Source organism: Nostoc sp., from assembly GCF_036919595.1.
Taxonomy (GTDB): Bacteria; Cyanobacteriota; Cyanobacteriia; order Cyanobacteriales; family Nostocaceae; genus Nostoc.
The window spans coordinates 1-56632 of sequence record NZ_JBALCO010000069.1 but is presented as its reverse complement, the minus strand read 5'-3'; the positions used below and the strand labels follow the sequence as shown (position 1 = coordinate 56632).

Below are 56632 nucleotides of genomic sequence, written 5' to 3'. Positions count from 1 at the left end.
TGAGGAATTTGCTACCGGGAGAGCCTCAGAAATTGCCTGCGCTGTCAGCTTACCAGAAAGTACGGCACCTTCCATACTGCCTAAGTAGCGTTGCATGGTATAACTTCCGGCGAGATAGAAGTTGGCAATGGGCGTAACTTGTGCGGGACGGTACTGTTGACGACCAGGGGTCGCTTTGTAAACTGAACGCGGCGTTTTCACCACATGAGATTTTAGCAAGGTTGCTGGGTTGTCTCCTCCAAAGTGGTCGGGAAAGAGTTTTTTTAACTCGGCAATCGTTGCAGCCACAATCTCCTCATCGGATTTGGCAATCCAATCTTTTGCCGGAGCTAGAACTAATTCCAGCATCGAGCGATTGGGGTTGGCGTATTCACGGCAGGTATTGCTCATATCAGCATAAACGCTTAGGAGGGGCGATCGCGAAAATAGCAAGTGATCAATTTCTGTAAGTTTCCGGTCAAACCACAGATGCAGGTTAATCACTGGTACTCCTTCCAAACCTTCTAGCTTCTTGAAAAACTCCATTTGCTTCCAAGGCTTAGGCAACATCACTTTCAGTGGGTCAACCGACATGGCAGATACATACACATCAGCCGTGAAAACTTCATCTTCCGTCCCATTTAACCCTCGAATCAAGTATGCTTTCACCGTGCCATCGGCGTTGAGCAAAATCTCTTTCAAGGGGGCATTCAACCGTACTTCCCCACCACGTTCTCTGATGTAATCTACGATCGGGCTGCATAGACGTTCTGTTGGAGAACCATCCAAAAATGCAATCTTGGAGCCATATCGTTCTTGCAGAAAGCGATTCAATGCAGTTAACAGGATCGTTGCAGAAACTTCATCAGGATTGACAAAGGTGAGTGCTTTACATGCGGCGATAAAAACGTCACTAGTTACTCGTTCGTCAACACCTTGCCTTTTCAACCACTCTAAGAAGCTGTACTTGTCCATGTCTTCAACATACTTCTGACCCCGCACCACTGCTGGAAGTAGTCCAATTGCAAACCGAATCTTTTGCTCCCAAGTCAACATGTCTTTGTTGCGAAGAATCGATGCTATGACGTTGAAAGGAGATGGAATATCTGGAACATCAAAACGTGAGAGTCTCCCAGGTTTGTCTGGTTGATTGAAAATCAGCGTATGCTCTTTCCACTGGAGTCTATCTTCAATGCCCAACTCCTTAAGCAATTGGAGCATATTAGGATATGCCCCAAAGAAGGCGTGTAACCCGGTTTCGTACCAGTCGCCATCAGAATCTTTCCACGCCGCAACCAAACCACCCAAAACGTCCCGGCTTTCCAAGACAATGGGAGTATGACCTGCGTCCGTGAGATATTTCGCGCAGGAAAGTCCTGCTAGACCAGCACCCGCGATCGCTACTCGCATTTAACCCTAATGCCCTTCAATATTTCTTAATGGTTTTGTCGATTTTCATTATACGTTGCAATCCGTTACATTTGGCAGTTATTGTGCGATCGCTTCCCTAAAAAATTTCTGTAAAAGCGAATTTTACCTGACATACACCTACCAAAATAAATTGCCAATATCATTGTCAGCAATGGGTTTGCCGCGTGTATTTCATCTAGATTTACATTACCAAATCTCAACAAACAAAAGTCATTCCTTTGACTGAGAATGGCTGGTTACAAACTCTTGTCTTAAAGTAGTTGATTTCTTTGGTAATCCGTGTATCTGCTCTAAAGAAATATTTAGGGCATTGGTAAAGCCTGCTAGTTAATATCCAGGTTACTTTCAATCGGCAAACACTTAATTAATGTAGTTATAAGGACTAAATATATTTTTAATTAAGTGTTATTACTGAAGCAATTGAGTTATAATTGTGGAAACTGAAGGGGAAAATTATACCACACAATTTACTAAATATATTTCAGTAGAGAAGCTGCTCGGAAGTCGTGCTGCATCCCATAGTCCGTTCGGGCAAATTCTATTTGTAATATTAAACGGTCTTTATGAGTAGGAGTAATTCCTTTATGAAAACAAAGTGGATCTTCCGCAAATCCAAAACCAGCTTTGCCACAAATCTTTACTAAAGATTCAGAACCATAATAATCGCTGATATCTTGATCTGTCTCTCGTTTACGTAGCCAAACATGTGATGGCTTCTTCTTCTTGTGACTACCACGAACACAGACATGAGGACCGCTTTGATCATCTACATCAGTCAAATAAAAGAAAAACTTCAGAAAACGATAATCGTCTATATCGTAGTGAAATAATTGAGCAGCTTGACTTTTTTGACGATATGTTATGTCACCTGAAAAACTCCACCACATCAGATTTCCTTGATGTACTGCTTGAGCATCTAAATATTTAGTAGCTATTGCCAATAACTTTGGATCATTTTGAAGTTTTTTTATAGCAGGGCAGAGTAAAGACGTATTAAAATAACTACCGATGATAAAATGTCTGCCTGACTTAGTTTGTGCTTGTTCCTTTTGATCATAAAAAAAACCCATATTTGTTTTTCTATTGCCATAACAAACTGTTGAATGAGCAAATTCGACTATTTCCTTAACAATATCTTGGGATAAATTAATTTCTAAATATAAACCTTCGGTTTTCAAGGTGTTAACAACGTCATCTACATTCACATCTGGAAAATAACAATCGCTCTCATTGAGAACGGATGAATATAATTTAACTGAACGTTTTAAGAAAAATATCATCATAGCTCGCCCAGTTTTAAATCGAGCAATTTTACGCATTAAAAGCCATTTAGGATTTTTAGTCAATCCTTTGTAATTTTCATAACAAATATCATAAAATTTTGAATAAATTCTATTTAAATAGTTATTGAATAAACTTATAGACATAAGTCTCCTGAGATTTAGATGGTAGGATGCGTTCATGGGGTGACTTCAAAGGAGAATCACAAAAATGCTTTTGCAGAAAAACTAATTTATACTTATGTAAGTAATACCATGTAATACACATTTTAATTGTTAAAAATCAATAATAATATTTGCTGATAGTATATTTACTGTTTCTTTTTACAAAGTTAGTATTTTTTAAAGAGTTAGTCAGAGGTTGAAGGGTATTGAGCATAAAGCATTGTTCAAGAAGCGGGACAAACACAAAATTCTTCCCCTTTAGCACCTCTGCCCCCCTGCCTCTTAAAAGTCCCCACTCTCTATAAAAGTGTAGAATCAGGGTTTATGTCTTTTAGGTTGAACATCCCAAGTTGTTTACTACACAACTATAGGTAAAGAATTATGCCAATATCACAGCGGTTAAAGCGCTTTGGACATCACCTGATTCTAGGTATTTCCAGCACTACATTAAGCGATGATGATAAACGTGCACTCAATGAATTGAGACCGATTGGGGTGATCTTTTTTGCTAAAAACTTTCTGGATGGCACCCCTTATGAGGTTTGGCTGGAAAGCTTCAAGGATTTGAACAGCCAGATACGAGAATATACTGAACGTGATTCAATGTTTGTGACTCTAGATCATGAAGGAGGTCGTGTAATTCGTACACCACTGCCGATTACCCGATTTCCTCACGCCTTGTTGCTGCGATCGCACGCACGTGAAGTAGCAAAAGCCACATCTTTAGAACTCAAATCACTGGGAATAAATTTATCCTGGGCACCTGTAGCAGATGTTTTTTCCCATCCCAATAACCCTGTGATTGGGCCTCGCGCCTTTGGTAACACTCCTAATACTGCTACTCAAGGTGCCTGTGACTACTATCTTGGACTTCGAGAGTCAGGAATTTTGGGATGCGCCAAGCACTTCCCTGGACATGGAGACACCAGCAAGGACTCTCATATCGAGCTACCAATACTTAATCTGACTCTAAAAGACCTGCGACTTCGAGAACTTATACCCTTCAAAGCGCTAATCAAATTACAGATTCCTTTGATTATGACTGTCCATATCTTATTTCCCAAGATAGATGCTGATGTACCAGCAACCCTTTCTAAGGCTATCCTCAAAACCATACTTAGAGAGGAACTTGGCTTTAAGGGAGTAGTTGTATCTGACGACTTGGATATGAAAGCTATCTCAGATATATTTACTAAAGCTGGTACTGTGGCGCGGTCATTTCATGCAGGCTGCGACTTGTTTATTGTCTCACGCAATATCAATTCATCATCTATTGAAAGAACCTATCAGATTGCTGAAGATTTCCTTGATTCCCTCAACAAGGGTAGCTTAGACCAATCAGTAGTGGAAGCAGCCAGAAAAAGAATCGATAAACTACTGGCAGTAACACCGCAATATCCCATCTATGCTTTGGATAAAGATATACTATTGCAACATGCACAACTAGCGATCGCTAGTTCCTATTCATAATGGGTGGTATAGGGGTCGAACCTATTTATGTGGGTTAAAAGCCCGCTGCACAGCCGTTATGCCAACCACCTTGATTAATTTAAATAAAGAAATGAGCCGCTGCGATCGTATTACATTACAAGCCTTGTAACACACAATGCTAGATATAAATCCACCAGGGAGGTACTGCCCCTCCTATTTCTGTGTTATCAGCACAGTGCCTCGCTTTTCGGCTTCAGGTGGAAAAGAGGAAGATGGAGGAATCGAACCCCTACAATTGCCCATACCCTGGTTTTCAAGACCAGTTGATCCATTCAGCAGCATCTTCCATTGAGGGGCGCCTGACCGGACTTGAACCCGCTATGACCGGTTCCACAAACCAGCGCCTCGACCACTTCGGCTTCAGACACCATCAGTGGAATCAATGGGAATTGAACCCATAATCTCCTGCTTGCAAGGCAGGCGCTCTATCCATTTGAGCTATAACCCCATCAAACAAGTAAAAAGAGCAAAGAAAGAGAAATAATTAAATTTTGACTTTTAACTTTTGACTTGTTTAAGCGGGAGTGGTAGGACTTGAACCCACAACTTTCGAGGTAGAAGCTCGAAGCTCTATTCCATTGAGCTACACTCCCAATATTTGGTAATCCTGGCAGGAATCGAACCTGCAACCCTTTGCTTGTAGGGGAATTACTCTACCGTTGAGCTACAGGATTACGCAAGCGAGTGGAGGGACTTATTCGCGCAGCGTTCTCGAAGAGTACCCACGCACTGAGTATGGCGTACTCAGATGCTACCGACTACATCACACCCGCAAGTTTCAGAGCGGACGGCGAGATTTGAACTCGCACGAAGACGTTGGAAGCGTCTCATGCTGCCGTTACATCACACCCGCATTAGTCAAGCTGGTAACAGGAATTGAACCTGCAACCTACTGATTACAAGTCAGTTGCTCTGCCAATTGAGCTACACCAGCACTGTTTTTGGTGACGAGGGCAGGAATTGCACCTGCTGATGTGAGGCTTATGAAACCTCCAAGCCACTTTTGCTTCATCCCCACAAAATCACCAATACCCCTGACTGGATTTGAACCAGCAACCTCTTCGTTCTAAGCGAAGCGCCTCTTCCGTTGGGCTACAAGGGTAAAGTCTGAGTGGCAGGGATTGAACCTACGACTTGGAGTTCCCGAAACTCCCGCGCTACCAACTGCGCCACACCTAGATATTTTGGTACTCTCGACAGGATTTGAACCTGCAAAAAACTAGATTCTCGGTAAGCGTGCGTCTTCCATTCCGCTACCAGAGCTTAGTACCTCTGACAGGAATTGAATCTGCAAAATCTGGACTCTGATTCCAGCACGTATGCCACGTTCCGTGATAGCGGCATATCGGGATGGCAGGACTCGAACCTGCGACTCCATGCTCCCAAAGCATGGCTTCTCGCCACTGAATTACATCCCGTTGGTACTCCTGGTGGGAGTCGAACCCACAAACAAACAGATTTTAAGTCTGCCACCTCTTCCAATTGGGCTACAGGAGCAAGTTTTGGTACTCTTGGTGGGAATTGAACCCACAACATACCGTTTTTGAGACGGCAGCCTCTTCCAGTTGGGCTACAAGAGTAAAGTTTGGCAGCCCCACCAGGACTCGAACCTGGAATCTTCGCCTTCAAAGGGCGCGATGTTGCCAATTACACCACAGGGCTTTATTGCCAGGGCAGGGTTTGAACCTGCAACCTCATCGTTCAGAGCGATGCGACTTACCAATTCGTCCACCCGGCAATGAATGGCTGCCTCAGTAGGACTCGTAGATGCGAAGCGGCTTCCCGCAGGGTACCTACAACCGCGAGGTTAACAGCCGCTTGCTCTACCATTGAGCTATGAGGCAACGAAGCCCCCCAGGTCGGAATCGAACCGACGACCTCCTGTTCTTGTCTTTCAGACACGCTACGCGAACAGACAGGCGCTAACTACCAACTGAGCTACCGGGGGATAAAAGAAGAGATCATGTAACGAGAGCGGAGGGATTTGAACCCTCAAATCTTCAGTTTCGTAGACTGATATGTTATCCAGTTACACCACACTCTCAAGGCAAAGAGGACAGGATTTGAACCTGCGACGGGTATTAACTACCCGCTTCCTCTTAGCAGGAGGACGCTTTCAGCCACTCAGCCACCTCTCCACAGTGGGTCGAGCAGGATTTGAACCTGCGTGCAAAAAAGAACAGTTTTACAGACTGTCGCCTTCAGCCAGACTCGGCCACCGACCCATAATCATTCCCTCGACGAGAATTGAACTCGCATCTGTGCTTTGAAAGAACACTGACTTAACCATTCGTCCACGAGGGCATAATTGACTGAATTTAAGATTTTAAATTTTAGATTTTGGATTAAAAAATTTAAAACCCAAAATTGTCTGACACAGGGACTAGGATTTGAACCTAGAACATCGGATTTGGAGTCACGAGGTGTTGCCGTTACACCATCCCTGCATTTGGTGGCAGCGGCGGGATTTGCACCCGCATATACCAGGGTATGAACCTAGTGCTCTGCTGGTTAAGCTACGCTGCGATCGCACCAGAGGCTGAGGTGAGATTTGAACTCACGATATCGGTTTTGCAGACCGACGCCTTCGACCACTTGGCTACTCAGCCATTTGGGAGTCCCGACGAGATTCGCACTCGCAATCTTCAGTTTGAGGAGGCAGCGCGTTGCGGAGGTTCCCGACGCTCGATGACTCGCTAACGCTGCGCTATCCGTTGTAGCGACTGCCGTAGACTGACGGCTTAAACTATTCGCCTACAGGACTGCAACCAGGGTGACGGGATTTGAACCCGCAACATTTCCGCAGACAACGGAACGCTCTAGCCAGTTGAGCTACACCCCGATTTTTTGGAATCTATGCCTAAACTTTTAGGTTTTGAGGCACAGATTTTTGGTGAACTTGCCCATTTATTATTTAGTTTTCAAGGTTCAGAAAACTTACTTTTTACTGTTAGAAACTGTTAGTAAAACAACCGAAACTCTAGGTAGCAAGCCTGTTGTATATTCCGGATGTATTCAGTGGTTTTGATGAGTGCAAAATTAAAATTTTTTTCGTTTACTGCCTCTACTTACGATGGTTTGCAAGTAGGAGCAGCTTTGTTAACTGAGGACTCTGGTTTATTCCAACACCTGTCCTTTAGTTGTATGTAGAACATGACTTTGACTCTTGGAAAGCTTGTCCTTCCCCTCACTACATTTATACTACAAAATACTACAAAAAGTGTCAAGGGGTTTTAGAAAGTTTTTTTAAAATTGTCTAGAAAAGCTTTTACACTTAGATTTGAACTTGCTAACCTTTCTTAAAAGTCAAACTACAGATTATGATTGGGTGAGTTTTTAAAAGCCTGACGTGACAGACAACCACCTCAAGCGACAAAGGATAATTAGTTTTGTCGCGATCGCCTCTACGATTACAGCTTGTAGTATTGCCCCAGGCACTTCCCCACAATTGGGGTTGAACCAGCCAGTGAGCAAAAGCCATACTCCACAAGTTCAAAATCATCCAGTAAAGGGCCAAATTAATGCTCAACTATCGCCATCAGCCAAAGTAGAAAACCCTACCTTTGCAGTCCCAGCTAAATTTCAGGGAAAAACAGTTTATCAAGTGCATCCCAGGAACAATGAGAAGGTTATTGCTCTAAGCATTGATGATGGTCCCTGGCCAAAGACAACCTTACAAATGCTGGATATTCTGAAGCAAAATGATGTTAAAGCAACATTCTTTTGGGTAGGACAAGCCTTACAAGCAAATCCCGACCTAGCCAAGCGCGAAGTAGCTGAAGGATACGCCATTGGTAACCATACTTGGCATCATTGGTATCGGCGAATGGATCAAGCCACAGCCAAGAGTGAAATTGATCGCACATCTGACCTGATATACAAAACTACAGGAGTCAAAACTGCTCTGTTTCGTCCTCCTGGAGGCTTTTTAAATAATGGACTAGCCGCTTACGCTAAAAGCCAGAAAGATGCTGTAATTATGTGGTCGCTAACTTCAGCCGATACTGACCCTCACGCGAAACCGCAAGCATTTGTAAATAATGTCTTGAAAGGCGCGAAACCAGGTTCTATTGTTTTGATGCATGACGGTGGTGGCGATCGCCGAAGAACTGTAGAAGCTTTGCCACAAATCATCAGCGGACTCAAACAGCAAGGTTACCGATTTGTGACAATTCCCGAACTTCTAAAAATGGGGCAATAAAGGGTGAGAAATTCTCCTCACCCGATGATTTCATTTATTCGCTCATGACAGAAGCATTGCTCTCTTGAGCTTCCTGCCAAAGTTTGTGCAAAAAGAACTCAGCGCGATCGCTCATAGTGGTGACAAACACACCTATAGCATCCTTAGAACTATCTGATAGCCAAGAACCTTGCAGAGTGACTTCCATATATTGGGTATCGCAGGCACACAGAGCCATGATTTCTCTGTCATCTCTTTTTACCTCAGTTTTAAGCACTTCTACTTCTAGCAAATCAACAGGAAGCAAAAAGGAAGCGCTACTGGGTTCAATGCACAAACTCTGCCCAACTCGCAGGGCCAAAATCACTCGCTGCGCTACCCATTCTTCTAGCGACAGAGTGAAACATTCCAAATCAAAGCTGCTTTCAGTGTAAGTTAATTTCAGCATTCCTTATGCTCTCCTGCTATTCCAGGCTTGCTTGCATATTTATCCAAAACTGTTCGGCAAAAGAAATCGCGGGGTGAATTGGTGCTTTTGGTTTGGTACGCAGTTGCATACCAGCCTCAAATAGGGTGCGATCGCTTTTACGGGAGTTACATCTTTCACAAGCTGTGACTACGTTATCCCAAGTGTGAGAACCACCTCTTGATCGCGGCATCACATGATCTAGCGTTAGATGTTTGCCGCTACCGCAATATTGGCAACTGTGATAGTCTCGCCGCAACACTTCCCGCCGATTGGCTAGCGGAACTCTCCACATCCGCTCATTAGAAGTAACTGTTAAGCGAATGTGTTTTGGCACATCAATTACCAAACTGGATGAGTGAACTCGCCATCCGCCTTCTGTGGTAAAACCCAGCGGTTGAGCTTTGTTGGTTACTAACAGCACAATCGCCCGCTTGATATTGATCCGACATAGTGGCAAGTAATTTTGAGAAAACACCACCACAGATTGCTCTAACACTTGCATTGCGTTCGCGCCGCGCATTGAAGATATCGTCACAGCTTCACTCCTTATAAAAAAACCCCCGCCTCAAGTTTTAAGTGAAGCGGGGGTTAGAATTGACCGAAAAATTTTCTGGTCTCATATTGGTACAGTATTCTTTTGCCTGTACCCCCCGCTTTCTTCATCTAGTTGTGGTTTTGCAATCAGCCCACTAATGCTGAGATGTCTAAAATCATAATTACCCTCTGTGATTTGCCCAAAATTCCGGCTACCATCGCCCATAAATAAATACTCCACTTCCATAGCAGCTGATTCCCAACCGGCTCGGAAATTGGTAGCGTACAAAGAAGTGGAGATGGGGTAAATGGATTTCACAGAAAATTTCACCTATTGAACATTCCTTTAAACATACTACACTTGTATTACTATCCTGTCTATACCTTTAAGGAGAAATCAGTGATGCATACGATCGCTCGCACCCCAACTACCGATATGGAAGTTACCAGCATCCGCCTAGAGCGGGAACTCAAAGATAAGCTCAAAGAAATAGCTGGCAATCAGGGATATCAAGCTTTGATCCGAGATATCCTTTGGAATTATGTTCAGCAAAAATCAGGTGAGTGGAAGCCTCGATTTTCGCGAACTGACATTCGAGCTAGCATAGCTGCTACAGCTCAGCAAGAAGAACGCTGTGTACTCACAGGTCAACTAATTCAACCCCAACAACCAATGTTGTTAGGATTGACCAGGAATGGCGATATGGTTCCTCTGAGTGTTGAGAGCTTGGCTGGATAGTCTTATATTCAGGCGAATGCAGCCCAGTTATTAGTAAAAATAATTGTGCTGCATTTAGAATTTAGCCTGATTAATATTTTACTTAGAGTTACGGAGATAAAAGAGTAGGTTTAACAACCTACTCTTTTCAAAAAAAATGTAATAAAAATTTATTAAGTAAGCGAAATAATTTTACGTAATATTTAAGGGCAATTTCGCTGTAATTCCAGAGTAATTACGGTTTATGTATACTTAAAGACAGGATAAAGTTAGTAAATTATTTCAACATAGAGCAGTCAAAAATAAGCTAAATGAAGCATTTATAGGATATCTTGAGTATTTTATTACTTATCTATGAATGTAGCAATTTACTTGATTAAGCGGAAACTTGGCCATCTGAGATAGAAAAGGGCTATAACAGGTGAGAGAAAGTATTCATACAAGATTTGTCAATTATCAGGTATCAACACAATTAACGCTGAAGAATATGTTAAAAGGTTGGGTGCAAGAAGAATGGGGTTATTATCCGAGGGCGTGCCAAGAATGAGAAAGCCTTTATCGTCGCCGCCACATTACGTAGATGACATAGATCGACTACAACCTTACCAAGTTAAGCTGATGCAGCATCAGGAAGAACCTACCCGCCAGTTGGTGCAAAAGATTAACCAAATCATTGCCAACAGTTCAGCGATGGCATTGATGGTACAAGATATTGCCCAATTGCTAGGAATTACTTTTCAAGTAGATTGCTGCTGCTTGGTTTCAGTAACGGGTGAGAAATCCGACGAAGTGACTACTACTAATTGGTGTGCTGATGAGTATCTAGGGTTACCACACCCAGAAGAGATGTTTTCGATGGAACAGTTGCTTATGCACTCGCCAGTGCTGCAATGTGCTGCTGAACCATTAACTATTCAAGATATTTCGATCATTCAAAATAGTCTGGTAATTGGCTGTCAGTATTTGCCACTACCGATAAAAGCCGTTTTGGCAATTCCCACTCGGTTTGGTGGCAATAATAATGGGGTGATTAGTCTGATTAAATTCCAACCCTATGATTGGAGTGAATCAGAAAAACAACTGCTCAAAGAGGTAGAGTCGTCTTGCGCGATCGCTTTTTCTCAAGTGGCACAAGCTAAACTAATTACTCATCAACAACAGTATTTGCAAAAGAGCAATCAGTATCAAAGCTTGATCAAGCAATTAACTTTACTAAGTCGGAGCAACTTGGAGCTGAATCAAATGCTCCAGTTAGTTATCGCCTCTACTGCCGAATCTCTACAGGCAGATCGGGGTTTGCTTATACTACTAAAATATACAGATCCACTATTTAGGACTCAAGCTAAAAAACAAATCCCCAAAGCGAAAGCTACCGTAGGTGGTGAATGGGCTAGGGAAACACAAAATTACAGCACTACTAAACCAGATATCTTGAATCAGTCTTTCTTGATATCAGAGTGTAGTTTATGCCAGCGTGCCTTCATAGATTCTGTAAAACCAGTAATCTTTGATAACTATACAGAACAAAACGATACCTCCTGTGCGGCTCCATTATTTGCAATAAAGGAATTGCCTGCGGTATTATTAGTGCCATTAGAGAACCAAGGTAAAATCTTAGGATTCTTGGTGCTACAGCAATCTGTTACTCGCAGTTGGCAAGCAGCAGAATTAAATCTTGTAGAAATGGTTTGTGCTCAAGTAAGTAACGCCATAATTCAGTCACAGACATTGCGCCAAGTGCAAACTTTGGTAGATGAGCGGACGGCGAAACTCCAGAGTAGTCTCGAACTCCAGGCAAAATTGCATGAAAGAACCCGGCAGTATGTTGAGCAACTGCGGAAACTCAACGAACTCAAAGATGAATTTTTGAGCAACATGAGCGATCGCTTGCGCTATCCTTTGACAAACATGCTGATGTCAATTCGTAACTTACGTTTGCCAGGAATCGCGCCAGAGCGTCAGGTTCGATACATGGATATCCTTGAGCAGGAATGTACAAAGGAAATCAACTTGATTAATGACTTGTTGACACTACAGAAACTAGAGTCGCCTCACGAAGCTCCACAATTAGAAACTATAGATTTAAATACTAGAATAGAGGATATAGCAGCATCTTTTCAGAAAAAATTCCTAGAGAAGGGATTAAAGATTTCTGTAGATTTACCACAGAAGTCGCTAAAACTGCAAACGGAACTGGAAAGTTTTGATCGCATCCTCCAAGAACTGTTAACTAATGCCTGTAAATACACAGAGCATGATACCGCCGTCCATTTGGAAGCTGTTCACCGAGTTGATCAACAAATCGATCAAGTTATCATAAAAGTGACGAATACAGGACGTGCCATCTCTGAAGAAGAAGCGACCTACATTTTTGACAAGTTCCGTCGCGGAAAAGGACGCTGGACTCCAGGGGCTGGCTTGGGACTTGCTTTAGTCAAGTCTTTAGTGCAGCATTTGAATGGAACGATCGCAGTTGAGAGTCTCCAAATCTTGGATTCTGAACAGAGCGAAATTTGCTTCACCCTGACTCTGCCCCAATTTTGTGACGAAAGTAAACCCTAATTCTGAAAGTGACTAAAAAACAGAACACAACACAGAACCTTGATTTCCAGTCTCTTAGTAATGACATCATCCTCGAAGGGGATTTGACTGCTGATGCAGTCGCTTTGGCAGCTAAGGTAGAAATTCAAATTGAGAAAATAGCAGAGCGACAGCGACAAATCAGCGCTAAAGTCCAAATTCCCCAACCAGTGGAACTGATATGGAAGGTTCTGACAGATTATGAAGCCTTACCTGATTTTCTCCCTAACCTCGCCAAGAGTCGTCTAATTGAGCATCCCAATGGTGGAATTCGACTTGAGCAAGTAGGCTCCCAGCGCTTACTGAATTTCAACTTTTGGGCGCGGGCAGTTCTGGATTTGGAAGAATGCTTCCCCAAAGAAATTAATTTCCGCATGGTAGAGGGAGATTTTAAAGGCTTTTCTGGTAGCTGGTGTTTAGAGCCTTATTCCCTCGGTGAGTATGTAGGAACAAATCTTTACTACACAATTCAAGTTTGGCCTAAACTCACTATGCCAGTGGGAATCATTGAAAACCGCCTGAGCAAAGACCTGCGGCTAAATCTTCTGGCTATTTACCAACGTGTAGAAGAGTTAGCCAACAAAGAACCTTATCTATAATTAAACTATCATTCAGGAAAAATCCTGGATGATAGTTTTTATTTGTAAATTTGCAGAAAAATACACTTCTACTTTTTTAAGTACCCCCAGGGGAATTCGAATCCCCGTTACCTCCGTGAAAGGGAGGTGTCCTAGGCCTCTAGACGATGGGGGCATCGAACTCAGACCTTTTATAAGGTAACGAATTTCCTTGCCGTTGTCAACAGCTTTTGCCAAAAAAAGTTTGTGGCAGCTAAACTAGGTGGAGGCAAAAGCTTGAAGAGAATACAAAAACATGGAGACACAAAAAGAATTTCGTAGACGCTTGTGCGGGAAGCTGCAAGGTGCCTCAGCGTCTGGCACTTGGAATTTAAGGGGATGCCCAAATATAAAAAACGCTAAATTCAGCGAGGGGCAAAGGGTATGATGTTGTACCCTGTAGAGTTAATATCTTCAATTTTTTACAAAAGATTTTGAAATAAATCGCTCAAAATCTACAACATGGAAGCATCTTTTGAAATTACCCTACAGATGGCGATCGCTGTCCTTACAGGTATTAGTGCCCAAGTGCTGGCTGCATACTTTCGGATACCCAGCATTGTCTTGTTATTGCTGTTGGGTATCCTCTTTGGCTCTGATGGACTAGGACTGTTGCATCCCCATTTCCTAGGCACCGGACTGGAAGTTATTGTCGCCCTAGCAACGGCAATAATTTTGTTTGAAGGCGGACTTAACTTGGATCTGCGAGAGCTAGGCAGAGTTTCAGTCAGCCTGCAATTGCTCGTTACTCTAGGAACGCTGATCACATTGCTTGGTGGGAGTATGGCTGCTCACTGGCTGGGTGAATTTCCTTGGAACATAGCTTTTCTTTATGCTTCCATAGTCGTGGTGACAGGCCCGACTGTCGTTGGCCCCTTGCTCAAACAAATTAATGTAGATCGCCAAGTAGCAACACTTTTGGAAGGGGAAGGGGTTTTAATTGACCCTGTAGGAGCTATCCTTGCCTTCGTTGTCCTCGATACCATTTTGAACGGCGATGCTGGCCCCATCAATGCGATCATCGGTTTACTCATGCGCCTGGGTGTTGGTGCGGCAATTGGTGGTGCTGGCGGTTATCTGATGAGCTTGATTTTCAAACGCGCCAGTTTTCTGTCATTTGAGCTAAAAAACTTAGTGGTGTTGGCAATACTTTGGAGCCTGTTTACCTTATCGCAAATCATCCGCAGCGAATCGGGAGTAATGACAACAGTGGTTGCAGGAGCAGTATTTGCTAACTCCTCAGTCCCAGAAGAACGTCTGTTACGGAGCTTCAAGGGTCAGCTGACAATTCTCAGCGTCTCAGTGCTATTTATTTTATTAGCAGCTGATTTATCCATTGCCAGTGTGTTTGCTTTGGGTTGGGGTAGTTTATTCACTGTTTTGGTATTAATGTTTGTCGTTCGCCCGATTAATATCCTATTGTGTACCTGGAACAGCGACCTAAACTGGCGACAGAAACTATTTTTAAGCTGGGTTGCTCCTAGAGGAATTGTTGCCGCTTCTGTAGCTTCTTTTTTTGCGATTTCGCTGACCCAACGTGGCATTAACGGCGGTGATTCGATCAAAGCTCTAGTCTTCCTGACAATTATCATGACTGTTGTCTGTCAAGGTCTAACAGCTGGCTGGGTTGCTAAATGGCTGCAAATTACCTCTAAAGACGTAACTGGAGCAGTAATTGTGGGTTGTAATCCCTTGAGTCTTTTAATTGCCCGATTTTTTCAAGAACGGGGAGAAACCGTGGTCATGATTGATACTGACCCCCAATATCTTGTTCAAGCCGAGGCCCAAAATCTGCGGGTGATTGCCAGCAGCGGGCTGGATGCTGCTGTTTTGGAAGAGGCAGGACTTGCCTCTACGGGTACTTTTTTGGCTATAACAAGTAATGGCGAGGTGAATTTTGTTTTGGCTCAACGGGCGGCTGAGGAATTTAAGCCGCCGCGTGTCTTAGCTGTTTTCCCCCGTGATCCGCAAGCAAATACCTCGGTTAGTAATAAAGTTAATCAAGCTTTTATCCCAGACTTAGCGATTAAGACTTGGAATGAATATTTGAATGATGGGCGAGTCAAGCTGGGGATAACTACGCTAAATGAGTTGGAATTTTCCACTCAATGCGATCGCATCCAAGAAAAGATTCAGACTGGGGTGTTGATACCGCTATTGGTAGAACGAGAAGAACGCTTACAAGTAATACCAGCTAACCAAGAGTGGGAAGTTGGCGATCGGATTATTTACCTATTGCATGATCCCAGACCTAGCCTTTTAAAACGCTTATCTGGTGCTACCCAATCCACTCCCCTCTCTCTAGAAAAGTTACCAGAGGTTGAAGACCTATCCCTCGCCCAATTATCTGAAGTTTCCGCTAGTGAGGTTCCTGGGGGATGAGCAGGCTGAGGAAGAATATAACTCCTAACTCAGCACGGGCTAAACTATAGCTATCCACTAACAGCACTCTTTATTAGCTTTGGGAAGGAACAAACTCGCCTTCTGGTGGTTGTTGCAAATTACCAATTTCTGGTTTTGGCGCTTCTTGATACATTTGCCATTCTTGCCACAGTAAAGCAGATAAATGAACTATGGCAAGAATTAGTGTCGCCATCGAAATTAGATAACTGTGTATTGTATAAAGGTGTTCAACAGTAACTGTGTTAATTGCTCCACCCCCAGTCATAATGTCGCGCAGTTGTCCACCAATGAAAGGAATAGCTTCGATGGTTCCCAACTCAATGTTAAAACGCCAGTATCCTTTCTGAGTCCAATCTAGGATCATCGCTGTCCAGTCCAGCCCGATCGCACTTAAAGTTAACAAAATCCCGCTAATCCAAGCAGCCAGCCAACTCTTGCGAAATTGCCGACCGAAAAACATCACCACAATTTGAATCAGAGCGATCGCAATTACTGCGTTACCAGCAATATCATGCGCTCTCAGAAACAACCAGCCGTATGGCAGTTGTGTATTAATCATCTTCAATGAGTTATAAGCTCCGCCTGCTGTCGGTTCATAGTAAAAAGACAGCAAAACTCCCGTAGATACATAAATTAAGCACAAAGTAACAATAACGACCGATAATATCGTCGCTATTCGTCGCAAAATATTGTCGAACTGGGTGCTTTGCATGGCTCACCCCTCCTGTTCTTAACTAAGTATTTATTCTTATTACAATTTTAGCTAATAAATATTAATAAATGTTGCAATTCTTAGAAAAAGATAAAGTTTTTTAAATCTAATTTATTGCACCATTCTCAATGAGCCAACTAGCTTACCTCAGACTTAAGTCTGAGGCTAATAGCCCTAGTCCACTTAAGTGGACTAAAACTGTTTACTAGTCGTCTTTAGACGACTTTAACTTATTACTAGGCGATTGTTGAATTAGTACAGCGGGCGCGTAAATCCAGCTACCATCTCAATTAACCAGACAATTGATTGAGCAACTGGTTAAAGGTAGGCAAAGTGACGCCACAGTATACTAGTGCAAGATATCAATTAAATTAGATATTGCACCCAAGCTTTTAAGGGTTCTGCTGAACCATACCAGATCCCAGGACTTCTCGGAGAATGCCTCACACCTTGAATAACAAAATTTTCTGCGCCTTCTAAGTGAGCAGCTTCAATCGGTGTGATTCCATCTCCCCAAGTGTTACCCTTGCCACAGGTTAATTGGTAACTACTGTAAGCTAACCAGCTACCGCGCCGCCTTTCCCCAAAGATAGTTTTGCCAGCCACACAAACGTAACGAACGTTTTTGTAAAAAGCTCCTGGGTAGTTATTGGTCACAAAATCTAGATTAGAACGTGTCCAGCGTTCTTGGCTAATATGGGGTGTCCCTAAGGTGATGAGAGTAGCAACCAGGGGATGCGCTTCCCAAAGAAATGGTTTGACATCACCGCGTGCTAAGTAGGGCTTTTCTCCCATGTAGATGCGGGATATCCAACCTCCGGCTGAGTGACCAATCAAGTTAATTTGAGTAGCATTATATTGCTGCAATGTATGCTTGATTGTAAGATCAAGTTGTTGCAGAATCGGTGTTACTGATCTTCCTCCAATAGTGGGTAGCCAGTCACGCCGTCGCAGTGGTACTGTAACTGTGGGAAAATCTAACTCTTGTAGGAATTGTTCTAGTTGGCGGTAAGCGATCGCATTTTCTAGATATCCAGGCACAATAACTGTCGGTAACGGCATTTGAAATTTTGGATGCAATGATTGATGGTTTGAAACTTTTTTACGAAGAAGTAGTCAGATTCAGAAGCTAGAGTTGCGATTGGATGATTGACTCCTTTTATAAAAACTCAAATAGCTTTAGTGGATATTAGAATGTCAATAAAATTGTACAATGTGCAACAGTTTTAGGGAGCGCTGATGTGGTAGTATTTTCACATAGGCCCTAGATTCTGAAAAGCTAGTGTGTCATATATTACAGAAGCGTAGTAAGACTGGATAACAGTAGACAAAACCAGGCAACTTCGGCATGTGTTGTGATGTACTCAGACTTGTACGTTCACTTAAACTTTAAAAATATCCTAGATATTAATTTCAATTGTGTGCGTCATAACAGTAAAAATCAAAAATAGTAATTTTTCAAATATCTCTTTAGTAAGGTCAGATTTGAAAATATTATCCAGTGTCATTGATCAATGAAAAACCTGAATAAATGGCAATTTTGGCGTTTTGATTGCCAGCATCGGAAGTTATTATTTCCTTAGAGGGACGCATCTCTTGCAATATCTTGCAAGTCGAAAAGATAAAATCGCTAGTCAACTGCAACTGAGCCGAGTGAACGATAACAGCTATGTCTTACGTCTCCCTGTTTAAAAATATACCAGAAATCTTAAGCCAGCCAATTGGGATAGCAGCTATAGCTTCTCTTGGTATCCACGGTGCTATTGCGATGATTGTGCCATTGATGCCTATGGACTCTAACAAGCCCAAAGAAACATCATCATCCAAAACAGTTGGACTTTTGGAATTGAGTCAAGCCGACCAAAACCGTTTGCCGCAAAGCACATCCCAAGTTGGTTTACAACAATTACCTCCAGTAGCGCCACTTTCTGCCCCTAACTTTAGCGCCCAAACTGGATTGCCCCCATTGGCACCAGCGCCATCCAGTCAGCTAATACTGCCTCCGCTACCCCCATCATCGAATAACTATCGAGTCTCCGCTTTGCCTACAAGGCAGTCTATGCGGATGATTCCTAGTGAAAATTTGCGATTTGACGCTTCTAAATTTGACAGTTCTAAATTCAATACCAGCCCCAAATTCTCGCCATCAGTTCCTCGTTTGAATAATAGTGACACCAAATACCAGGTAGTTAAGCCACTAGCTGTAAGTTTGAATAATAGTGATACCAAATACCAAATAGTTAAGCCACTGCCTATTAATAGGTTGCCAGAGTTGCAGTCGCAGAAAATACCTGATGATATTCTGCAAAATGCCCAGTCTCCGAACCTATCTGAGGCTACCCCCATTCCAACAGCACAGGTAAATAGGACTTTACAGATGATGCAACCGGGTAATAATGCGTCTAGAATTGCTCAAAACCCGCTGATGAATTCTCTAAAACAAGCTCCAAGGGCTGGGGATAGTTTAACCATAAATAGGGGAACCATGCTCAAGACACCTGATTTATCTGGAAAAGGATCTGAACTTGCGATCGCACAGTTAGACTCCTACGCAAACCTGAGAAAAGAAGTCCAACAACAATATCCTAACGCTGAACAAAAACCAGTCATCCGCCAAACATTATCCACAGATAAGCCGAATCTTGAAGGTGCTGTTTTGGGTGTATTAGTGGTAGATCCTGATGGTAAGGTCTTAGATATCAAGTTTCAAAACAAGTTAGTTTCCCCTGAATTGCTTGTTAAAGCAAGGGAATACTTCAACAAACAATCCCCTAAGGGAGATAAACAGATTAGTTCCTATCCATTTAACCTACGTTTCCAAAACAACATTAGCAACACCACTGGGACTACTCAATTATCTGCACCGATAATCAATAACAATCAGTTTACCCCCTCACCAGCAAATACTTCTAAACCATTTCCAGAACTGCGAATCAAAAATAATCGGCCTGCCTCCTTGCCGATAGGTACTCTTAAACCATTATCTGCACCGGAAGTCAATAGCAATCAACCTACGCCCTCACCAGCAGTTACTTCTAAACCATTATCTCAACAACAAATCATAAACCAGCCCACGCCTTTATCACCAGCTACTACTTCCGAAATGTTATTGCTGCCGAGCGTCAATAATAGTCAGCCTACACCCTCTGTTGAATCAGATGGAAAATTAGTAGAAAGGTTGCGCGAAGTGAAGGAAAAGAGAGAAAAGTCTAATCTAGAAGAATAATTAGCAGCGGGTGATCTTGGATTAAGAAGCTAAAAGCTATGAATGATAAAGATTTTGAATTTATCATTCATCTTTCAAATATCGTTTTTAGCAGTTGACGAATTGGCGATCGCCAGTTCGTCACACTTAATTAGGTAGGTATAATTAAATATATAATAAAATCCTAGTTCATAGTGAGTGATTGATCCTCATAGCATGGTTTATCAAGACTAAAGTCCTTACGCTCCTGGCTTGGTGTTAACCTCTGGCAATGCGATGAAATTAACGCCTGCCGTAGGATGCCCAAAGGGCTGTAGGGAGAAGACCGCGCTAACTGACTACAAACACGCCTAGCTACTTCTAGCAAACTTTGAAGTTACTTAGAAGGTTTTAAGAAGGAAATGCACTTAGGGATTTCCTAGAAATAAATTCTCTAATATTGTGGGGTGGGCGTCTCGCCCCCCAATAATTAAAGGTAGGCAAAGACATCTACCCCACAAGAACTAAACGGTATTCCTACTTTACCAGCCTTGTTCTGCATTCTGAAAAACGTAAGCAGCTACCTCTAAAATCTCCTCAGGACTTAACTTGCTTTTAAAGGCAGGCATGGCATTTTTTCCATTTTGCACTTGATGGATAATCGCCTCGATTGAGTCACGATCATAATTTTCTAAGTACTTTGACAATGCTTCCTTTTTCAAGGTTTTCTGGCTAATAAGGATGTTACCACCACCTATATGGCAAGAAGCGCAGTTAGCCTCGAAAATTTTAGCACCGTTAGATGTTTCGGCAGCTAGTGCTGGACTAATGAATGTCAATTTGAATTGGGCGATCGCTAACAGTAGGATTAATAAAAGTATTCTCAACAGTATTTCCTCGCAACAAGCCTCCAGCAAGAGTATAAACGTGATTAATTCCTGATTAAGTCAAATTTGATCAAAAGTGGCGGTAACGAGTTCACACCTCCATCGCCACAGGTTGTTTAGCGTCTTTGGGGAGGATAGGACTTGTTACCGCCATTTCATGCATTTTGTGCGTCACTCTAGAAGTGTGGCGTCTTGCGATGAGCTAATTTCACTGAGAAATCATTTTGTGTCGTCAAAGGTTGGTATTTCTAGCCTTGGACAGTGATTGTACCAACCATGCCAGCACCACGGTGAGGTTCACAGTAGAAGGTGTAGTCACCAGCAGGTGCGTCTGCTGCAAAGGTGGTTGTTTCCTTTTGACCAGGACTCATGAGCAACTTCTTATGAGACAGAGATTTTGCTACATCGGCGCTCTTATCGGGGTTTTTGGCAGAATCGAACACAACATTATGGGGGGGAACTTTGTTGTTCACCCATTCAACTGTGTCGCCTGGTTTAATGGTCAACTTTTTCGGTTCAAATACTAGCAATCCTTTATCACTACCCAATTTCACCTGGTAGGTTTCAGCCGAAGCACTGGGAGTAAAAACAGCAAAGCTGCTAACAACTAAAAGGAGTGTCAACACAGCTAAACCAAGACGTCGCCAGCTTGCTGAAATCAATTTCATGGCTCTCTCCTAACAAATAATTTTTTTCCTTTCCTCATTTTAAATAAAATCAACACCAAATATGACAATCTGTCATAGATACAATTTTTTTTTAATAATGGGCAGCAATTTATTGCCAAAAACTGTGCAATCACTAATAAATACTAGACTGCGATCGCCCAAAAAGCCCGTGAAGAAAGGTAAACAGTCAAACAAGAGATTTTTATTTTTTCTTTAGGAATATTTTTACTTTTCAGAATTTTTTATGCACTAACCGTGAACATTTTGTGCTGTGGTGAGAACGAGAGCAGCTAAACTTTGGTAAAAACTAGGGATTGGGGACTAGAGACTAGGGACTGAATTCTTTCCAATCCCCAATCCCCAGTACCCAGTGCCCAATGACTCAGTACTAATTCCGGGATTTAGTAATAGATTTTTCCGCCTCCCCACTTAGTGCCAACGATTTTGGGTTGTAAGAGAATATGACCGGCGATCGCCCCCAAGTCATCATCCGTCAGATTTCGCATTGTTGTGAAAATATCTGCGCTTTTGATACTGGGGTGTATTTCGGAAATCTCTTCTTCCCCGTCGTAAGTAGTGGGATTTTTCAGGTAATCCACCAAGCCTTCAACGTTGTTACGGTTGGGTGTTGCCAATGCCAGATCGTCTGGAGTAAGTCCCACGTTCTGGTTTGTCTTGGTAACTCCCCCAGCATGACATTGGGCGCAAGCGTAATTAAATAAGCGTTTGCCTTCTTTGACTTGTTTAAGGCTAAGTACGGTGGTTTCACCTTCAGTATTGAATGGCACTGTTCGGGTAGCTTTGTCTAGTTCCACCGCTGTCGCGCTACCGACAAACAACTGAAACGAGAGTAAAACAGTGGCCACAACAACGCCAATTAGTCTTCTAAACATGTTTCCCCTTAAAAATTTTGACGCTCAACACAGCTAAGAAAGCGATTCTCAATCTCCAAGCTACTAATTGCTAATGACTCATTGTTTTTTATCATTAGCTATCAGTGATTAGCCAAAGTCCGAGATAACCCTTCAGGTGATCTCGTTATCACCCACCAAGTTGCTAGTACCTTTTGGGCGTATTTCAGACGATATTTGGGAAATAATTGCCTTTGCATCTTCTAACGCCAAACGGGTCTTTTGGTGTCTGTAGGCAATTCCCAGTTGGTTGCACAGAGAAAACACTTTTTCTACAGGAATGCTGTAGTCGGCTGCTATCTCTGCGATCGATAGGTCTACAAAACCCATAATGCTTGTTTACTGATAGATAGAGATTGAGTCGCTGTAATACCAATATCACGTTAGGAGTGCAATTTGTTGCCCGAAATACGGTTTGGGGATCGTGAGAGGGGAAGAGGGCAGGGGAGCAGGGGAGCAGGGGAGCAGGGAGGTGGGGAGTAGGGACAAGGAAAGAGTTTTCTAATGCCCCATGCCCCATGCTTAATGCCCTATGCCTATTAACCTTTTCCCCCAGTAAAGGTAACGCTTTGAATAAAGTAACGATTAAAAAAGGCGTAAATGCCTAAAGCTGGTAGGGTGAAGACCATAGAAGCCGCCATAATGTAGTTCCAGTAGCTGATATATTGACCTTTAAAGGTGTTCAGCCCCAAAGGGAGAGTAAACATTTCTGGGTCAAATAGGATAACTATAGGCAGTAAAAAATTATTCCAACTCCCCATGAACACAAAAACTGCCTGTGCTGCTAGTGCTGGTTTTGCTAAAGGTAAGACAATATGTCGAAAAATTCCAAAAGTATTTAAGCCATCGAGCTGGGCTGCTTCTTCTAATTCTTTAGGAAAATTAACGAAAAACTGCCGCATCATGAAGATAAAAGTGGCATTGACCATGCTAGGCACAATCATGCCTTGGTAAGAATTCAGCCAGCCGATCGCTTTCAAAATCAAAAATGTCGGAATTAGGGTGATTTGCGCTGGTACTGCCAGTACTGCCAGGATTAGGAAGAACCAAAAGCGCTTGCCCACAAAACGCAGTCTTGCCAAAGCATAACCAGCCATTGAATTTAATAACAAGTTTAAAAGCGTGACACTGACGGCAATCACCACACTGTTGAACAACCAGCGCCAAAACAGCGGTTCTTGCAGAAAGATTTGTCTGTAGTTGTCAAGAGTAAAAGTCTTGGGGAGAAAGTTGGGTTCACCACCGACAATCTCTGTTAGCGGCTTAAATGATGCTGAAAGTGCCCAGAGGAAGGGAATTAAAGTGACGATCGCATAAAGTGTCAGCAAGACGTACAACAAGACTTTGAGCCAGGATAAGCCAAAAATGTTAGTCAAATCCGTTCGCCTCCAAAAAGTCGCCGCTGAATCAAAGTGATGGCAATAATCACTGCTGCTAACAAAAATGCGATCGCAGCTGCATATGCCATTTGTAAATTCCGAAACACAGCTTGATAAATTAGCAGCACCACAGTTAAGGTAGCGTTGTTTGGCCCGCCAGTACCGCCAGAAAAGATGTAAGACTGGTCAAAAAGTTGAAAAGTACCAATCACCCCCACTGCTATCACAAAGAAGGTTACAGGCTTCAGCAAGGGAAGCGTAATGTGGATAAATTGCTGCCACCCATTTGCGCCATCGAGTTGGGCCGCCTCATAAAGTGTTTGGGGTATATCCTGCAACGCCGCCAGATAAATTACCATGAAAAACGGCGCAGTTGACCAAATGTTCATAATCATAATCCCTTTGAGCGCAACTGCTGGGTCACCCAACCAGTTATAAGTAGGTAGCCCCACAAAAGCCAGAAAATCATTTAGTAGCCCATTAGTGTTATAAATCCACATAAAGATGAGCGTCAGCACTGCTGAAGAAGTGACTGTGGGCAAAAAGTAGAGGATGCGCCACCAGTTTTTACCGCGAATCCCAGAATTCAGAGTTACCGCCAGAATTAAAGCTAGGACTGTTTGAATTGGCACAACAATGGCTACATATTCTGCTGTGTTTCTCAAAGCAATCCAAACCCTTTCATCTTCAGCTAATCGTGTAAAGTTCCGAAAACCGATGAACTCGTACTCAATACCGCCGAGGAGTTGAACTTTTTGCAAGGAAAGAAAAACGGCATAGAGAATGGGTAAGACTACAAAAGTTCCTAAGACCAGAATGGTAGGCATCATAAACATATACCCAGCCAAGTCTTCTGTGATGTTCCATCTGAGATTACTCCGCCGTCTGCTGATTTCAAACACTACTGAACCTCCACCTAATCTCGCACTAACCCGACTGTAGCGATGGGTGATGCATGATTATTTATCGTACTCTGTGTTCAGAACTCAAAACTTCGTGTTCAGAACTCGAAACTCCGTGTTCAGAAATTGAAACTTCGTGCTCAGAACTTGAAACTCCGTGTTCAGAAATTGAAACTTCGTGCTCAGAACTTGAAACTCCGTGTTCAGAAATTGAAACTTCGTGCTCAGAACTCGAAACTCCGTGTTCAGAACTCGAAACTCCGTGTTCAGAAATTGAAACTTCGTGCTCAGAACTTGAAACTCCGTGTTCAGAATTTGGAATTTCCAGAATTCCACAATAAGTAAAGAGTTAGCTTTAAGGAATATGAGACTCAACTATACTCAATTACGCGATCGCTTCCCACTCTCCATTTAAACTGAGTTTAGTAATAGGCGATCGCAACTAAATTAATTTATGAAAATTTGCCAAATATTTTTTTCGATAGGTGTAGCGTAAGAAAAAATACATTCTTGCCTCATCTATGCCTCATCTATCTTTGGTTGAGATAATTTCTTGCGCTGGAACTCCACTTTCTCTCGCTTGAGTACGCCCTAAGGAGTTTAGTAGTTGTTGCTTCACCTCTGGCTTTACTTGTTTGCCTTCGTCGGGGTCAATCAGTAGGGATTGAATAGTTTCAGTAACAGTTTCCTGAATGAGTAGCTTGAGTTCTTTTATATTCAAATCTTTGACTTGCATAGGTCGATAAATAATAACTGTTTACCTGATTGTGGCATTTAGCAGTCTTTTAGTGGAGGAGATAAAAGCGCTGTTAGGCAGGATGTTATTTTTATTCATCAGTCTCAGATACTACTTCTGCTGTCGCTTCATTCTCATAAATGTCAATGGCTTGTATAACCTGTTTAACTATTTTTGGGTGCAATATTTTTCCTTAATGAAAAGGAATCACTACCCTCACTTCTTCTCAAAAATAAATTCTGTGGCTTCCTTTGCTTCTAATTTGAATAAAGCCTGCATCTAATAATAGTTTTTCAGCTTCTGTTGCAATGAGGCGTGGCAGTTTAGGCAACTTTTACCTCCAAGGTTATTGTGAATGTTTCCTTGTTCTGAAGCGCCTGTTTTTCTGAATTTGACAAGGTTTCTATATAAAGCTTAACTGCTTCTTTAATATTTGCCTGTACTTCTTCTAGGGAATCACCTTGAGATTGACAACCAGGAAGTTCAGGACAATAAGCATAATATCCATATTCATCTTTTTCGATAACAATGCTAACTTTATACGACATATCAAAGTTACCTTTACTAGTTCAATAACTATTATCACCTCTCATCCCGCCCTTGGTCAGCCATTGGTAAAATCGAGGGGATAGGGCTGATGGTGGCGGTTTCAGTTGCACGGGAACGTTGATTGGTGAAGACGTTGTTTTGACAAATGCTCACTGTGTAGTTAACTCTGAAACCCGAAAAGTTAGTCAAGCGATCGCATTTGAGCCAAACTTAGTTAATGGTGTCGTCAAAAGTAAAAATGATATAGCTTATGCTACTGATATTCATTACGGCACAGACTTTAAAAATGGCGATTTAGCCGATTACGTAAACGACTGGGCAATTTTGAAACTCAACAAGCCTATCGGTAAAAAATATGGTTATTTTGGCTGGAAATCCCTACCATCTTCTACTTTTGTTGGAGATACAAAAAAATTCGCCTTAGTCGGCTACTCTGGCGATTTTCCCGACCCTCAGATAAAAGGTCTTGAAACTTATACTGCTGGTAAAAGTATGACTGCTGGCGTTCACCTGGAATGCAGTATCCTCCGCCGTCAGGATAATTTGTTGGTACCACAACTGTGATACTAATCACGGTGCTTCTGGAGGTGCAATTATCAGTAATCTAAACGGCAAATATTATATTGTAGCCCTCCACTCTGGCTCAAATGAGGTTAATGGATTGCTATTGAACCGTGCGGTGGAAATGTCTCGCTTAGATGAGTGGTTACAAGGGAATTAAGCAAGTAAGCTGTTCCATATTTAATTAGCATAATTAGGGCGGGGAAGACTTCGGCGTAAGCGCTCAGTTAAACGCCGCCTACCCACAACAGTTATATAAACTCTAAATATGCAAACCAGATGTGGTTTAGTTTACCAAGCCTAATAAATAGTAAATTTTGTTAATTGATTTTTACAAATGATCTTATATCTGCTATACGTCCTATTAAAATATGACTATAGTCATGACTATGGTTATTATGAAATCAATTTCTAAAAGTAAACTCAAATCCCAACTTCTTGAGTTCTTGCGACTTGTAGAGTCAGAGGGAGAAGAAATTGTAGTTACCGATCGCGGGAAGCCAGTCGTGAAAATTTCTAAATACGCACAAGCACCTTCAACAGAGGAGTTATTTGGGGAGATGCGCGGTAAAGTGAAGTACTTTGAGGATTTAACTACACCAACCACTGAGGAATGGGCACAATTGTGAAGATAGTCCTTGACACTTGTGCCCTAATCTGGTGGAGTTTAGATCCAGCCAGACTTTCTGAACAAGCTAAAGAAGCGTGCAACTACATGGAAAGGGATAAAAATGGTTTTGTCCCGTCCATAGCTATATGGGAAATTGCGATAAAAATCAAAAATAAAAAACTAGATTTAGGAGTTAATCTTAACGACTACGTAGTAACGCTGAAAAAGTCTAATGCCGTTCAGATTGTACCCATTGATGAAAATATTTGGATGGAAAGTGTCAATTTAGAATGGGGTCATCGAGATCCAGTAGATCGAGTTGTCGTCGCACTAGCCAGAAGTAATCAAGCTGCAATAATTACAGCGGATAAAGAGATAGCAAATTTCTACTCAGAAGTGATTTGGTGAAAGTAAGAAAAATTGCTTACTCCATCGCCCTAATTTGCTGATTAGCTTCATTCTGTGCCTTCAGCATCGCTTGATTTAATGGTTGTTGCCCAAGCAAAGTGCTGACAAACTGATTATCAAAGTTATTCACGATCGCCCCTGGATATTTACCTACCTGCCAAGGTGTAGCATAATTGACTCCAGCCACTAATGGCGATCGCAACGGGTCTTGGTCATAGCCCAAATTTTTTGCAACTGATTTACGTGTTGGTAAAGCAAACCCTTTTCCTGTCCACTTCTGCATCCCTTCTTTACCCGTGAGATAGGAAATCAACTCCCAAGCTTCGGCTTTGTGCTGTGCTTGCTTGTTCATCACATAGGCAACAGTAAACACCATCGTGCCTTTTTTGTCATTAATAGTAGGCACTGGTGCGGTAGCAAACTCTAATTCGGGAAAGGTTTCAGTTAGATAGGGAATTGCCCAGTTACCTTCAATCACCATTGCCACTTTACTCTGACCAAACATTTCACTACCTGAGTTTGTCCCCACATCAGATTTTTGGGCAGAGGAGTGGTCTTTTTGATACTGGTCTACTACCAACTCTAAACCCTGTAAACTTGCCGCACTGGAAAAGTTAGCATAACCATTTTGATCAACAAGTTGTCCACCAAATGCTTTAATTTTATAAGCCTGACGCGCCAATTCGGGAATTTCTCCAAAGCCGTATTTGTTAATTTTGCCTGTTAATTGTTTCGAGTAGTTACGTAATTCCTCCCAAGTAGCTGGCGGATTACTCAAGCTTGCGGCGGCGAATGCTTTTTTGTTATAAAACAGAGCAAGGGTAGAATAGTCTTTAGGAAAACCGTAAATCTGGTTTTGATATTTGAAACTGTCGAGTAGGGTATCCTCAAAATCCGTTAGTTCAAATTCGGGAGTGATGTAAGCATCTAATGGTTCCAGAACATTCTGACTCATCAAGAAAGGAGCTTCCAGCGCATCCAGATAAAAAACATCAGGCGCAGCTTCCCCAATTAAACGAGTTTTGATTACATCCATGTATTGGTCGGAGATTACCTCATATTTCACCTTAATAGTTGGATACCGTGCCTCAAAGTCTTGCAGCACCTGTCTCAAAAGTTTTTGCTCAACAGGGGAACCTCCCCAACCACTAAGTTTAATGCTGACTGCGGTAGACGCTAAGGGTTTGCTTGGTAATTGTAGACTGTGACAAGCAATGATGGCGATCGCGATCGCCATCACCAGCCCTAAAAAATTAAACAATCTTTTCTTGATCACGGACAAATAACAGTCTCTCTCACCTCACTTATATCTTGTGTTATTAATGAGTGAGATTTTACTTCTGTGAAATTTTTGTTGAAAATTGCAAGCTGAAATAACCAAAACTTATCAGGAATATTAATGAAAGCATACTGAGTTTCTCGACAACCGGATTTATATCAGGATGTTTTACTCATTAAACATACATTATGGATTTTGTTCAGGTTGAAACAACTCCGCCACTAACTCGAGAAATTTCCCAAATTACCTTACCACCAACAGCACTCTCTCCAACCTCTCGAATTCCCAAGGATACTATTCGCACAAGTCTAAAAGCCTCCACTACAGATTCTGTCTTAGCAGCGGTTTACTCCCTTGGAACTGGCGGGATTTTACTCAGCAATTTCTTGGTAGAATTGGGTGCTAGTCCAGTGGTATTTGGGATGGTTTCCTCTATCCCCATGTTGGTCAATCTGGTTCAGCCGTTGGGTGCTTACTTGTCTGAACGCAGTACCAGCCGCTTTCAATATTCTCTTCGGACACACGGAATTGGTCGGCTGCTATGGCTAGTTCTAGTAATCAGTATTGCAGGCGTAAGCTGGGGAGTGGTTAATACTCACCAGTTAATGATCTTGACACTTTTGATTGTCCTATTTAGCAATCTTTTAGGAGGACTAGGAACGGCATCGTGGTTAAGTTGGATAGCAATGATAGTTCCTAGGCAATTGCGAGGCAGGTATTTTGGCATACGCAATAGTGCTGCTAGCCTCACGAATTTGGTTTGCCTACCAATGGCCGGTCTAACTGTATCACATTGGTATGGTGGAACTCTGCAAGGCTATGGGGTGATTTTGCTGGTAGGCATCGTGTTTGGAATTATGGGATTAGGGTGTCAATATTTCCAAGTGGATATGAATCCGCAATCGCAAAACACTTATTATGACAAGTTACCTCAAACAAGTGAGATTCAGCCAGAGGTTGCTAAAGATGAATCTTCTGAAGTCGCTCAATCAATTCATCCACCACAAAACCAATTAGCTGATAGTTTTTGGAAAAACTCTAACTTTTTGATATTTCTGCTGTATTTCAGCTTCTGGGCGCTTGCTGTGAGCCTCAGCGAGCCTTTTTTTAACCTCTACATGCTGGACAGGCTGGATTTGGATGTGAGCTACGTGACTATCTACAACAGCCTTCAGGCGGGGGCAACTTTGCTAATGCTCATCCTGTGGGGCAAATTAGCAGACAAGATAGGCAATCGTCCCATCCTCATCTGTATTGGGATTTTGGTTGCAGCCGCACCACTGCTGTGGCTGGGGATTGGTGTTAATCACCTTGACATCTGGTTGTGGTTACCCCTGTTACACATCTTGAGTGGAGGGACTTGGGCGGCGATTGACTTGTGCAGCAACAATATACAATTGGCGATCGCACCAAATAAAAATCAGTCTATCTATTTTGCGATCGCAGCTGCCGTTGCTGGAGCTAGTGGTGCTTTGGGCACAACTATCGGCAGCTTCATTATCCAATTTGCTCAGTTTGGAGGCTTACTGGGGTTGTTCGCCCTCTCTAGTCTGTTCCGACTAGCAGCGCTTGTTCCACTGTTTTTTGTCAAAGAGCCGGGAAGATGAGGGAGTGAGGAGTTATGAATTTTATACTCATAACTCCTCACTTTTAGCTGCTCACTTTTGACTATTCTGCTGCGGTAGAAGTCAAGGACATTGTTTCCCACAACACCATATGAGGTGTTGTTAGTACAGGCTGATGTAGGGCAATCAGCTGGGTTAAGGTGTTCTTTAATTGGGTACGGGGTACGATATCATCAACAAAACCGTGCAGGAGCAAATCTTCAGCAGTCTGAAAATCATCGGGTAATTTTTCGCGCAGTGTTTGCTCAATCACTCGCCGACCAGCAAAACCAATGGTTGCCTTAGGTTCTGCCAAAATAATATCGCCCAGCATTGCAAAACTTGCGGTAACGCCGCCCGTGGTGGGATTTGTCAAAACGGGAATATATAATAGTCGGGCATCTTTATGGCGCTGTAGGGCTGCGGAGATTTTTGCCATCTGCATCAGGGAGAGCATTCCTTCTTGCATTCTCGCGCCACCGGAGGTGCAGACGATAACTACAGGATACCGCCGTTGAGTGGCTTGCTCAATCATTCGGGTGAGTCTTTCTCCCACGACCGAACCCATACTACCACCCATGAAACGGAAGTCCATAACCCCAAGGGCAATAGGCAAACTATTGATTTGACCCAAACCAGTTTTAACTGCGTCTATTAAGCCAATTTTATCCTGCATTTCCCGCAGGCGATCGCTGTAGAGTTTGCGATCGCGGAATTCTAGCGGATCGGTTGGACGCAAATGCTCGTCCAGCGGTTTCCAGGTATTATTATCTATCAATTGACGGATGCGCTCATCGCTGTCTACCCGATTGTGATGACCACATTCTACACAAACCATCTGATTGGCTTTCAGGTCTTTTGTGTATGTCAATACACCACACTTAGAACATTTATTCCATAGACCATCGGCAATTTCACGCTCTTGGCGTTCAAGGCTGGTAGATCCTGATTTTCGTCGATTTGCAAACCAATCAAATAGAGACTTTAAACCGCGTGATTCTTCGTTGTTAGCCATTTTTTATTTTATTTTAAGTGGGTATGAGGTCGAAAACATGTCAAACCGTATCGGGTTGTCCTTAGCCTTTTGTCATTTATCTTTATTAATGACTCATGACTACATCGTCAAACTTCGCTTTTAAGCAATTCAGACCTTAATTTTCATCTTTGGTTGCCAGCTTAACGAAAATACTTATGCCAATACAAGTCTCTTAGTCTTTATTTCAGCAGACTTAATTATATGGACGTACTGACAAAGCTATGAGAATACCAACCTCCAAATAAGATGCTCTCCCCTCCTACCCAAATCAATTATTCGTATTGCTAGGTTATGAACAAGCAGCATCTATTGCACTAGTTGTGCTTGCCAACGGTTAATCGTCGTTAAGAGGGTAATACAAGTCACAAGCTGAATATTATCAAAATATGAAGGGCAGATGGGGTAATGCTGGTTACAGTCACGAATTATAAATATTTCTTATGTAAGGGCATTGGGAAGAGGCAGAGGGGCAGTTCTTGCTGGGAAGCAGACGATAAAGAGATAATTATTATTCTCCCCCTTGCCCTCTGCCCCCTGCTCCCCTGCCTCTTCCCGAATCCTGACTCCAATATCAAGAGGCTGGAAAAAATAACCGCAGGTAGCTAGACAAAATGGCTTCGCCGCTAAATAAGGTAATCACAGATCCTAAAGCCAGAAAAGGGCCAAAAGGCATCTTTTGTCCTAACCTTTGTCGCGATGTCTCTTGAGTCACGGCTTCTCTACGAGACGCTTTGCGAATGCGTCTACGCATAATAACACCGCTGCCGACTAACGCTCCCAGCGCACAGGCAATAAAACTAGCCAAGAGCAAATATTTCCAGCCTAACCAGGCTCCCATCATGGCTGCTAACTTGGCGTCACCCGCACCCATTGCAGCTTTACCAAAGGCAATTGAACCCAATATGGCAATCGCATCAAACAGCCATAAACCCAATACTGCACCAACTATCGCCATCATCAGGTGATTTACCAATGTTACCGAACTAGCCTCTGGTAAAAAACCAACCACCATTTGAAACAAAATCCCTACCACTAAACCCGACTGAGTAAGTGGATTGGGTAGAGTCATTGTATCTAGGTCGATAAGCGATAGCGCCAATAACCAACTACAAAAAGCCCAATAGCCTACTGTTAAAGTCGAAACTTGAAATACTAAAAAAACCAGTAAAAAAATTATGCCCGTTACCCCTTCTACTACGGGATAACGGGCAGAAATTTTGCTTTTGCAATATCGACACCGCCCTCTTAACGAAATCCAACCAAATACTGGTACATTATCGTAAGCTTTTAACTGGTTTAAGCAATGGGGACAACGAGAAGGCGGCCAAAGAATTGATAATCCAGCAGGTAGCCGATAAACAATAACGTTGATAAAACTGCCAATAGATGCACCCAAAGCGAAGACCATTACACTCGCCAAAACGGCGAACAAAATGTCCATATAGTCCTTTATCAATTGTCCTGTGTCATTTGTCGTTTATCTTTTGTCCTTTGTCGAGAGTTAATCAATATTGACTCCCGATTCTGGCAATTCTGGATTTTAGATTTTAGATTTCTCTTTCAATCCAAAATTCAAAATTCAAAATCTAAAATTGAATGACTTCTGACTTTTGACTCCTGACTAATACATATGCGATTCAATTTGACTCAAGGGCACAAAACATTCTTGAGGTAAGAGAACTGGTTGGTTAGTAAAAATAACCTTACCTCGATGATTCACACGATTAATTGCCACACCGGAAGGTTGCCCAGCTATTTCGGGATGTACTTCGCAGTGAGTATAGTATATCTGCCCAGCAGCTCTGATTACAGCGGGATCAATCAAAGGCGATTGGTTCTTCGGGGCGGTAAAATTTACTTGACCTTGTCGTAATGCGTACACTATCGACTGTTCTTTGATTGCTAGATTTCCCTCTAGTCTACCCGAAACTTATAGCAAAGGTTGCCAAATTGCCCAGGTTGCACTTTAAAAACTTGTAATTCCTAATTCTGTAACAGAAAGCGGATTTAGACCCCATTTGAAAACTTAGCTACCTGTGGAGGTAGAGGTCTGAAACGCTATGCTTAATTACAATGAAATTATTTTGTTTCAAGAGCTAGAATCAGTGCATTGCCCATAGCACGGCAACCCAAAAGATTTTTTCCAGGAGAAATTATATCCCCGGTGCGATCGCCTTGCTCTAAAACTTGCAATACGGCTTGTTCGATGTGATCTGCCGCTTTTGGTTGGTCTAAACCGTAGCGTAACATCATCGCCACACTTAAAACCTGTGCTAGAGGATTTGCCTTATCAAGTCCGGCAATATCTGGGGCGGAACCATGAACTGGTTCAAATACACCAGGGCCAGAAGCGCCCAAACTAGCCGAGGGTAACATCCCAATACTACCCGTAAGCATCGCAGCAGCATCAGAGAGAATATCACCAAACAAATTGCCTGTGACGATGGTATCGAACTGCTTGGGAGCGCGTACCAACTGCATAGCAGCATTATCTACATATAGATGAGAGAGTTCGATATCAGGATATTCCGTACTAAGTTGGGTGATGCGATCGCGCCACAACTGAGATACTTCTAATACATTCGCCTTATCCACCGAACAAAGTTTTCCACCGCGTTTTTTTGCCGCTTCAAAGGCTACCCGCCCAATGCGTTCAATTTCCGATTCCGTGTAAACCATTGTATTTACACCGCGTTTTTCACCAGTTTCTGTGGCAAAAATCCCTTTAGGTTTACCGAAGTAAATCCCACCAGTGAGTTCGCGCACCACCATAATATCCACGCCTTCCACAACTTCGCGTTTTAAAGTCGAGGCGTCGATTAGCTGGGGCAAAATTTTCGCTGGGCGCAAATTGGCAAATAATTCCAAACCTGCACGTAGTCCTAACAAACCTGCTTCTGGGCGTAAATTAGATGGTAGGGAATCCCACTTATAACCACCAATGGCGGCTAATAACACAGCATCACTATTACGGCAAGTCTCTAGAGTAGCAGATGGTAGGGGTTCGCCTGTAGCATCAATTGCTGCACCACCAATGAGGGCATCTTGGAATTCAAACTTCAGATCAAATTGCTTCCCTACGACTTTCAGCACATCTACCGCCACTGCCATAATTTCAGGGCCAATGCCATCGCCGGGGAGTAGAGTAATCCGGTAATTCTGGGTCATAACTGGTTTTTACTCGGTAAATGCTTGCAGATTAAATATCATACCTAGCAAAATGTACCGATGGAGTTTTTAATTTATTTAGGTGCGGCTCTTTTGATCCAAAGAAAAACGTGCTATCCTATGCTTTCCGACGTATTCGCCCTCAATGGGCAAAACGAGGAAAGGAAAACTAGGAAAAACAGAGTCAGACTCATCAACATATCTGTTCCTAAATTCACGTTTTGAAATGCGTCCTAGAGTTGAGCAAAGCTTCTTCAAAGGTGTAGCTGTCGGTTGTTTGATAGGTAGTAGATTACTTCGATACCTATGGCTATTCCTAGCATGAATACTAAAACCCAAACGGTTTGTGGATCTGTTTGCAAAGCAAACCAAATTAACATTCCTAGTGCTACCAAACATATTCCAACACCTAGAAGTGAAATCCACTGCTTACTTTTGGTATAACGATGCATCCGAGCATTAGCTAAATTAACCGCAGCAAATATCAGGAGAAATCCGGCACTACCCATCGTTGATATCCGACTTATATCAAAGAAATTAGCGATTATTAAAGTAATACCACTAGTAATAAATAAGCCAATTGAAGATTGATCTATGCCATTTATTTCGCTGCCATCAAACCCTCTAGATTTAGCAATAACAGAGCTAAAACGAGCTGAACCGTAGAGTGTTGCGTTACTAGCTGAGAGAGTTGATAAAAGAGCAGCAATAGTCATCAAAACAGATCCGAATTGCCCCATAATTGGTTTGGCAACCTCAGCCAAAGTATAGTCTTTTGCTGCCAAAATCTGTTCTATTGGTTCTGTTCCCAATGTGACAAGTGCTATTAAAACGTAAAGCAAAATAACGAACCCGATTACAGAGTAATAAACACGTGGCAAAGTGTACTTGGGATTGACAAGATCCTCTGCTGTATTGGCGATTAGCTCAAAGCCTTCATAAGACAAGAAAATCACCATTGCTCCTGCAAAAATTGACTGTAGCGACGACACTGAAGCTGGCTGTAAATGAGAAAAGTCGATATGACTACTCCCCAGAATAATGAACAGGATCAAAATCCCCAGTTTGAAGCTGACAATCCAGATTTGAGATTTACCAATATAATTGGCAGTCAGTAGATTTAGTCCAGTTGTCCCTAAAATTGCCAAGCTAATGAGTAAGTGCTTCCAAATAGGTTGAGTAGACGCTGTGAACAGGCTAATTCCGTAACTACCAAAAGCCTGCAAGTAAAACGAAAGCATGACTACATAGCTAAACCATAGCAGAAGATTCAGTGTCCCACTAAACAGCCCTAGACCAAAAGCCTGGTTTAAGAAGGTTACTGTCCCGCCTCGACATGGATGAGCTACTGAAAGTTTTGCATAAGCATAAGTAGTTATCAAAGCTATTGTCCCTGCGATCGCAAATGCTAATGGTGCGCCTGCATCAGCTATTTGAATTACAACTCCCAGCGCTGGAAAAAGTCCACCGACAATGCCTCCTACACCCAATGCCCACACAGACCAAAAACCTATTTTCTTGCTTGACACCTGTAACCTCTTTAGGAATAGATAGTCTTATAGTCGTTGACCAGCACGCAGATAATCAAGCTGAACAATCTTATTAAACTATTCTCTGTCCATACACGCTACTACTGTGTATAGCTAGCTACTTTAGCCATTGTCGCGCAAGAAGGTTATGCAACATGCGTCTCGTAGAGAAGGTGGTTCGAGAATTTTCATGACTCAAATAGGATTGCTATAGTGCGCTCAACTCTATCATGATCTGAAACATAACGAAGCGATGCCTATTGTTGGCAAAACTTAGTCCCCATTGCCTACCATCTTCAATAGCATAAGCAATAGTTTGCCCGATAACAGGCATATTTATAATCGATTCAAAATCCATACAGCTTTTACCTGATTAACTGAGAAGACCTAGAGATTTATAGTTTTAGTATTCCCAGTAGTAAATCAATAATTATTGGTATTATTTGAAACTTTATTGAAGATAATGGTAAATAATGCCCATGACTCAAAGCAGCTTTACATAAAGCCAGTTTCAATTTCTGAAACCAGCCTGACAGAAGTTGTAGAAAGAGGTTAGGTTAAGTGTTAATCACAAGCCGCACCCCAGCAGCGATGGTAAAAGAATTAGCAATTTGCACCCGTGGACTAACTAAGCAATTTGATCGGCACATTGCTGTCAATGATATTGATTTAGAAATCCACGCGGGGGAAGTATATGGACTGATCGGGCCGAATGGTGCGGGTAAAACAACTCTCATCCGAATGTTGGCAACTGCTGAGGAACCAACTACGGGTGAGATTTATATTAATGGCGATCGCTTACTCCGTGACAAGAGTAATTCCAAACTTAAGCGTCGTCTAGGCTACTTACCCGATGACTACCCGCTGTATGAGGATCTGACAGTCTGGGATTACCTAGATTATTTTGCGCGTCTATATCGTTTACGAGAACCGCGCCGTACTCAACGCCTGCATGAAGTTTTAGAACTAATCCAACTTGGTAATAAACGCAATAGCCAAATAGCTACTTTGTCGCGGGGGATGAAACAGCGCTTAAGTTTAGCGCGAACCATCATCCACGAACCGATTTTACTACTACTGGATGAGCCTGTTTCAGGACTTGACCCCATTGCTAGGATGCACTTTCGCGAAATCATTAAGGCTTTGCAAGAAGCTGGGATGACTGTAATCATTTCCTCTCACGTTCTCAGTGATTTAGCAGAACTATGTACTTCTGTAGGAATTATGGAACTTGGCTTCTTGGTAGAAAGTACCTCGTTACAACAACTTTATCAACGTCTTGCCCATCAGCAAATTGTGATATCAACTTTGGGAAATCTAGAGGCACTTTTAAGGGGATTGAAACATCATCATTTAGTGGAAGAGTGGGAGGTGATTCCAGGAAAAAACAGTGTGCGGGTGAATTTTTCTGGGAAAGAAGAAGATAGTGCTGAGTTGTTGCGATCGCTGATCAAAGCAGGTATTTCCCTAACTGATTTTCACTGCACACAAGAAGACTTAGAAAGTATTTTCCTGAAATTAGGTCACAAACAAGCATCTTGATCCGTCAATAAATATTACTCCCCATTTTTGGAGAATTTTTTCTTATGATGCCCAATTTAATAGACAAGATTGGCGATTGGAATCCGCAATTATTGCGAGAACTCAAAGGACGGCTGAAATTTTTTAATGTAGCGATCGCAGTTGCAACATCCTTACTGCTGCAACTGGTAGTTTTTTTATATCAGTTCCGCGAGTTTCCTGATGATAAATACTCACTAACTGGCACATACTGTCGTTTGCGTAAACTATACGAACAGGAACCAAATGGGGTTTATCAACAATCAAATCAATCTAAAATTGCTGATTTAAATGATTTCCTTTCAAATAATTATTGCCCTACAAACGAAATTAATTGGCAGTTGTGGTGGCGAGACCACTGTGAATATATATTTCTAACATTTAGTGTAATTTTTGTATTTACACTATTAGTTGCAGGAACTTATTTGCTAATCAACGATTTAGCCAAAGAAGAAACTCGCGGTACGCTGAATTTCATCCGTCTCAGTCCCCAATCAGAAACAAGTATATTGACTGGCAAGTTACTAGGAGTTCCGAGTTTAATTTATCTCATCATCTTAGTAGCAGTTCCTTTACATTTGTGGGCTGGCTGTTCTGCCAAAATTGCCTTTAGTTACATTTTGAGTTCCTATGCTATTCTCGCTGCAAGTTGCATTTTCTTCTACAGTGCTGCACTACTATTTGGCTTAGTTAGTCGTTGGTTTAGCGGTTTTCAGCCTTGGTTAGGTAGTGGTGCCGTTTTCCTTTTTTTGTTCACAACGATGGTGCTAGCATCGTCTTCTAGCAATACTTTAAATGATTCAACTGTTTGGTTTAGACTTTTTAGTGGTTGGGATACAACAAATTATTTATTTCCTAACTTGTTCCATTTATCAAATGGTTCTCCCCTGAAAAAGTGGCAGTTTTTCTATTTACCATTAGGAACAAGTTTTGTTAGTGTTATTGGCTTCCATTTATTAAATTTGGGATTGTGCAGTTACGGTATTTTGCAAGCTCTTAAACGTTGCTTACGTAATCCTAAAACCTCAATAATCAGCAAGAAGCAAAGTTATTTTATAGGAGCTTTTTACCAATTGATGATATGGGGATTTACCCTACAAAATGGTAAAAATAATTACACATGGGATGAACAGGTTGGGGAAAATTTTGTTTTGCTGGCACTGTATAACTTGGTGTTGATTTTAAGTTTAATTGCGGTTCTTTCCCCTCACCGTCAAGATGTACAAGATTGGGCAAGATATCGACATCAGGGAGTTTCTAGCCGTAAGAGTGTTTGGCAGGATCTAATTTGGTCCGAAAAAAGCCCTGCACTCGTGGCGATCGCAATTAATTTAATAATTGTTACTATCCCCTACTTAGTTTGGCTTTCACTTACATCTGTTGTTGATGCAAACGATGGCCGAACTTGGATGGTTAACGAGATTGACAGGTTTAAAGTGCTTTTAACTATAGCTTTGTCTATCAGCTTAATGATGATTTACGCTACCATCGCCCAATTGATACTTTTGTTGAAAACTCCTAAACGTTCTTTCTGGGCAATTGGGACTTTAGGTGCAGCCGTGTTCCTACCACCGATGATTCTAGAATTTATCGGTATCTCCTCGTGGAAACATTCTACTGTATGGATGTTTACAACTTTTCCTTGGGTAGCTGTAGAATCTGCTGGGGTGACAACAGTTTTCATGGCACTGTTAGCTGATTTGAGTGTTCTAGCGTTGTTAAACTTCCAGTTGACAAGGCAGGTGAAATTAGCAGGCGAATCTGCTACGAAAGCATTATTGGCAGGACGTTAGGTAAGTAGTTGAGACATGTTAGATCCCCGACTTCGTAAAAGTTGTCGGGGATCTTGTTTTTCATGAATGATTTAAGACTGCTACATTATCTATTATTTGCCTACATCTGCTGTTAAATTTTTAATCAGCACGACAATCTGAGAATCATGTTAAATATCTCTACTCAAGACCTCCGCAACACAGCTATTCAGTTTTTAGAACAAAGTCCCCCACAGCGTCTAAAAATTCTTAATAATCTGGGTATAGCTCGTTATGAATTTTTAACCAAAATACGCCTCAATGAAGCAAATATTATCTGTATGATACGGTTTTTTAAATCTCCAAGTCAGCTAAAGTTTCCTAATATTATATGAGCCGATTTATCTGGTTTAATTTTAGATGGGGTAAACTTCATCAGAGGAAATTTATCAGAAGTAAATCTGCAAGGTAGCAGTTTAGTAAATGCAGACCTATTATTTGCAAATTTTACGAAAGCCGATTTGAGAAATGCAGATTTACAAGGTGCTACTCTTAACGAAACTATTTGGTTAGATACTCTAGTAAATAAGTGTCAACTTGGCGTAGGTACTGGTTTAACTCAGCTACAACGTCAAGATTTACAACTGCGCGGAGCTAGATTTAATTCTTGAGAAGATGGTAATTAAAACACACAAAATTATAAGATGATTAAATTGAGATTGACCTGGATAAGTTAATGAGTATTAAGTTGCCCCAAAAATTGATGTTGCTGGGTTCAGGAGAACTAGGCAAAGAATTTGCGATCGCTGCTCAACGTCTTGGTAATTATGTGATTGCCGTTGACCGCTACGCTAATGCTCCAGCGATGCAAGTTGCTGATGCTTATGAAGTTATTTCTATGCTCAGTGCTGATGATTTAGAAGCTGTAGTTAGAAAACATCAGCCAAATATTATTATCCCAGAAATTGAAGCAATCAGAACAGAAAAACTACTGCAATTTGAACAGCGAGGGATTACAGTTATACCGACTGCGGCCGCTACTAACTATACAATGAATCGCGATAGAATTCGGGAACTAGCACATCAAGAATTAGGCATCAGAACGGCTAAATATGGTTATGCAACAACTTTAGAAGAATTGATTGCAGTTTCTGATAAAATTGGGTTTAGTAATGTTGTTAAACCTGTGATGTCATCCTCTGGTAAGGGTCAGTCTGTGGTGCAAGAAAAAAGTGAAGTTGAGAAAGCTTGGAATTATGCGATCGCTAATTCTAGAGGTGACAGTCAAAAGGTGATCGTAGAAGAATTTATTAACTTTGAAATCGAGATAACTTTACTAACAATTAAACAGTGGAATGCACCCACTATTTTCTGTTCTCCTATTGGTCATCGCCAAGAACGAGGCGATTATCAAGAATCGTGGCAACCCGCACTAATTTCTGAAGACAAGATATTAAAAGCCCAAAAAATAGCCATAAAAGTCACTGATGCTTTAGGAGGAGCCGGAATTTTTGGCGTTGAGTTTTTCATTACCAAAGATGAAGTGATTTTTTCCGAACTTTCTCCCAGACCGCATGATACGGGTATGGTGACATTAATATCACAAAATCTTAATGAATTTGAACTACATTTAAGAGCTATTTTAGACTTGCCAATTCCTCATATAGAACAGCTAGGACCATCAGCTAGTGCCGTTATTTTAGCTTCCGAAAAATCTGATTCTATTGCTTTTGATGGTATAGCCGATGCTTTGTCAGAAAAAGATGTAGATATTAGATTATTTGGTAAACCTAATGCTCATCCATATCGGCGAATGGGAGTTGCTTTAGCGAAGGGTGTAAATGTCAAAGAGGCTAGGGAAAAAGCTACTGGAGCCGCAAGTAAAATTACAATTATGTGAAAAGTTAGATCCCCGACTTCTTAAAGAAGTCGGGGATCTGGATACCGCAAATTTTCACAAATAAAATAGGATTGCTATGGACAATCGCCTATTTTATCTTGTACTACTGTTAGGCGAATCAACCGCAGCAACCGGGTTCATCTGATTCAGGTAATCATAAACAAGCTGGGAAACTTGACGGATAAAGTCTCTCCCCCTAGCGTCCTTATAGGGACGTGTGACGAAGATTGCAGCCAAGTAACGCTTACCATTTGGCATAGTCACAAATCCTGCATCGCCGATGAGAAACCCGATATCTCCAGTTTTATTAGCGATAACTGCACCTTTCCCTAAACCTGCGGGAAGCAGTGTGTGAATTGTGGTGTGACGCAGAATATCTAAGGCTTGCTCCCGACTCTGTAAAGAAACTAGCTTGTTATTCACAACTAAAGCCAGCACCCGCGCCATATCTTGAGAACTTGTGGTGTTGGTTCCTCTCAAGTCAGCCAAAAGATGCCGAATTACTGTATCTTTCAGTCCCCAGTTATGGAAGCGCTGATTTATTCGCGCCGCTCCACCTAAGCGATCAATAATCATGTTGGTGGCGGTATTGTCACTGATGGTTATCATCTTATTGATGGTTTCCAAAGCTGTGTATTTCTTGCCAATTCGCTCATACTGCATACTTCCAGAACCATTAGTTACTAAGTCACGCCGCATGGTGAGCATTTCATTTAAGCTGACTTTACCAGCATCTAAATCTTGGAAAAAGGCGATGAGAATTGGCAATTTAATCGTACTAGCAGCTGGGAAAACGCGATCGCCTCCAATATCCAAATAATCCCCAGTATCCAAATCCAGGAAAAACATTCCTGTTTTGAGAAAACTATAGCGACTCATCAAGGCTTTAATTTGAGGTTCTAACACTTTCATTGGTAAATGCATGGGAACCACGCCAGCAAACAGAGTACTGTTATCACTCACTGTTGGAAAAATATTAGGAGTTATTTCCAGAGATTTCGGCTGGGTTGTAGTCAGTGGTACTGGTTTGGGTAACTGCACAGACCAATGATTTGCGGATTCCTCTTGCAGCTTCACCTGTGCTAGGTCGAAGGTGTAACCAGCTGCTAAAGTAACTACCATGCGGGTAGTCTCTGCGTTTAACTGCCCAATGCTAATGTCTTTAATTACTAACCCCACTCTTTGACTAGTCTGTGGATATCCTAGTGTAACTCCAGGTAAATCAATTACCAGACGGGTAGGGTTGGTAAGTAATTGTACTTTGGGTTGAACATTCTCATCTGTGGTGAAATCCAGATGATTGCGATTGCTATCAAAATGCCAATTAGCGATCGCAGTAGCTTTGACAGTAGAGCCAAACAGGAACAAGCTTAAGAAGCTGGGTAGAAGCCAGCTAAATTTTAAAATGTTTTCTTTGTGTGTGAGGAGCATCGGTAATCGCTTTGTGTGTGAGGAAGATTATAGGAAAACAAAAACCGCTCACCATTAAAGCACAATTATGAAAAGTTTTGTAAATATGGAAATACTGGTTTACTGGTCTCTACTGCCACCTTTATTTATATTTTCCTGTACCCCTCATGAGGATAGAAAATGCATGGATGCGCTGACACAACATTGACATCATAATGACATATCTAAAAAGTATACAATTAAATATAATTTTAAAAGACACCATAATTTCTGTTTAATAATTGCGCTGCTCAGAAATTTAATATTAATCAAGTATTAACCAAGCAAGTGCTATAGCAGGATTTTTTGTTGCATAAGATATCTCAAATCAGTTCTGATTTAATTAGGTAACTAAAAAAATTAATGTGAGGTGAAAGTGAAAGTTCTTAACATATATAAAATTAATCTAGCTTTGGTATTGTTAGCTACACCCTTATGTATTTATCCTCTGACAATACTTGCACAAACTCCAAATCCCAAACAGCCAGCAGTTATTATTAATAGTGGCTCTACAAATACCTGCAAATATACAATTCACGTATTGCCATCCGGAAAAGCAACTTACACTGTTTGTGAGAGAAAAGGTGCAGGTGAAATAAAAGTGAACACAGCTACGAAATTTTTCACTGATATTTCAGCAGCTAAACCATTGTCAAAATTACCATATAAAGCATGTGCAAAATCTGCTTCGTTCGGTACGTCAACTCAAGTCAGGTATCAATGGGAAAATTCTCCAGATATTAGCTGTCCAAGTAATGATTTGAGAGTGACAAATCTGTATAATGATGCTCAAAGCATTCAACAGCAATTGAACTTTTCAACTTCCAAAAATGCACCTTAAAATCCTAAATCTACGGCAATGCGGTGGGCGCAAGCAAACCCAGAAAAAGCGACTGCATTCAATCCTTGACCCGGAAAGGTACTATCCCCTACACAATAAAGTCCTGGAATAGCTGTGCGATTAAAGGGCATCTTCAATAAGCCCCACAACTTGCGTCGGGGAATTGGCCCATATGTGCCATCCTGACGACCCAAAAAGCGGCGATGGGTACGGGGTGTGCCTACCTCCAAATAATCCAATCCAGCATCTAAGCCTGGAAAAATCTTCTCTAGGCGGTCAATAATTCGCCAAGCCGCCTCTTCTTTCTTCGCTTCGTACTCGCTCACAGAAAGTTCTTGCCAATTATCAATCCAGTGAGGCGTGAAGGCATGAATGATATGATATCCACTTGGTGCTAAATCTGGGTCAAGCAATGTGGGAATCGAAACAAAAATTGTCCCTTCTGCTGCTGTCATCTTTTGCCAATCTTCTAGCAAAATATGGTGACACTCTGTCCCCATAGGCAAAACTGACTCTTTTACCCCGATGTGCAAACTCAAGAAGCTTGGAGATTTTTGATAATTTTGTTGCCACTTTTTCTCATTAAGTGGCATTTCTTCTGCTGGTAGTAATTGTTCAAACGTATCCCAGCGTGTAGCATTAGAAACTATGCGTTTACCCCGATATAGTTTACCATTAGCCAGTTGCACACCTACCGCTTTTCCCTGTTCTGTGAGAATTTTCGTGACTCTAGCTTGGTACTGAATCTTACCTCCAGCCTTCTCTAGACCTTCCACCAGTTTTTGGGCAATTTGTCCCACTCCGCCTTTAGGATAGTTCACTCCGCCATAATGCCTGTCAGAAAAGACCATCCCAGCATTAATCATTGGTGTCATGTCCGATGGAACCACTGACCAGCAATAACATTCCATATCGATAAATTTCAATAATCGGGGATCTTTGATGTAGCGTCTGGCAAAATCCCCAGCATTTTGAGGCAGATACTTAACTAAACCGAGACACGCCAAAGGATGTTGGAAAAATACCCGCACGAGATACCGAGATTCTTCCAGCGACAGCAAATCCATGCTGTTGAGGCACTTGAATACTTTTTGGCATTCGTCATAAAAGCGACGAATCCCCTCTTCTTCATGGCGAAAATGAGCAATAAGATTTTGCAAAAATTTTTCATAAACTCGGTCAACCTTCAGGTTTAAACCTTGGGGTAGATGATAGTGAATCTGCACCGGATCTGCGATCGCTTCTTGGCTGACATTTACAGCTGATAATGCACGGGTGAGTAAGTTAGTAGTACCGTTCTGTCCCAATCCAAAAATCATCGATGCACCAACATCGAATCGATAGCCTTGGCGTTCAAAATAACCGGCGCTCCCACCTGGAATCAAATAACGTTCCAGTACCAGCACTTTCGCTCCCTTCGCCGCTAACTGGGTCGCTGTTACTAATCCGCCAATACCAGACCCAATTACGATCGCATCAATATCTTGCATTTTTGTCTTTTGTCATTAATCCTTTGTTTATTTTCCAATACCCAATGACAAAAAAGAGGGACGAGTCTGCTGCTGCTGACTAATCCCGTCTGCCGATCCTTAAAAGAGAGGAGAACACTGTAGAACAATATAGCCTTGATTGAGAATAGATGTCAACTAGTAATGAAAAATTTTATCAATAAAATTGAGAGTGTTAATTTTAGGTGTCGGCCGGATACAGGAAAGAGTATTATGGTGTTTCAGTTCTCATACAATAAAAAAGCGCCAAATTCTGACTATGACGCTACAATTGCGTGTTTATGTTCCACCCCATCCCCTGATCAAACACTGGTTGGCAGTTGCCCGTGATACAGGCACGCCTTCAGTATTATTTCGCAGTGCGATGACTGAATTAGGTAGATGGCTGACTTATGAAGCTGTGCGAGACTGGTTGCCGACCCAAGAAACAGCTGTGCAGAGTCCCTTGGATACTTGTCCAGCAACTGTGATTGATCCACAAGTGCCTATAGCAGTAGTGCCGATTCTGCGGGCTGGACTAGGATTACTTGAGGGAGCGCAGACTTTACTACCTTTGGCATCGATTTACCATCTTGGCTTGGCACGAGATGAAGAGACACTGCAACCTCATTGTTATCTGAACAAGTTACCAGAAAAATTTCACCCCGAAACACTAGTGTTAATTACAGATCCAATGTTGGCAACAGGAGGGTCGATAATGGCTGCAATGGCAGAATTGACACAACGAGGTGCTGATCCAGCCCTGATACGGATTGTTTGTGTAGTGGCGGCTCCACCAGCTTTGCAAAAACTAAGTGCAGCTTATCCAGGTTTAATAGTTTACACGGCGACTATTGACGAAACAGTTAACAGTAAGGGGTATATTGTACCAGGATTAGGAGATGCAGGCGATCGCATCTTTGGGACTTAAGCTAGTATGCAGCTAGGGCAGGAAAATAGCATAACTACTGTAAAAGTTGCAAGCTTTGTTGAAGGCGGTAAAGATATGAGTCAGCGAGATGGTTTTGGCAGTGGTTTTGTAGCAGGGGCGTTTGTCGGTGGCGTATTTGGCGGTGTCATCGGCGCACTGATTGCTTCTCGACGCGATCCCCAATTGATAGCACAGGAGGACACAGAACTGACAGATAGCCAAGCCGAAGCTAGGAAAATAGCAGCTAGGCGGCGTCAGATGAAAGCTTCCGAAAATGAGAATATCGGCATAGAAACGGCCCGGCGATCGCTAGAAGATAAAATTGCCCAGCTAAATGCCACAATTGATGAAGTGCGAAAGCAACTAGGTAATGTGAATGGTGGTTCCCCGGAAGCAACCAATGACCGTTCCCTCACTAAGGACTCCTGAATTCGTTCAGGCGTGGTGAAAATGTCTTCTGTGGTAAATGTGGAATCGGCAAACACCATGACATGGACTAAATTAAAATTAAAAGATAAGACTGCGTTTGACACTTAGTAGGAAACCAACAAATCCATGTACCTTCTGATTACTACTCTGGCTACTTTCATTCAGATTTATACTGTTTTGCTAATTATTCGGGTTTTATTGACCTGGTTCCCGACAATTAACTGGTATAACCAGCCATTTTCTGCTTTGAGCCAGATAACTGACCCTTATCTGGATTTGTTCCGCCGCATTATTCCCCCATTGGGTGGTATGGATTTTTCTCCAATGTTAGCGATTATACTGCTTCAACTTGTAAGTGGTTTGATAGGTGGTCTGCAAGCCTACGCGTAAAGCAGAATTTGCAGTTTGCTCAACGTTCAATTAAAAGATTTTCAGTCTGGGCTGGTCAGCCTAGACTGAATTAACTTATCTTTTAACGCCGGACTTGACCGCTAAATCCGGCTGCTTTAAACTGCTTCAGCTTCAATGGAGTAGGCTGATTCGCAGGCACAGAAATTCTCAATTCAAAATCGCTAATACCTGGTGGAACTTCGGTAATAGAACCTAAGCGAGTACGGTTTTGCATCACCGAGTCATTGTTGGCATCATAGATGCGTCCAAAAATATCTGCGTCGTAAACTGTTTTATTAGTACCATTTTCTGCTTTGCCAATGACAATAAAGCAATTGGCAGCCGCGCTACCACTACTGCTCACAGCCCCTTGTGCTAGTTCTGGTGGACAATCTTTATAAGAAACATCAAATAATTTAATCTGTGTCAACGCTACAGCAGGGGGAGTGATCACCCACGATAGAAACGTGATGAGACAGGAAATAAAAATGACCGTGAGTGACCGCAACCGCATACAAGACCCCGTGACTTAATCCAACAATATGTAACTTATAGCCTCAGCTTACCTGATTTTAAGTACAACAAGATTGAAGACTTTAATTTAACCTTTGTAATAATTAGGGAAATAAACCCTTAATTGCTATTAACTTATGACTCCAGATGAGATTGAAGCAGCTATGTTCGCAGCCTTTAATGATTGTGATGCAGCAAGCTGTCCTCTCACTGACACGCAGAAACAGATATTACTGCAAGTGGTCGAGCAAATTCAGGGAAATACCTCTGGGGCGTCAAGTATTGCTAATCCCTTAGACGAACTAAATCCAGAGGAGTTAGAAATATTTTTACAGTTTGTTAAGGATGAAGAACAACTTAACCGCACTTGGAAAGTGCAATTACTCAACGACTGGTTACTGCAAAATGACTCTGGAACAGTACAATTTATCCGGCAACGCTATGGTTTGCAGTGGCTGAATCGTGTTGAGTCATACCATTTTGATAAGTATTCTTATTTTGAGGATGCACTAAAGTTAAGAGTAGGCGATCGCATTGAAGTTTCCAATGCACTATGGGAATGGGTGCAGGAGGATGGCCCTTGTAAGCCCGAATGGTTTCCCTGTATGGTGATCAAAGTCGAGGAGATTAGCAACGGCGATGATTCCTCTACTAACTGCGTCATTCGCTTCTTCAACGGCGCTGAGTATGAAATTCAAGGAATGTACGAATGGAATCGCTACAATTGGCGCTGGCCTCAGAAGTAGTGCTGTACATGGATAGCGGGGCGTTTAGTCGGTGCTGAGTTTTAGGGACTTCCAAGAAATAAATTATCCAAATAGACGAACCACAGAGACACAGAGAACACAGAGAGAGGAGAAATGAGAGGGTTTTTGCGTCACTTTTGGGACATTTTTCTATTTGGAAGTCCCTTAATACTCGTGAATGAGTCTTTGATACTCATTAATCAGACTCAAAACTCCATTCATCCATCTTTGATACTCGTTCATCCACCTTTGAACTCCGTTGATGAGTCTTTAATACTCGTTCATCCATCTTTGATACTCGTTCATCCACCTTTGAACTCCGTTGATGAGCCTTTAATACTCATTTATCCACCTTTGAACTCCGTTGATGAGTCTTTAATACTCGTTCATCCACCTTTGAACTCCGTTGATGAGTCTTTGATACTCGTGAATAAGTTTTTATGCTCTGACACTGCTGTATGTTGATGAAATTATTGCTTGAACAACGCCCAAGCCAAAAACCTTTCGGTATAATACAACGCTAATTGATTGCTCACACCGTTGAAAACGGCATCAAAAGCGTGTTCTGCCCAAGGAATTTCTAAAAAAACCGCAGTATTCCCAGAGCTATGTAAACGTTGATACATCTGTCTACCAAAGCGCGCTTCTACCAAATGGTCACGACTGCCGTAAATTAATAAAGTTGGGGGTAAAGGGTGTGTTAGATAATTTATTGGTGAAGCAATTTTATACTGATTAGGCAATTCTTCTAAAGAACCACCGAGAAATGCTTTTAAAACAGCACGGGTGTTGATAGGATCGGGAACTGGCGGTGTTTTGTATCCTTCAGTCAAGTTAACAGGCCCGTAATAGTTCACCACACCACGAATGGGTGGTGCATCTGGTTGATAAGCCGCTAGCATTGCTAGGTGCGCTCCCGCAGAACGTCCTAAAAGTACTATACGTTCTGGATCGGCTTCATATTCCGCTGCATGTTTGCAAATAAAATTTAGGGCTGTACGCACGTCATCTAACTGAGTTGGAAACTGATATTTAGGTGCGTGTCGATAGTCAATCGCAAATACTGTATATCCATGATGAGCAATATATTGATTAAACTCAGAATTTGCATGAGGGTTACCATATTGCCAAGCTCCACCATAAATTACTACTACTGCTGGATATTTCCCTACCTCTGGGGGTTGGTAAACTTCCATTTTTAAAGGCACTCCCGCAGGAGAAGCAAAGAGAATATTTGTTTTATGACGCGTTTTACCTAATGCAATACCCCTGAAGGAATTAACTAAATTAAAGGGATGGGTTTGCATCTTAGCCATTACTTGGACTGAAATTTGCTCTAGATAATTTGCTCCCAATCCTTGTTTCATTGCTTTATCTATCTGCATTTGAGTCAGTGGGATATTCACTAGCACCCATGCAGAAATTAGCAATCCTATTAAGCTGAAAATACAAGCTAAACGCTGTAGTTTATGGTGACGGATGTAGAACAAAGAAAGTAATAAAGAGAGCAAATTTAATAACAATAACCAAGGACTGATTTCTGGCGCTCCCACTGCTAGCGTCAGTAAAAACATATTTGGAGCCGGAAGAAGAATCCAAGAACTAAGAAATAGACTTGCAAAACTAAGTAATAATGCAAGCCATGATAAAAGTATTTTTGGTTTACCAAACATAAATTAAAGTGCCGTAATAACGACTTTAAAGAAGTACAATCTATCTGCCAATGCTCCGGTTGGCAATAGTTAAATCATGTTAAGTCATATTACTTTAATAAGTATTCTTACTTTAAGGATGCACTAAAGCTGAGATTAGGCGATCGCATTCAACTTTTCAATGCCCTGTAGGAATGAGTACAAGAAAATAAACCCTGTGTACGGGAATGCTTTGCCTTGAAAGCCAGAAATACTAGAGAATTGGTGCATGAGTTTTGGAATAACTTATCTCCCTAAGCCCAGATGCTTTTGCAATGCTTGGCGCATCACTTCTACAGGTACAGTTTCCTGCTGCAACCAAATTTTTAAGGCTGCTACCCCTTGTTGAACTAGCATTTCTAATCCATCGATCGCAATTGCGCCTTGTTTTTGAGCTTGCTCTAGAAATTGTGTCGGTTTAGGGATATATATTAAATCGTAAGCGATCGCACCCGTTGGTAAATTCGCTATTTCCTCTACACTCAAAGGCGACTCATCAACTTTGGGATACATACCTATGGGGGTTGTGTTTACCAGCAGATTAGCTTGGGGAATTAACTTTGAAAGTTCCTCCCATTGATCAACTTGTAAATTCTCACTTATGGGTGAATTGCTCCAACTCTTGGCAAATCCATCTAATCTCTGCATATTCCGCCCAACAACATGAATTTTGGCAAAACCTAGCTGGTGACAACCTGCTACAACTGCTCTGGCTGCGCCACCATTGCCTAAAATTACCGCTACCTTCTGATTCCAATCCTGCTTATACGTTGTCTGCAAAGGAGCGATAAATCCTTCTATATCTGTGTTTGTCCCCACCCATTTGTTATTTTGGCGACTAACAGTATTTACTGCGCCGATAGTTTGAGCCAGAGGGGTAATTTCTGAGAGGAGGGGCATGATTGCCTGCTTGTGAGGGATTGTAACATTAAAGCCAACAACCCCAATAGCGGCGAAACCTGCGATCGCTATCTCTAGATTCTCTGGTGCTATGGGAAAGGGAAGATAAACGTAATCTAATCCTAAATCAGTGATGTCTTCTCTGCGAGACGCTACGCGAACGACGATCTGTGCTAACGCTGCATTATGCATCACTGGTGAGAGCGAATGTTCCACCGGATGTCCAATTACACCGAGCAGTTTAGTTTTACCTGTAATTAATACTTTTGACATTTGTCATTAGTCATTTGTGATTTGTGATTTGTCAAGCATCAGCCTCAAAGGCTCATCGTTGAGGTTAAAAGGCTCATCGTTGAGGTTAAAAGGCTCATCGTTGAAGTTCAAAGGCTCAACGTTGAGGTTCAAAGGCTCAACATTGAGGTTCAAAGGCTCATCGTTGAAGTTCAAAGGCTGAAACTTCAGACTTTTTTGCTTCTTTATCTCCTTCATCTTCTTCTGACTCCTCTGCTTTCTCTGCCCCCTACCTTCTTGCACTAGCCTACAATTATTAAAAGCTACTTAACATTTCTTATGATTATGCAGGCAACTACAGCCCCCTCTACAACTCCAATTCCTGGTAAATATTGGCAGTGGCGCGGGCACAACGTTTACTATGTGCGTGCGGGAGAAAAACAATCGCAACGTCCGCCTTTGCTTTTGGTACATGGATTTGGTGCTTCCACAGACCACTGGCGCAAGAATATCACAGGATTGTGTCAAAATTTTGAAGTATTTGCGATCGACCTTTTAGGATTCGGGCGATCAGCAAAACCAAAATTGCAGTATAGCGGCGACTTGTGGCGCGATCAACTCCATGATTTTATCAAAGAAGTAATTGGTCAAAAAGCAGTATTAGCGGGTAATTCCCTTGGTGGCTATGCTAGCTTGTGTGTTGCAGCAGAACGTCCCGACAGTGCGGCTGGTTTAGTGTTACTCAATAGTGCCGGCCCTTTTAGCGAAAGCCAACCTACATCTGAGCCTGAAACTTTACAATCAGAAATTCAGCCACCTAAACAACCTGCTACTTTGCAGAAACTTCTCGGTGACAGTACTAAGTGGATTTTTAAACAACCTTTAGCCCAATCTCTGTTATTTCAATACGTGCGACAACGTTGGGTAATTCGACAAACCTTAGAAAAAGTTTATCTTGACAAGAGTGCGATTACAGACCAATTGGTAGAAGAAATTTCTCGCCCTGCTTACGATTCGGGTGCAATGGAAGTATTTGTGTCAGTCTTTAGCACTCCTCAAGGGAAAAAAGTTGATGTGCTACTAAAGCAATTAACTTGTCCTCTGTTGATGTTGTGGGGAGAAGCTGACCCTTGGATGAATGCTAGAGAACGTTCCCAAAAGTTTCGTCAATATTATCCTGAACTTACAGAACATTTCCTAACAGCCGGTCATTGCCCCCATGATGAAATACCTGATAGAGTAAACCAACTTTTAGGCGATTGGGCTTTGTCTATCTAAATTGCTAAAAAATCTCTTTTAACTCGCATCCACAAATATTAAGTATAGGATGCGAGTTGCACAAAGATAGCAACGCCGCAAATGAAGTGCGATTCGTTCAGTCCAAACCGAGCAATCAGCGGATGACTGGCTTCTACAGGGTAATCCATGAGGATTGAGTTCACACTTTAACCCCTTATAGATGATAAACTTCATAACCTGAGTCGATTTCATGTATCAGATACACAGCTAAAATGATTTAAAGGAAACTCTTCAGCAGAACATCCAATGCTGAGAATTAGCCTGTAAGTACTATCTGGTGCGATCGCAGGAGGCAAAATATGGGCTTGGCTGGATTAAGAATTGTGTTGGTAGAGCCAGCAGGGCCGATAAATGTCGGGGCGATCGCCAGAGTTATGAAAAATTTCGGAATACATCATTTAGTATTAGTAAATCCCCAATGCGATCCGCTATCAGTGGAAGCCTTAAAGATGGCTGTTCATGCTAAGGAAATTTTAGAATCTGCGGTATTAGTGGCGACATTACCAGAAGCATTGCATGGATGTGTACGGGCGATCGCTACTACTGGTCGCGTTCGGAGTTGGGAAACACCCTTAGAAAAACCCCGCACTGCACTACCCTGGTTACTGGAGGAACCAGAAAAACCCGCAGCCCTGATTTTTGGTAGGGAAGACCGGGGATTAAGCAATGAAGAATTAAATTATGCACAAAGGTTTGTTGGCATTCCCACAAGTCCAAATTATGTAGCCCTGAATTTAGCTACCGCCGTAGCAATCTGCTGTTATGAATTGTCACAATGCGTAGAACAACCGGATACTCAAACCTTACCCCAAACAGAACTTGCACCCTTAGATATAGTGGAAGCATATTACCAGCAATTAGAATCATTATTACTGAAAATTGGTTATGTGTATCCACATACGGCAGCTAGTCGCATGGAAAAATTTCGCCAACTATATAATCGTGCTCACCTGAAAACAGGGGAAGTAGCCATGCTGCGAGGGATTTTGCAGCAGGTAGAATGGGCGCTTAAAAACCAGAAGGATGGTGAAAACTTGTAATTATTCGTTTAATATGTACGCAATCATCCCCCCAAAATAATTAAGATGGCTTATATAAACACAAAAATGCTACTTAGTGGCAAAGTTGAATTTGAGTATTAATATTGCTTAAAGATTAAGTTTTGGGTCAGGAGTCTGCAATAAAAAAGCCTAGTGGGTCACAAGGAGTAACGGTGTCAGAGTCAAGTGACGAATTAACAGCTTTCTCGCGGCGTCAACCTTTAAATGGCCGCCAGCGTCCACAAAAGGTTCAAAAAGTGGTACAGAAAAAAGTGAAAGTTAAGAGCCAGAAGCAGCAAGATGCCACTGGCAAAGAAGCGGTACAAACACGCCCAAAAGATCAGAGCAGTCCTCCCCAAATCCCTACTGCTACACGCAGGGTAAAATCGGGGTTAGTCATGCCAGCAGCAGTAAAACCAATACCTAGTGTTAAGGGGAAAATTCCTCCCTTTCGACCAGGTGCTGTGATGGTCAAAACAGTGCAAATGGAAAAGCCAAAAAGAGGCCGGCGATCATCACGGAAGACGCGATTAAAGCCAATGGCCAAAACCATGTTGTATGTTGTGCGGTTGTTAATTGTAGGTGTGGGGATGGGTGCAATTGTTGGCACAGTGTTGTCAGTATTAGACCCGGCTAATCGCATCGGCACAAATTCGGCGACGCAATCTAATAGTAATGTGGCGCGATCGCAGCCACAACCTACCCAAACTCCCCCAGCCCCAGGTTCGAGCCTATACCTATCCCAAGAAATTATCCCTCTGAAAAATGCCGTGCAAAATTTGGCGGCGACCAACCCAAATCTTACACCCGGAGTTTTCTTGGTAGATTTGGATACTGGTAATTATGTAGATGTGAATGCCTCTGCCAGTTTTCCAGCAGCTAGCACAATTAAAGTGCCGATTTTGATTGCCTTTTTCCAGGATGTGGACGCTGGAAAAATTCGCCTGGATGAAATGCTGACCATGCAACAGGATATGATAGCTGGCGGTTCTGGAAATCTGCAATACAAACCAGCCGGAAGCCAGTACGCCGCTCTGGAAGTCGCTACTAAAATGATTACAATCAGCGACAACACAGCGACAAATATGCTGATTGCCCGACTGGGAGGAATGGAAGCTTTAAACCAGCGTTTCCGGAACTGGGGATTGACAAACACAATAATTCGTAATCAACTCCCAGATTTGGAAGGGACAAACACCACTAGTCCGAGGGAATTGGGGAATTTGATGGCGATTTTGAGTCAGGGAAATTTAGTGAGTATGCCATCACGCGATATTATGCTCGATATCTTGCGTCGCACTCAGAAAGACACTCTGCTCCCATCTGGTTTGGGAACAGGCGCGAGAATATACCACAAAACAGGCGATATTGGCACAATGTTAGCAGATACAGGTTTAGTTGCTTTGCCAACTGGCAAGCGCTACATAGCTGCGGTCATGGTACAACGCCCTAATAACGACCCTCGCGCCGAAAAACTGATTAGCTCAATTTCTAGTGCTGCCTACCAAGAGTTTAGCCAAAATGCTGTTACACCTAACAGTACCACAAGCACTATACCCGCAAATGGTTATCAGCCCTCTGTTGTGAATCCAGCTTTACCCAACGGTACGACAGGCATTGTACCCATGAGCGTTTATCAGCCACCTGTTGTGAGTCCTGTACCCAACAGCATGGGAGGTATGCCGGCAAATGGTTATCAATCTCCAGTTATGAATCCGCAGTATTATCCCCAAAGATAATTTGGAATTTTGGAATTTTGCATTGTTCATTACATCCACCCCCCCTCATAAATGAGCGGCGAACTAGAGCTGATTGCCTGCCAACCTCACCCGATTGAGAGTAACGGTTTTAATCCTAACGCGACTCTGCCATACGACTGTACAATTGAATATATTCTTTTGGCAATGAATAATTTTGTAGAGTTTTTAGGCTTTATCAATCAACAGCTTTACAGTAAGGAAATAGAACGTCTTGAGGTAATGCTGATGCCAGCCAACTTTAGCAGTATGGTTGGAGAATTCATGATTTCAAGTAGTTTGTTTTTATATAAAGATTGTATTTTTATATTCCCATAAATCTCAGGATTAAATCGCTAAAAACAAAGTTAAAAAGCTCAACTATGCTGTTCTCTTTTAACTCTTAACTTTTTTGATACCGCATTCCGGGCAGTTGCGAAACTAAACCCATAAGTTCCAACTCTAACAAAGCACCGGAAACAGAGCCAGCAGCCATGCCGGTTTGTTGGATAATAAAATCGAAGGGTAAAGCATCACTAGCAAGTGTATCCATTACCGTTTGCAATTCTGGCGACAAAGTTGGCATTAACTGTTCTGATGCTGTAGAAGCCTCGACTCCATCAATTTGTGGTATTGCTCCTAGCATTGTTAAAAGTTCATCTAGTTCCTTAAGAATGAAAGTTGCTCCCTGACTCAGTAACTTTAAACACCCTTGGGATGGATGATCGTCCAGTCTCCCAGGCAGTGCATAGACATCTCTGCCAAATTCATTTGCGTAGGTAGCTGTTATTAAAGCACCAGATTTTAACGGGGCTTCCATTACCAGGATGGCGCGGCTTAAACCTGCAATAATTCGGTTGCGGCGGGGAAAGTGCGTGCGATCGGGGGGGGTTTTTGTGGGGTACTCACTCATGACTAACCCAGCCGTCAAAATCTGCTTGTACAAATCCCGATTTTTATGTGGATAGATGACATCTACACCAGTTCCCAAAACTGCGATCGTGCGTCCACCTGCTTTCATAGCGGCGATGTGGCTTTCTGTGTCAATTCCCTCTGCCATACCAGAAACAACTGTAAAGCCATTTTTTGCCAAAGCTGTACTAATTTGGCGAGTCCAACGAATGCCGTATTCTGAGGGTTGGCGTGTTCCGACAATTCCAATCATCGGTTTTTGTCCGAGATTTTCTTGGAGTTCGACTTCACCGCGATAGTATAAAATCGGCGGTGGACTCGGAGTTTCCAGCAGTAAGCGGGGATAATCTGCATCTGCTGGTGTCCAGAAATGAGAATTTTCCTGCTGGTGCTTGGTAAATAGTTGTTCTGGGTGTAAACGCGATCGCTGTTGTACTACTTTTTCTAGTGTTTGAAAACCAAAACCCTCTACTTCCCCTAACTGTACCTTGGTAGCGTTCCAAGCTGTTGCCAACGTGCCAAAATGCTGTTGCAGCCGCCGCAGTAATACCGGGCCAATTCCAGAAATTTGCGTCCAAGCTAGCCAATATGCACCTTCTTCTACCACAGTTCCATCCTCACGCCTACTGGATTGAGTATTCCCAAATTAGGTTTGGCTATTGATATAAAAAGGGAGTGGGGGAGATGGGGAAGTTTCTTAAAACATGGAAGTTGTAGCCTTTGAGAGTGAAAGTTCAGCCTTTGAGGGTGGAAGTTTAGCCTTTGTTTGAGTCGATGGCGGGTGTTATCCCGCGCACCTCTCAGTTAGATCCGTGCGTACCCGTTTCCGTGTACACGGCTCCCGATGTTCTTAGCT

Annotated in this window: 51 protein-coding genes, 26 tRNA genes and 2 pseudogenes (1 of these 79 cut by a window edge); 25 read left to right on the top strand and 54 right to left on the bottom strand. The window is 42.2% G+C overall.

All coding sequences use genetic code 11. The annotated features are described in order from the left end of the window. Positions 1-1389, bottom strand: the 5' portion of a protein-coding gene (gene pds, locus V7K21_RS09760; RefSeq protein WP_335173674.1) for a 15-cis-phytoene desaturase. The gene continues 51 nt to the left of window position 1, outside the view; only the first 1389 of its 1440 coding nucleotides appear in the window; it begins with the start codon at positions 1387-1389; its stop codon lies beyond the left edge, outside the window. Between the two features lie 491 nt (positions 1390-1880). Further along, positions 1881-2837, bottom strand: a complete 957-nt coding sequence (locus V7K21_RS09755; RefSeq protein ID WP_335173672.1) for a phytanoyl-CoA dioxygenase family protein — start codon at positions 2835-2837, stop codon at positions 1881-1883. Between the two features lie 399 nt (positions 2838-3236). On the opposite strand from V7K21_RS09755, the gene V7K21_RS09750 reads away from it, so the two are divergent. After that, positions 3237-4325, top strand: a complete 1089-nt coding sequence (locus tag V7K21_RS09750) for a glycoside hydrolase family 3 protein (RefSeq protein WP_335173670.1) — start codon at positions 3237-3239, stop codon at positions 4323-4325. Here V7K21_RS09750 and V7K21_RS09745 read toward each other — a convergent pair. The 25 genes from V7K21_RS09745 to V7K21_RS09625 form a co-directional block, all read right to left on the bottom strand. Further along, positions 4326-4395 (bottom strand) — tRNA-Lys (locus V7K21_RS09745). Positions 4396-4552: 157 nt separating this feature from the next. Then, positions 4553-4633: transfer RNA gene (locus V7K21_RS09740), tRNA-OTHER, on the bottom strand. 87 nt (positions 4634-4720) lie between these two features. Further along, positions 4721-4794 (bottom strand) — tRNA-Ala (locus tag V7K21_RS09735). A 71-nt stretch (positions 4795-4865) separates the two neighbouring features. Next, positions 4866-4939, bottom strand: a tRNA-Arg gene (locus V7K21_RS09730). A gap of 6 nt (positions 4940-4945) precedes the next feature. Continuing rightward, positions 4946-5020: transfer RNA gene (locus tag V7K21_RS09725), tRNA-Val, on the bottom strand. A gap of 108 nt (positions 5021-5128) precedes the next feature. Further along, positions 5129-5199 (bottom strand) — tRNA-Gly (locus V7K21_RS09720). A gap of 8 nt (positions 5200-5207) precedes the next feature. Beyond that, positions 5208-5280 (bottom strand) — tRNA-Thr (locus V7K21_RS09715). 95 nt (positions 5281-5375) lie between these two features. Then, positions 5376-5448, bottom strand: a tRNA-Leu gene (locus V7K21_RS09710). 4 nt (positions 5449-5452) lie between these two features. Then, positions 5453-5525, bottom strand: a tRNA-Pro gene (locus V7K21_RS09705). A 6-nt stretch (positions 5526-5531) separates the two neighbouring features. After that, positions 5532-5609, bottom strand: a tRNA-Leu gene (locus tag V7K21_RS09700). A gap of 82 nt (positions 5610-5691) precedes the next feature. Beyond that, positions 5692-5764 (bottom strand) — tRNA-Pro (locus V7K21_RS09695). Between the two features lies 1 nt (position 5765). Next, positions 5766-5843, bottom strand: a tRNA-Leu gene (locus V7K21_RS09690). A gap of 6 nt (positions 5844-5849) precedes the next feature. After that, a tRNA-Leu gene (locus V7K21_RS09685) sits at positions 5850-5926 on the bottom strand. A gap of 6 nt (positions 5927-5932) precedes the next feature. Further along, a tRNA-Gln gene (locus V7K21_RS09680) sits at positions 5933-6008 on the bottom strand. A gap of 3 nt (positions 6009-6011) precedes the next feature. After that, positions 6012-6084 (bottom strand) — tRNA-Gln (locus tag V7K21_RS09675). Positions 6085-6089: 5 nt separating this feature from the next. Then, positions 6090-6190, bottom strand: a tRNA-Asn gene (locus V7K21_RS09670). Between the two features lie 6 nt (positions 6191-6196). Next, a tRNA-OTHER gene (locus V7K21_RS09665) sits at positions 6197-6294 on the bottom strand. Between the two features lie 21 nt (positions 6295-6315). Next, positions 6316-6390, bottom strand: a tRNA-Arg gene (locus V7K21_RS09660). A 4-nt stretch (positions 6391-6394) separates the two neighbouring features. After that, positions 6395-6484, bottom strand: a tRNA-Ser gene (locus V7K21_RS09655). 4 nt (positions 6485-6488) lie between these two features. Then, a tRNA-Tyr gene (locus V7K21_RS09650) sits at positions 6489-6571 on the bottom strand. A gap of 7 nt (positions 6572-6578) precedes the next feature. Next, a tRNA-Glu gene (locus V7K21_RS09645) sits at positions 6579-6649 on the bottom strand. A 72-nt stretch (positions 6650-6721) separates the two neighbouring features. Further along, positions 6722-6793, bottom strand: a tRNA-Trp gene (locus V7K21_RS09640). Between the two features lie 3 nt (positions 6794-6796). Beyond that, positions 6797-6872: transfer RNA gene (locus V7K21_RS09635), tRNA-Met, on the bottom strand. A 10-nt stretch (positions 6873-6882) separates the two neighbouring features. After that, positions 6883-6955 (bottom strand) — tRNA-Cys (locus tag V7K21_RS09630). 159 nt (positions 6956-7114) lie between these two features. Continuing rightward, positions 7115-7188, bottom strand: a tRNA-Asp gene (locus V7K21_RS09625). 507 nt (positions 7189-7695) lie between these two features. On the opposite strand from V7K21_RS09625, the gene V7K21_RS09620 reads away from it, so the two are divergent. After that, the gene (locus V7K21_RS09620; protein ID WP_335173667.1) at positions 7696-8547 is read left to right on the top strand and encodes a polysaccharide deacetylase family protein; all 852 of its coding nucleotides are present in this window, start codon (positions 7696-7698) and stop codon (positions 8545-8547) included. 34 nt (positions 8548-8581) lie between these two features. Here the strand turns inward: V7K21_RS09620 and V7K21_RS09615 are convergent, their stop codons facing one another. From V7K21_RS09615 to V7K21_RS09605, 3 genes are all read right to left on the bottom strand, one after another. Beyond that, positions 8582-8974 carry an alr0857 family protein gene (locus V7K21_RS09615; protein WP_335173665.1) on the bottom strand — a complete coding sequence of 131 codons (393 nt, stop codon included), beginning with the start codon at positions 8972-8974 and terminating at the stop codon, positions 8582-8584. A 16-nt stretch (positions 8975-8990) separates the two neighbouring features. Continuing rightward, on the bottom strand, positions 8991-9497 hold the full coding sequence (locus V7K21_RS09610) for an HNH endonuclease (protein WP_335173700.1): 507 nt from the start codon (positions 9495-9497) through the stop codon (positions 8991-8993). Between the two features lie 114 nt (positions 9498-9611). Then, positions 9612-9860 (bottom strand): hypothetical protein, encoded by a 249-nt coding sequence (locus tag V7K21_RS09605; protein ID WP_335173663.1) that lies wholly within the window; start codon positions 9858-9860, stop codon positions 9612-9614. 72 nt (positions 9861-9932) lie between these two features. Between V7K21_RS09605 and V7K21_RS09600 the strand changes: the two genes are divergently transcribed. The 3 genes from V7K21_RS09600 (at position 9933) to V7K21_RS09590 (ending at position 13426) form a co-directional block, all read left to right on the top strand. Further along, positions 9933-10268, top strand: a complete 336-nt coding sequence (locus V7K21_RS09600; protein ID WP_273765967.1) for a hypothetical protein — start codon at positions 9933-9935, stop codon at positions 10266-10268. A 522-nt stretch (positions 10269-10790) separates the two neighbouring features. After that, the gene (locus tag V7K21_RS09595) at positions 10791-12809 is read left to right on the top strand and encodes a sensor histidine kinase (protein ID WP_335173660.1); all 2019 of its coding nucleotides are present in this window, start codon (positions 10791-10793) and stop codon (positions 12807-12809) included. Between the two features lie 8 nt (positions 12810-12817). Continuing rightward, the gene (locus tag V7K21_RS09590) at positions 12818-13426 is read left to right on the top strand and encodes an SRPBCC family protein (protein WP_335173659.1); all 609 of its coding nucleotides are present in this window, start codon (positions 12818-12820) and stop codon (positions 13424-13426) included. 81 nt (positions 13427-13507) lie between these two features. Here V7K21_RS09590 and V7K21_RS09585 read toward each other — a convergent pair. Next, a tRNA-Glu gene (locus V7K21_RS09585) sits at positions 13508-13580 on the bottom strand. 326 nt (positions 13581-13906) lie between these two features. Between V7K21_RS09585 and V7K21_RS09580 the strand changes: the two genes are divergently transcribed. Then, entirely contained in the window at positions 13907-15826 is a 1920-nt protein-coding gene (locus tag V7K21_RS09580; protein ID WP_335173658.1) for a cation:proton antiporter, read from the top strand. Between the two features lie 73 nt (positions 15827-15899). Here V7K21_RS09580 and V7K21_RS09575 read toward each other — a convergent pair whose 3' ends face one another. Next, positions 15900-16559 (bottom strand): cytochrome b N-terminal domain-containing protein, encoded by a 660-nt coding sequence (locus V7K21_RS09575; RefSeq protein WP_335173656.1) that lies wholly within the window; start codon positions 16557-16559, stop codon positions 15900-15902. Positions 16560-16925: 366 nt separating this feature from the next. Beyond that, positions 16926-17621 (bottom strand): esterase/lipase family protein, encoded by a 696-nt coding sequence (locus V7K21_RS09570; RefSeq protein WP_335173654.1) that lies wholly within the window; start codon positions 17619-17621, stop codon positions 16926-16928. A gap of 607 nt (positions 17622-18228) precedes the next feature. On the opposite strand from V7K21_RS09570, the gene V7K21_RS09565 reads away from it, so the two are divergent. Further along, complete coding sequence (locus V7K21_RS09565; RefSeq protein ID WP_335173652.1) at positions 18229-19785, top strand: hypothetical protein; 1557 nt, start codon at positions 18229-18231, stop codon at positions 19783-19785. Positions 19786-20285: 500 nt separating this feature from the next. Here the strand turns inward: V7K21_RS09565 and petJ are convergent, their stop codons facing one another. From petJ to V7K21_RS09525, 8 genes are all read right to left on the bottom strand, one after another. Continuing rightward, positions 20286-20630 (bottom strand): cytochrome c6 PetJ, encoded by a 345-nt coding sequence (petJ, locus tag V7K21_RS09560; RefSeq protein ID WP_273765975.1) that lies wholly within the window; start codon positions 20628-20630, stop codon positions 20286-20288. Positions 20631-20878: 248 nt separating this feature from the next. Then, positions 20879-21298, bottom strand: a complete 420-nt coding sequence (gene petE / locus V7K21_RS09555) for a plastocyanin (protein ID WP_335173650.1) — start codon at positions 21296-21298, stop codon at positions 20879-20881. Between the two features lie 401 nt (positions 21299-21699). After that, positions 21700-22191, bottom strand: a complete 492-nt coding sequence (gene psbV / locus V7K21_RS09550) for a photosystem II cytochrome c-550 (RefSeq protein ID WP_335173648.1) — start codon at positions 22189-22191, stop codon at positions 21700-21702. A 132-nt stretch (positions 22192-22323) separates the two neighbouring features. Further along, positions 22324-22539, bottom strand: coding sequence for a hypothetical protein (locus tag V7K21_RS09545; RefSeq protein ID WP_273765979.1), 216 nt, complete (start codon positions 22537-22539; stop codon positions 22324-22326). Between the two features lie 209 nt (positions 22540-22748). Next, positions 22749-23585 (bottom strand): carbohydrate ABC transporter permease, encoded by an 837-nt coding sequence (locus tag V7K21_RS09540; RefSeq protein WP_335173646.1) that lies wholly within the window; start codon positions 23583-23585, stop codon positions 22749-22751. Continuing rightward, complete coding sequence (locus V7K21_RS09535; RefSeq protein WP_335173644.1) at positions 23582-24490, bottom strand: carbohydrate ABC transporter permease; 909 nt, start codon at positions 24488-24490, stop codon at positions 23582-23584. Before V7K21_RS09535 ends, V7K21_RS09540 begins: the two co-directional genes overlap by 4 nt. 526 nt (positions 24491-25016) lie before the next feature. Continuing rightward, a complete protein-coding gene (locus V7K21_RS09530; protein WP_335173643.1) occupies positions 25017-25226 on the bottom strand; it encodes a hypothetical protein in 210 nt (69 codons plus the stop codon). Between the two features lie 323 nt (positions 25227-25549). Continuing rightward, positions 25550-25774, bottom strand: coding sequence for a type II toxin-antitoxin system HicB family antitoxin (locus V7K21_RS09525; RefSeq protein ID WP_335173641.1), 225 nt, complete (start codon positions 25772-25774; stop codon positions 25550-25552). Positions 25775-25883: 109 nt separating this feature from the next. Here V7K21_RS09525 and V7K21_RS09520 point away from each other — a divergent pair. The 3 genes and pseudogenes from V7K21_RS09520 to V7K21_RS09510 all read left to right on the top strand — a co-directional run. Further along, positions 25884-26339, top strand: a pseudogene (locus tag V7K21_RS09520) (trypsin-like serine peptidase); the annotation flags it as partial. Positions 26340-26707: 368 nt separating this feature from the next. Further along, complete coding sequence (locus tag V7K21_RS09515) at positions 26708-26965, top strand: type II toxin-antitoxin system Phd/YefM family antitoxin (protein WP_335173639.1); 258 nt, start codon at positions 26708-26710, stop codon at positions 26963-26965. Further along, entirely contained in the window at positions 26950-27354 is a 405-nt protein-coding gene (locus V7K21_RS09510; RefSeq protein WP_335173637.1) for a type II toxin-antitoxin system VapC family toxin, read from the top strand. Before V7K21_RS09515 ends, V7K21_RS09510 begins: the two co-directional genes overlap by 16 nt. A 16-nt stretch (positions 27355-27370) precedes the next feature. Here V7K21_RS09510 and V7K21_RS09505 read toward each other — a convergent pair whose 3' ends face one another. Further along, a complete protein-coding gene (locus V7K21_RS09505; RefSeq protein ID WP_335173698.1) occupies positions 27371-28591 on the bottom strand; it encodes an ABC transporter substrate-binding protein in 1221 nt (406 codons plus the stop codon). 230 nt (positions 28592-28821) lie between these two features. On the opposite strand from V7K21_RS09505, the gene V7K21_RS09500 reads away from it, so the two are divergent. Continuing rightward, positions 28822-30240 carry an MFS transporter gene (locus tag V7K21_RS09500; RefSeq protein ID WP_335173635.1) on the top strand — a complete coding sequence of 473 codons (1419 nt, stop codon included), beginning with the start codon at positions 28822-28824 and terminating at the stop codon, positions 30238-30240. Between the two features lie 61 nt (positions 30241-30301). On the opposite strand, the gene accD is transcribed toward V7K21_RS09500, so the two are convergent. The 5 genes from accD to V7K21_RS09475 all read right to left on the bottom strand — a co-directional run bounded on the left by accD (position 30302) and on the right by V7K21_RS09475 (position 35970). Next, entirely contained in the window at positions 30302-31252 is a 951-nt protein-coding gene (accD, locus tag V7K21_RS09495; protein ID WP_335173633.1) for an acetyl-CoA carboxylase, carboxyltransferase subunit beta, read from the bottom strand. Positions 31253-31844: 592 nt separating this feature from the next. After that, complete coding sequence (locus V7K21_RS09490) at positions 31845-32714, bottom strand: prepilin peptidase (protein ID WP_335173631.1); 870 nt, start codon at positions 32712-32714, stop codon at positions 31845-31847. Positions 32715-32894: 180 nt separating this feature from the next. Then, on the bottom strand, positions 32895-33155 hold the full coding sequence (locus V7K21_RS09485; protein ID WP_094329947.1) for a hypothetical protein: 261 nt from the start codon (positions 33153-33155) through the stop codon (positions 32895-32897). 197 nt (positions 33156-33352) lie between these two features. Further along, positions 33353-34441, bottom strand: coding sequence for a 3-isopropylmalate dehydrogenase (leuB, locus tag V7K21_RS09480; RefSeq protein ID WP_335173629.1), 1089 nt, complete (start codon positions 34439-34441; stop codon positions 33353-33355). A gap of 254 nt (positions 34442-34695) precedes the next feature. After that, the gene (locus V7K21_RS09475; protein ID WP_335173627.1) at positions 34696-35970 is read right to left on the bottom strand and encodes an APC family permease; all 1275 of its coding nucleotides are present in this window, start codon (positions 35968-35970) and stop codon (positions 34696-34698) included. A gap of 591 nt (positions 35971-36561) precedes the next feature. Between V7K21_RS09475 and V7K21_RS09470 the strand changes: the two genes are divergently transcribed. From V7K21_RS09470 to purT, 4 genes and pseudogenes are all read left to right on the top strand, one after another. After that, positions 36562-37512: an ABC transporter ATP-binding protein gene (locus V7K21_RS09470; RefSeq protein WP_335173696.1), complete on the top strand. Its 951-nt coding sequence runs from the start codon at positions 36562-36564 to the stop codon at positions 37510-37512. A gap of 44 nt (positions 37513-37556) precedes the next feature. Continuing rightward, positions 37557-39323 carry an ABC transporter permease subunit gene (locus V7K21_RS09465; RefSeq protein WP_335173625.1) on the top strand — a complete coding sequence of 589 codons (1767 nt, stop codon included), beginning with the start codon at positions 37557-37559 and terminating at the stop codon, positions 39321-39323. A gap of 146 nt (positions 39324-39469) precedes the next feature. Beyond that, positions 39470-39952 (top strand): annotated as a pseudogene (locus tag V7K21_RS09460) (pentapeptide repeat-containing protein). 65 nt (positions 39953-40017) lie between these two features. After that, a complete protein-coding gene (purT, locus tag V7K21_RS09455; RefSeq protein WP_335173623.1) occupies positions 40018-41181 on the top strand; it encodes a formate-dependent phosphoribosylglycinamide formyltransferase in 1164 nt (387 codons plus the stop codon). A gap of 93 nt (positions 41182-41274) precedes the next feature. Here purT and V7K21_RS09450 read toward each other — a convergent pair whose 3' ends face one another. Continuing rightward, positions 41275-42612: a serine hydrolase gene (locus V7K21_RS09450; protein WP_335173621.1), complete on the bottom strand. Its 1338-nt coding sequence runs from the start codon at positions 42610-42612 to the stop codon at positions 41275-41277. Positions 42613-43000: 388 nt separating this feature from the next. Between V7K21_RS09450 and V7K21_RS09445 the strand changes: the two genes are divergently transcribed. After that, positions 43001-43471: a hypothetical protein gene (locus tag V7K21_RS09445; protein WP_335173619.1), complete on the top strand. Its 471-nt coding sequence runs from the start codon at positions 43001-43003 to the stop codon at positions 43469-43471. On the opposite strand, the gene crtH is transcribed toward V7K21_RS09445, so the two are convergent. Next, entirely contained in the window at positions 43468-44961 is a 1494-nt protein-coding gene (gene crtH, locus V7K21_RS09440; protein ID WP_335173617.1) for a carotenoid isomerase, read from the bottom strand. The two genes, V7K21_RS09445 and crtH, sit on opposite strands and share 4 nt — an antisense overlap. A 277-nt stretch (positions 44962-45238) precedes the next feature. Between crtH and upp the strand changes: the two genes are divergently transcribed. From upp to V7K21_RS09425, 3 genes are all read left to right on the top strand, one after another. Continuing rightward, positions 45239-45889 carry a uracil phosphoribosyltransferase gene (upp, locus tag V7K21_RS09435; RefSeq protein ID WP_335173615.1) on the top strand — a complete coding sequence of 217 codons (651 nt, stop codon included), beginning with the start codon at positions 45239-45241 and terminating at the stop codon, positions 45887-45889. Positions 45890-45964: 75 nt separating this feature from the next. Further along, positions 45965-46318, top strand: a complete 354-nt coding sequence (locus V7K21_RS09430) for a hypothetical protein (RefSeq protein WP_335135787.1) — start codon at positions 45965-45967, stop codon at positions 46316-46318. A gap of 126 nt (positions 46319-46444) precedes the next feature. Continuing rightward, positions 46445-46708 carry a YggT family protein gene (locus tag V7K21_RS09425; protein WP_273766003.1) on the top strand — a complete coding sequence of 88 codons (264 nt, stop codon included), beginning with the start codon at positions 46445-46447 and terminating at the stop codon, positions 46706-46708. A gap of 82 nt (positions 46709-46790) precedes the next feature. On the opposite strand, the gene V7K21_RS09420 is transcribed toward V7K21_RS09425, so the two are convergent. Then, positions 46791-47222, bottom strand: coding sequence for a biotin carboxylase (locus V7K21_RS09420; RefSeq protein WP_335173612.1), 432 nt, complete (start codon positions 47220-47222; stop codon positions 46791-46793). A 136-nt stretch (positions 47223-47358) separates the two neighbouring features. Between V7K21_RS09420 and V7K21_RS09415 the strand changes: the two genes are divergently transcribed. Continuing rightward, positions 47359-47967 (top strand): hypothetical protein, encoded by a 609-nt coding sequence (locus V7K21_RS09415; protein WP_335173610.1) that lies wholly within the window; start codon positions 47359-47361, stop codon positions 47965-47967. Between the two features lie 114 nt (positions 47968-48081). Continuing rightward, positions 48082-48432, top strand: coding sequence for a hypothetical protein (locus V7K21_RS09410; RefSeq protein WP_335173608.1), 351 nt, complete (start codon positions 48082-48084; stop codon positions 48430-48432). A gap of 5 nt (positions 48433-48437) precedes the next feature. On the opposite strand, the gene V7K21_RS09405 is transcribed toward V7K21_RS09410, so the two are convergent. From V7K21_RS09405 to V7K21_RS09395, 3 genes are all read right to left on the bottom strand, one after another. After that, positions 48438-49640, bottom strand: a complete 1203-nt coding sequence (locus V7K21_RS09405; RefSeq protein WP_335173606.1) for an alpha/beta hydrolase — start codon at positions 49638-49640, stop codon at positions 48438-48440. A 264-nt stretch (positions 49641-49904) separates the two neighbouring features. Continuing rightward, a complete protein-coding gene (locus V7K21_RS09400) occupies positions 49905-50831 on the bottom strand; it encodes a shikimate dehydrogenase (RefSeq protein WP_335173604.1) in 927 nt (308 codons plus the stop codon). Between the two features lie 6 nt (positions 50832-50837). Further along, positions 50838-51047: a hypothetical protein gene (locus tag V7K21_RS09395; RefSeq protein WP_335173602.1), complete on the bottom strand. Its 210-nt coding sequence runs from the start codon at positions 51045-51047 to the stop codon at positions 50838-50840. Between the two features lie 87 nt (positions 51048-51134). Here V7K21_RS09395 and V7K21_RS09390 point away from each other — a divergent pair, with 87 nt between their 5' ends. From V7K21_RS09390 to V7K21_RS09375, 4 genes are all read left to right on the top strand, one after another. Beyond that, entirely contained in the window at positions 51135-52067 is a 933-nt protein-coding gene (locus V7K21_RS09390) for an alpha/beta fold hydrolase (RefSeq protein ID WP_335173600.1), read from the top strand. 320 nt (positions 52068-52387) lie between these two features. Further along, positions 52388-53128 (top strand): RNA methyltransferase, encoded by a 741-nt coding sequence (locus tag V7K21_RS09385; RefSeq protein WP_335173598.1) that lies wholly within the window; start codon positions 52388-52390, stop codon positions 53126-53128. A gap of 173 nt (positions 53129-53301) precedes the next feature. Next, positions 53302-54867, top strand: coding sequence for a serine hydrolase (locus V7K21_RS09380; protein ID WP_335173596.1), 1566 nt, complete (start codon positions 53302-53304; stop codon positions 54865-54867). Between the two features lie 51 nt (positions 54868-54918). Then, positions 54919-55203, top strand: a complete 285-nt coding sequence (locus V7K21_RS09375; protein ID WP_335173593.1) for a hypothetical protein — start codon at positions 54919-54921, stop codon at positions 55201-55203. Positions 55204-55267: 64 nt separating this feature from the next. Here V7K21_RS09375 and dprA read toward each other — a convergent pair whose 3' ends face one another. After that, positions 55268-56383 carry a DNA-processing protein DprA gene (gene dprA / locus V7K21_RS09370; RefSeq protein ID WP_335173591.1) on the bottom strand — a complete coding sequence of 372 codons (1116 nt, stop codon included), beginning with the start codon at positions 56381-56383 and terminating at the stop codon, positions 55268-55270. Between the last annotated feature and the right edge of the window lie 249 nt (positions 56384-56632).

What these genes read in the sequence shown, in the direction of transcription:
- V7K21_RS09530 (WP_335173643.1), bottom strand. Translation starts at nt 25,226, where the DNA reads ATGCAAGTCAAAGATTTGAATATAAAAGAACTCAAGCTACTCATTCAG.
- psbV (WP_335173648.1), bottom strand. Translation starts at nt 22,191, where the DNA reads ATGTTTAGAAGACTAATTGGCGTTGTTGTGGCCACTGTTTTACTCTCG.
- V7K21_RS09545 (WP_273765979.1), bottom strand. Translation starts at nt 22,539, where the DNA reads ATGGGTTTTGTAGACCTATCGATCGCAGAGATAGCAGCCGACTACAGC.
- V7K21_RS09420 (WP_335173612.1), bottom strand. Translation starts at nt 47,222, where the DNA reads ATGCGGTTGCGGTCACTCACGGTCATTTTTATTTCCTGTCTCATCACG.
- accD (WP_335173633.1), bottom strand. Translation starts at nt 31,252, where the DNA reads ATGGCTAACAACGAAGAATCACGCGGTTTAAAGTCTCTATTTGATTGG.
- V7K21_RS09490 (WP_335173631.1), bottom strand. Translation starts at nt 32,714, where the DNA reads ATGGACATTTTGTTCGCCGTTTTGGCGAGTGTAATGGTCTTCGCTTTG.
- V7K21_RS09450 (WP_335173621.1), bottom strand. Translation starts at nt 42,612, where the DNA reads ATGCTCCTCACACACAAAGAAAACATTTTAAAATTTAGCTGGCTTCTA.
- V7K21_RS09750 (WP_335173670.1), top strand. Translation starts at nt 3,237, where the DNA reads ATGCCAATATCACAGCGGTTAAAGCGCTTTGGACATCACCTGATTCTA.
- V7K21_RS09425 (WP_273766003.1), top strand. Translation starts at nt 46,445, where the DNA reads ATGTACCTTCTGATTACTACTCTGGCTACTTTCATTCAGATTTATACT.
- V7K21_RS09465 (WP_335173625.1), top strand. Translation starts at nt 37,557, where the DNA reads ATGATGCCCAATTTAATAGACAAGATTGGCGATTGGAATCCGCAATTA.
- V7K21_RS09575 (WP_335173656.1), bottom strand. Translation starts at nt 16,559, where the DNA reads ATGCAAAGCACCCAGTTCGACAATATTTTGCGACGAATAGCGACGATA.
- V7K21_RS09410 (WP_335173608.1), top strand. Translation starts at nt 48,082, where the DNA reads ATGAGAGGGTTTTTGCGTCACTTTTGGGACATTTTTCTATTTGGAAGT.
- V7K21_RS09570 (WP_335173654.1), bottom strand. Translation starts at nt 17,621, where the DNA reads ATGCCGTTACCGACAGTTATTGTGCCTGGATATCTAGAAAATGCGATC.
- V7K21_RS09565 (WP_335173652.1), top strand. Translation starts at nt 18,229, where the DNA reads ATGTCTTACGTCTCCCTGTTTAAAAATATACCAGAAATCTTAAGCCAG.
- petE (WP_335173650.1), bottom strand. Translation starts at nt 21,298, where the DNA reads ATGAAATTGATTTCAGCAAGCTGGCGACGTCTTGGTTTAGCTGTGTTG.
- V7K21_RS09430 (WP_335135787.1), top strand. Translation starts at nt 45,965, where the DNA reads ATGAGTCAGCGAGATGGTTTTGGCAGTGGTTTTGTAGCAGGGGCGTTT.
- V7K21_RS09390 (WP_335173600.1), top strand. Translation starts at nt 51,135, where the DNA reads ATGCAGGCAACTACAGCCCCCTCTACAACTCCAATTCCTGGTAAATAT.
- V7K21_RS09525 (WP_335173641.1), bottom strand. Translation starts at nt 25,774, where the DNA reads ATGTCGTATAAAGTTAGCATTGTTATCGAAAAAGATGAATATGGATAT.
- V7K21_RS09610 (WP_335173700.1), bottom strand. Translation starts at nt 9,497, where the DNA reads ATGCAAGTGTTAGAGCAATCTGTGGTGGTGTTTTCTCAAAATTACTTG.
- V7K21_RS09595 (WP_335173660.1), top strand. Translation starts at nt 10,791, where the DNA reads ATGAGAAAGCCTTTATCGTCGCCGCCACATTACGTAGATGACATAGAT.
- V7K21_RS09510 (WP_335173637.1), top strand. Translation starts at nt 26,950, where the DNA reads ATGGGCACAATTGTGAAGATAGTCCTTGACACTTGTGCCCTAATCTGG.
- upp (WP_335173615.1), top strand. Translation starts at nt 45,239, where the DNA reads ATGACGCTACAATTGCGTGTTTATGTTCCACCCCATCCCCTGATCAAA.
- V7K21_RS09755 (WP_335173672.1), bottom strand. Translation starts at nt 2,837, where the DNA reads ATGTCTATAAGTTTATTCAATAACTATTTAAATAGAATTTATTCAAAA.
- V7K21_RS09505 (WP_335173698.1), bottom strand. Translation starts at nt 28,591, where the DNA reads ATGGCGATCGCGATCGCCATCATTGCTTGTCACAGTCTACAATTACCA.
- V7K21_RS09580 (WP_335173658.1), top strand. Translation starts at nt 13,907, where the DNA reads ATGGAAGCATCTTTTGAAATTACCCTACAGATGGCGATCGCTGTCCTT.
- V7K21_RS09400 (WP_335173604.1), bottom strand. Translation starts at nt 50,831, where the DNA reads ATGTCAAAAGTATTAATTACAGGTAAAACTAAACTGCTCGGTGTAATT.
- V7K21_RS09600 (WP_273765967.1), top strand. Translation starts at nt 9,933, where the DNA reads ATGCATACGATCGCTCGCACCCCAACTACCGATATGGAAGTTACCAGC.
- V7K21_RS09470 (WP_335173696.1), top strand. Translation starts at nt 36,562, where the DNA reads ATGGTAAAAGAATTAGCAATTTGCACCCGTGGACTAACTAAGCAATTT.
- V7K21_RS09515 (WP_335173639.1), top strand. Translation starts at nt 26,708, where the DNA reads ATGACTATAGTCATGACTATGGTTATTATGAAATCAATTTCTAAAAGT.
- V7K21_RS09405 (WP_335173606.1), bottom strand. Translation starts at nt 49,640, where the DNA reads ATGTTTGGTAAACCAAAAATACTTTTATCATGGCTTGCATTATTACTT.
- V7K21_RS09500 (WP_335173635.1), top strand. Translation starts at nt 28,822, where the DNA reads ATGGATTTTGTTCAGGTTGAAACAACTCCGCCACTAACTCGAGAAATT.
- leuB (WP_335173629.1), bottom strand. Translation starts at nt 34,441, where the DNA reads ATGACCCAGAATTACCGGATTACTCTACTCCCCGGCGATGGCATTGGC.
- V7K21_RS09395 (WP_335173602.1), bottom strand. Translation starts at nt 51,047, where the DNA reads ATGAAGGAGATAAAGAAGCAAAAAAGTCTGAAGTTTCAGCCTTTGAAC.
- V7K21_RS09385 (WP_335173598.1), top strand. Translation starts at nt 52,388, where the DNA reads ATGGGCTTGGCTGGATTAAGAATTGTGTTGGTAGAGCCAGCAGGGCCG.
- purT (WP_335173623.1), top strand. Translation starts at nt 40,018, where the DNA reads ATGAGTATTAAGTTGCCCCAAAAATTGATGTTGCTGGGTTCAGGAGAA.
- crtH (WP_335173617.1), bottom strand. Translation starts at nt 44,961, where the DNA reads ATGCAAGATATTGATGCGATCGTAATTGGGTCTGGTATTGGCGGATTA.
- V7K21_RS09375 (WP_335173593.1), top strand. Translation starts at nt 54,919, where the DNA reads ATGAGCGGCGAACTAGAGCTGATTGCCTGCCAACCTCACCCGATTGAG.
- V7K21_RS09415 (WP_335173610.1), top strand. Translation starts at nt 47,359, where the DNA reads ATGACTCCAGATGAGATTGAAGCAGCTATGTTCGCAGCCTTTAATGAT.
- V7K21_RS09615 (WP_335173665.1), bottom strand. Translation starts at nt 8,974, where the DNA reads ATGCTGAAATTAACTTACACTGAAAGCAGCTTTGATTTGGAATGTTTC.